Below are 57,671 nucleotides of genomic sequence, written 5' to 3'. Positions count from 1 at the left end.
CAGACTGTCGAACTGCTCTCCCATGGCCGCCAGGGTGAAGGCCAGCCCCGCCGCCTTGGGGGGCATCAGGTGCTGGTAACGGGAACGGGTCGCCTCTCGTTTTTCCTCGGTGAAGCGGGTCCCCTCAACGAAGTTGATGACGGTGGTGGGGATGTGGCGAAACTTCTCGCAGGCGTGGCGGGTGGTCTCGATATCCTTGCCGCGAAGGTGCGGGTTGCGCAGCAGGAATTCCCGTGAGTAGCGGCGCATAAAGGGCATGTCGAGCCCCCAGCAGGCGAGCCCCAACAACGGGATGTAGATGAGCTCGTGTTTCATGAAAAACTTGGGTACCGGCAGCCGATCACGGAACAGGTGACCCAGCACCACTATGTCGGTCCAGCTCATGTGGTTGCTGATGATGAGGTACCAGCCATCCTTGCGCAGCCGGGTCTCATCCTCAATCTGCCAGTCGATGCGGGTGGTGAGGCTTATCACCAGGGCGTTGCAGGCCAGCCACAGGCGCATGAAGCCATTGTTGAGCCGGCAGCAGGCGCGGCCAAAGGCCGGGATCGGCAGCAGCAGTTTCGCCAGGGAAACCAGCAGGATCAGGCTGGCACACAGGGCGGTGAACAAAATGGTCAGGCTGGTGCTGATGAACAGCACCAGGGGACCCGGGAGCAGGGTTAGCATGGGCGTCGTTTACTGCGTCTTGTCCGCCAGCAGCTGACCCAGGGTCTGGTCCTTCTCACGCCAGATCCCGTTCAGCCACTGTTGAAACTCTTGTTGGAACTCGGGGTCATTGAAGTAATCCCCCACCAGATTGCGTTCGATCGGCAGAAAGCGGACCCGAACCTTGATCTCCTTGACCCGACCGCACATGAAGTCCCAATAACTGGGGATGCCACCCGGATAGGCTATGGTCACATCCACCAGCTTGTGCAGTTGATCCCCCATGGCCGCCAGGGTGAAGGCGATGCCGCCAGCCCTCGGGTGCAGGAGATGGCGATAGGGCGCGCCCTGTTTGTCGTGCTTGTGGGCGGTGAAGCGGGTGCCCTCCACGAAGTTCATCACACTCACCGGAATGTGGCGGAACTTGGCACAGGCCTTCCGTGTCGTTTCTATGTCTTTTCCCTTCAGATGGGGTCGCTTTTCCAGAAGTTTACGGGAATAGCGCCGCATGAAGGGGAAGTCCAGCGCCCACCATGCCAGACCGAGAAAAGGTACCCAAATCAGTTCTTTCTTGAGGAAAAACTTCAGGAAGGGGATTTTCTGATTAAAAATCCGCTGCAGTACCAGTATGTCGACCCAGGATTGATGGTTGGCAATCACCATATACCACTCATTCCGGCGCGCTTTGTCCACTCCGACCACCTCGAAAGGGGTTCTGATGATGGTTTTCTGGATCAGGTTGTTGAAACCTATCCAGCAGCTGGCGCAGCCGTCCAGCAGGGCGTTGCAGAGGGTTCGCCAGCCCTTGAGGGGCAGCAACAGCTTGATGAGACCGAGCAGCAGGATGGGGACAAACCAGAACAGGGTGTTGAAAAAATAGAGCAGGGTCGAGAGGCAGCCGCGCAGCCGCTCTATCAGCTTGTTGTGCATGAATCGGATCCGTTTTCGTGTCTGTGGGTGGTAACCAAGTGGTCAGATCTGTGGCCATAATATCAGCCGTTCCGGCGCTAGACCATGGATGCACCGCACTGACGCCGGGCTGTCCTTGCCATCATGTCGCATTCACTGGCCGCTGCGCAGCCGCGACAGCAGCCTGTCCATGGCGCGATAACCGAGCGCCTCGATAAGATGTTCCTTCTCGATGACGGGGCGCCCCGCCAGATCCGCTATGGTGCGCGACACCCGCAAAATGCGGTGCCAGGCCCGGATGCTGAGCCCCAGCTTCTGGATGGCGTTCTCCAAAAACTCGGCATCTTGTGGCGATAGTCGGCAAATATCCTCTATCTCGCGACTATCCAGCAGGTTGTTGAGCTTGCCATTGCGACTGAGCATTCGTTCGCGCGCCCCTAGCACCCGGTCGCGGATCTGCTGGCTCGACTCCCCCCGCTCCGCCTTGCCAGTCAGGCTCCCCTTGGGCAGCAGCGGTACCTCCACCGTCAGATCGAAACGGTCGAGGAAGGGGCCTGAGAGTTTGCCGAGGTAGCGCAGTATCTGATCCGGGCTGGAGCGGGTCTGGCCGTCCCCATAGTGGCCACAGGGGCTGGGGTTCATGGCGCCCACCAGCTGGAAGCGGGCGGGGAAATCCACCTGGCGGGCGGCCCGGCTGATGGTGATGTGACCCGTCTCCAGCGGCTCTCGCAGGGAGTCGAGCACCTTGCGCTCGAACTCGGGCAGCTCGTCGAGAAACAGCACACCATTGTGGGCCAGGGATATTTCCCCCGGCCGCGGGTGACTGCCACCTCCCACCAGGGCCACCGCCGAGGCGCTGTGGTGGGGCGTGCGGTAGGGCCTGTGATGCCAGTGGCCGGCGCGGGGGGTGAGGCCGCCGATGGAGTGGATGGCGGCGGTCTGCTGCGCCTCCTGTTCGCTCAGCGGCGGCAGTATGCCGGGCAATCGGCTCGCCAGCATGCTCTTGCCGGTGCCGGGCGGGCCGATGAACAGCAGGTTGTGGCTGCCAGCGGCGGCGATCTCCAGCGCCCGCTTGGCCTGGGACTGGCCGATCACATCCTGCAGATCCGGCACATCGGGCAGGGCGTCCGTGGTCTGGGGCTCCGGCAGCGGCAGTTCGTACTGACCCGCCAGCCAGGCGGTGACGGCCAGCAGCTGGTGGGCGGTGCGCACCTCGGCATCCTGGATGAGGGAGGCCTCGGGGCCGTTCTCTCGCGGCACCAGCAGGGTGCGACCCGCATCGCGGCAGGCGAGCACGGCGGGCAGCACCCCGAGCACGGGGCGGATCTCGCCGGTCAGGGCCAACTCCCCTAAAAATTCATGATCGAGCAGGTATGTTGCCGGTATCTGCTTGGATGCGGCGAGAATGCCGATGGCGATGGCCAGATCGAAACGGCCTCCCTCCTTGGGCAGATCGGCGGGGGCCAGATTGACTGTGATGTGCTTGGAGGGGAACTCGAAGTTGCCGTTGAGCAGGGCGCTGCGCACTCTGTCCCGCGACTCTTTCACCGAGGTTTCCGGCAGTCCCACCATGTTGAAGGCGGGCAGTCCGTTGGATAAATGGACTTCCACCGTGACTTGCGGCGCCGCAATTCCCAGGCTGGCACGGCTATAAACCACAGCTAATGACATAAATCCCGTCCTTGGTTTGATGTATGTGCTGGTTAACCGTTTTTTATTAGTTTTTTGTTCCAGAGAGCAGCTTGCAGATCAGTCAAAATCAGAGTCTTGTCAGGTAAAAAATGCTTGCCCAATAAAAATCACCGTGCTAGTTCTAATAGCCATTCGCGGTGCAAACCGCCCCCATTTCACAGGATTTCCGGTTGTAACTATGAACATGGCCTCCCGTTTCGTCAGCATTATTGTGGTCCTAGTGGTGATTATTATCTCACCGCTCGGGGCTCGTTTAGCTGCACGGAACAAGGGATAGACCCACCACCGGACAGAACGAAACAAGCGACCCCCGAGCCTCACGGCCCGGGGGTTTTTTTTCGACCAAAGGACAGGATTTCCACATGAACGGCGCGCAGTTTTTGGTACAGGCTCTCAAGAAACAGGGTGTGACCCAGGTGTTTGGTTACCCGGGCGGAGCCATCATGCCGGTCTATGACGCCCTGTATGACGGTGGACTGGCCCATCAGCTCTGCCGTCACGAGCAGGGGGCTGCCATGGCCGCCGTGGGTTATGCCCGCGCCTCCGGCCAGGTGGGGGTCTGCATCGCCACCTCGGGCCCAGGGGCCACCAACCTGGTGACAGGCCTGGCGGAGGCGCTGCTCGACTCCGTGCCCCTGGTCGCCATCAGCGGTCAGGTCGCCTGCGCCGCCGTCGGTACCGATGCGTTTCAGGAGGTCGATGTACTCGGTATGTCTCTCTCCTGCACCAAGCACTCCTTCATGGTGACGGATCCCGCCGATCTGGGCCGGGTGCTGGCGGAAGCCTTCGCCATCGCCACCGAAGGGCGTCCGGGTCCTGTGCTTATCGACTTTCCCAAAGATGTGCAGCTCGCCGCCGTGCCAACCCAGAGCCCGCTGTTTGCGGTGGAGGAGCCTGAGCCCCTCAATCCGGCCGAGCTGACCCTGGCCCGCACTCTGCTGGCCGCTGCCGAGCGTCCCGTGCTCTACGTCGGGGGCGGTGTGGGCATGGCCAATGCGGAGCCGCAGCTGCGGGACTTTGCCGCCGCCACCGGTATGCCGGCGGTCACCACCCTCAAGGGGATAGGCGCGCTCGATCCCGACAGCCCCGTCTACCTCGGCATGCTCGGCATGCACGGCACCAAGGCCGCCAACTATGCGGTGCAGCAGTGCGATCTGCTGGTGGTGGTGGGTGCCCGTTTCGATGACAGGGTGACCGGCAAGCTGGAGGAGTTCGCCCCCGAGGCCAGGGTGGTCCACCTGGACGTGGATGCCGCCGAGTTCGGCAAGCGCCGCGCCGCCGATGTGGGCATCACCACTGATCTCAAGCGGGTGTTGCCCGCCCTGGCCATGGCGCTGGCGATCGATCCCTGGCGTGAGCACTGCGCCGCCATGGCTCGTGAGTATGCGTTTCGCTACGACCACCCCGGCCAGCCCATCTACGCCCCGGCCCTGCTCAAGCAGCTCTCCGAGCGCTTGCCCGAGACCAGCGTGGTGGCCTGCGACGTGGGTCAGCACCAGATGTGGGTGGCCCAGCACATGCGCTTCACCAGTCCGCGCAATCACCTCTCCAGCGCCGGTCTCGGCACCATGGGCTTCGGCCTGCCCGCCGCCATCGGCGCCAAGATGTCGCGCCCCGATGACGAGGTGGTGCTGGTGAGCGGTGACGGCTCCTTCATGATGAACGTGCAGGAGCTTGGCACCATCCGCCGAGCCCAGCTCAAGGTGAAGATGGTGCTGATCGACAATCAACGTCTCGGCATGGTGCGCCAGTGGCAGGAGCTGTTCTTCGACGGCCGCTACAGCGAGACCATACTCTCCGACAACCCGGATTTCATCGCCCTGGCCGCCGCGTTCGGCATCCCGAGCGAGACCATCACATGCAAGGAGCAGATAGCCGGTGCACTCGATCGCCTGCTGGCGAGCGAGAGCGCCTACCTGCTGCATGTGGCCATTTCAGAGGAAGAAAACGTCTGGCCCCTGGTTCCGCCGGGAGTCGCCAACCACAAGATGATGGAGCAACGCCCATGAAGCAGCACAGCTTTCACCAACCCGGATTTGCGCAGCACACACTGCATATCCACGCCCAGCCGAGACCCGAAGTGATGGAGCGGGTGCTGCGGGTGGTGCGTCACCGTGGCTTCGCCCTCTGCGCTCTGAATATGGAGCAGGATTGCCAACAGCTGCGGATCACGGTTACTGTCGAGTCGGAGCGTCCCATCCAGCAGTTGTGGAGCCAGCTGGTCAAGCTGGTGGATGTCTCCCGGGTCGATGCACTGGAACAGCAACCCCGGATCAGCGCTTAAGGAGCCAAGCCAATGTCACAGCCTTCCCAATCCGCCACTCACCCCCAATACATCTGGTTCAACGGCAAACTGGTGCCCTGGCAGGATGCTCAGGTGCACGTCATGAGCCACGCCCTGCACTACGGCTCCTCGGTGTTCGAGGGGGTGCGCGCCTACGATACCCCCAAGGGCACCTGCATCTTCCGCCTGCAGGAGCACACTCGCCGCCTGTTCGACTCCGCCAAAATCTACTGGATGGACGTTCCCTACAGCGAGTCCGAAGTGAATGAAGCCTGCCGCACCGTGGTGCGCGAGAACGGCCTGAAGAGCGGCTACCTGCGCCCGCTGGCCTTTGTCGGCAACGTGGGGCTGGGGCTGCACCCGCCGCTGGATGCCAAGGCAGATCTCATGGTCGCGGCCCTGCCCTGGGGCGCCTATCTGGGAGAAGAGGGGCTGAAGAACGGAGTGGATGTGTGCGTCACCTCCTGGAGCCGGCTTGCGCCGAACACCATACCTACAGGCGCCAAGGCGGGCGGCAACTACCTGTCGTCCCAGCTGATCAGTCGCGAGGCCAAGCGCAACGGCTTCGCCGAGGGGCTGGCGCTGGACGTGAACGGTTATCTGAGCGAAGGGGCGGGGGAGAACCTGTTCCTGGTGAAGAACGGCGTGCTGTTCACCCCGCCCGCTACCGCCGCCATCCTGCCCGGCATCACCCGTGACACCATCATGACGCTGGCCCGCGATCTGGGTTATGAGGTGCGCGAGCAGGCGCTGCCGCGCGAGGCGCTCTACGTGGCGGACGAGATCTTCATGACGGGGACCGCCGCCGAGGTGACCCCGGTGCGCTCTGTGGATCGGATGAAGGTGGGTTCTGGCAGCCGTGGCCCTGTGACCGAGCAGCTGCAGAACGCCTTCTTCGGCCTGTTCAACGGCAAGACCGAGGACAAGTGGGGCTGGCTGACGCCGGTCAATGACTGATGAGAGAGGGGAGGCGTCACGCCTCCCCGAGTCGCTTCCGATGAAGGCTCCCTCGTGGTGCCTTCATCAGGATCGATTCCCGATCCGCGAATCATACATTCATGTTGAAAGACAATGCGCCCCAGGGGCATTCAGGGAGTAGAAACAATGCCGAAGTTGAGATCCGCCACCACCACCCACGGACGTAACATGGCCGGAGCCCGCGCCCTCTGGCGTGCAACCGGCATGACAGATCAGGATTTCGGCAAGCCCATCATTGCCGTGGTCAACTCCTTCACCCAGTTCGTGCCCGGTCACGTGCACCTCAAGGATCTGGGCCAGCTGGTGGCCCGGGAGATCGAGGCCGCCGGCGGCGTCGCCAAGGAGTTCAACACCATAGCGGTGGATGACGGCATCGCCATGGGCCACGGCGGCATGCTCTATTCCCTGCCGTCCCGGGAACTGATCGCCGACTCGGTGGAGTACATGGTCAACGCCCACTGCGCCGACGCCATGGTCTGCATCTCCAACTGCGACAAGATCACGCCGGGGATGCTGATGGCCGCCCTGCGCATCAACATACCTGTGATCTTCGTCTCCGGCGGCCCCATGGAGGCGGGCAAGACCAAGCTCTCCGATCAGATCATCAAGCTGGATCTGGTGGACGCCATGATCCAGGGCGCCGACCCCAAGGTTTCCGATGCCCAGAGCGATCAGATAGAGCGCAGCGCCTGCCCCACCTGCGGCTCCTGCTCCGGCATGTTCACCGCCAACTCCATGAACTGTCTGACCGAGGCACTCGGCCTCTCCCAGCCGGGCAACGGCTCCATGCTGGCGACCCACGCCGATCGGGAGCAGCTGTTCAAGCTGGCAGGTCAGCGCATCGTCGCTTTGGCCAATCGCTACTACCAGCAGGATGACGAGAGCGCGCTGCCGCGCAACATCGCCACCAAGGCGGCGTTCGAGAACGCCATGGCCCTGGACATCGCCATGGGTGGTTCCACCAATACAGTGCTGCACCTGCTGGCGGCGGCCCAGGAGGCCGGGGTCGACTTCACCATGGCCGACATCGACCGCATGTCCCGCAAGGTGCCTCAGCTGTGCAAGGTGGCCCCGTCCACCCAGAAGTACCACATGGAAGACGTGCACCGCGCTGGTGGTGTGGTCGCCATCCTGGGTCAGCTGGAAAGAGCCGGCCTGGTGCACGGCGATACCCGCAACGTGCTCGGCACCTCCCTGAGCGAGTTGCTGGAGGCCTATGACGTCAGCCGCTGTGACGACAAGGCGGTGCACGACTTCTACCGCGCCGGCCCGGCCGGTATTCGCACCACCAAGGCATTCAGCCAGAACTGCCGCTGGCCGGAGCTGGATCTGGACAGAGCAGAAGGCTGCATCCGCTCCCTGGACAACGCCTACAGCCTGGAAGGGGGGCTGGCGGTGCTCTCCGGCAACCTGGCCCTCAACGGTGCCATCGTCAAGACCGCCGGGGTGGATGATGAGAACCTCTGCTTCCGCGGCCCGGCCCGGGTGTTCGAGAGCCAGGACACTGCGGTCGCCGGCATCCTGGACGGCACAGTGAAAGCGGGTGAAGTTGTGGTGATCCGCTACGAAGGCCCCAAGGGCGGCCCCGGTATGCAGGAGATGCTCTACCCCACCACCTATCTGAAATCCATGGGATTGGGCAAGGCGTGCGCCTTGATCACCGACGGTCGCTTCTCCGGCGGCACCTCTGGCCTCTCCATCGGCCACGTCTCCCCCGAGGCGGCGTCCGGCGGCACCATAGGGCTGGTGGAGGATGGGGACATCATCAACATCGACATTCCGGCCCGCAGCATGGTGCTGGAAGTGGCTGACAGCGTGCTGGCAGCTCGCCGCGCCGCCGTCGAGGCCCGTGGCTGGAAGCCGCTCAATCGCCAGCGTCAGGTCTCCTACGCCCTGCGTGCCTACGCCATGCTCGCCACCAGTGCCGACAAGGGCGCGGTGCGCGATTTAAGCAAGCTGGAGGAGTAAGCCATGGTCTCTGCGGCGGATTATCTACGCAAGGTGCTGCTCTCACCCGTCTACGAGGCGGCGCGGGTGACGCCCTTGCAGACCCTTAAAAAATTATCCGAGCGACTCGGCAACCACGTGGCGCTCAAGCGGGAAGATCTGCAGCCGGTGCACTCCTTCAAGCTGCGGGGTGCCTATCACAAGATCGCCACCCTGAGCGCCGAGCAGAAGTCCCATGGCGTGGTGGCGGCATCGGCCGGCAACCATGCCCAGGGTGTCGCGCTGTCGGCAGCCAAGCTCGGCATCAAGGCGATCATAGTGATGCCCAAGACCACGCCGGACATCAAGATCGACGCGGTACGACGGCTGGGCGGCAACGTCATGCTGTTTGGCAACAGCTTCGACGAGGCCTACGGCGAGAGCCGCCGCCTCGCCGAACTGGAGGGCTACACCCTGATCCCGCCGTTCGACGATGTCGAGGTGATCGCGGGTCAGGGCACCATCGGCAAGGAGCTGCTGGAGCAGGATACCCACCTCACCCACGTCTTCGTACCTGTGGGTGGCGGCGGTCTGGCCGCCGGGGTGGCGGTCTACATCAAGCAACTGCTGCCGGACGTCAAGGTGATCGGGGTGGAGGCGGAAGGCTCAGCCTGCCTCAAGGCCGCCATGGAGGCTGGTGAGCCGGTCAACCTGGAGCGGGTCTCCCTGTTTGCCGACGGGGTGGCGGTCAAGCGCATCGGCGAGGAGACCTTCCGCCTCTGCAACCAGTATCTGGACGAGGTGGTGACCGTCTCCAACGACCAGATCTGTGCGGCGCTGAAAGACATCTTCGACGACTGCCGCGCCATCGCCGAGCCCTCCGGTGCCCTGTCGCTGGCTGGCCTCAAGGCCTATAGCGAACGGGAGCAGGTGAAGGGGGGGCGGATGGCTGCCATCCTGTCCGGCGCCAACGTCAACTTCCACAGCCTTCGCTACGTGTCGGAGCGCTGCGAGATCGGCGAGAAGCGTGAGGGCATGCTGGCGGTGACCATACCCGAGCGCAAGGGGGCCTTCCTCGACTTCTGTCGCCAGCTTGGGCCGCGCATGGTGACCGAGTTCAACTACCGCTACGCGGATGCGGTGCAGGCCTCCCTGTTCGTCTCGGTACGCCTCACCGGCGGCGACGAGGAGCTGGGCCAGATCATCGACCAACTCGGTGGCAACGGTTACCCCGTGGTCAACATGACCGAGAGCGAGCTGGCCAAGAATCACGTGCGTTACATGATTGGCGGCCGTCCGGCGCGGCCCCTCGGCGAGCGGCTTTACAGCTTCAAGTTCCCGGAGCAGCCGGGTGCCCTGATGCGCTTCCTCGAGACCCTGGGCTGTCGCTGGAACATCAGCCTGTTCCACTACCGCAACCACGGCGCCGACTATGGCCGGGTGCTCTGCGCCTTCGAACTGCCGGACGAAGACGTGGCCGCCTTCCACGACTATCTGCACGAGATTGGCTACGGCTGGAAGGAGGTGAGCGACGATCCCGCCTATCGCCTGTTCCTGGCGAGTGGTGATGAACGGATGAAATGATTCAAAGAGGGAAGTGTCAACTTCCCTCTTTGATATTTTCACGAGAGCATTTTTTCAGATGTGCGTCGACTTGGTAGGCTGAATAATTTTATAGAGGCGATGACTATTAGTGCCCCCATAATAGTTGTCGTCGTAATTTCAGTATCGAAAATAATGAAGTCAAAAAACATAGTTAATATTGGCACCAGATAGAAGAGGACGCTGACCTTGCTCGCCGAGTTTCTCTGGATCATATAGAACAACAGTAATACAGCTCCGGTGGAAACGACCACTATCATCCATGACAAGGAGAAGACGAAGTTTGGGCTCCAATTCACATGCCATCCAATGATGAGAGAAGTGGCCACGAAGACGATGGAGGCACAACCATTCTGAAGCATGCCTGACTCCAATGGCGTCATGGGGATCGTCTTCTGGAAGAGAGAGCCTATGCTGATCGCCATTACCGAGAGGATCGCAAAGCTAACCCCCAAGGGAGTAACCTGACTGACATCCTTGGCACCAAAGATTGCAAGTCCCAAGCCTGAGAAGCCGATCAGAAGAATCAGTAGTTTATAGGGTGATGCCTTATCACCACCAAACAAGATAGTTATAATGGGTTGCAAGCCCAGGACAATGGAGACCAGGCCCGGCGAGAGTTCATAACGAATAGACAAGAAATAGAAGGCCTGATAGAAGACTTGCAAGAGGAGACCTGTCACCACCACTTTGGCAAGTATGCTTGGGGTTAATTTTGTTTTGCTCTTTATTTTAAAACAGAGGTAGATCACTCCCATCAGTAGAAATGCACCTGTTGCCCTAAGAGTTAAAAAGGACCACACCGATGCGTTTTCCAATCCCATCTTGACGAAGATAGCACCACTGCTCCACATCAATAAAAATAAGATAGGGGCCAACCGTTCAAGATAGTTCATGCTGTACCATAGACCTGTCATCGACTCATGTTGAAATACGGCTTCATCACCGGATTAGTCATATTTACTCTGCTGTTTTTGGCGCGCACGAAGCACAGCGAAGCCATTATAAATTTATTGGTAAATATCTTTTATAGGCGTATTCCATCAAAAGTCCTTCATCGAAATATGCTAATACTGACAGCATTGTTAATATTTTGATGTTATCCAATTGATCTTTGGGGGTCAAACGGATTTGATTGTGACTGGACAGAGGCAATACAACCATGAGCGAAGGAGGAGACTGCACTCGGCGAATGGGTTCTATTCCCTTGAATATCAGGAAAAAGACTGCCCGGGTCTCAGAATGCAAGCGAGCTCACACTCCCGAGAGTTTTGTCATTTGAGGCTAGTGACAGATGGGATAATCTGAGTATGGGGCTTGGGTTCGGGGCCCCGTCAGGGAAGAGAGGCGCATCCGCGTCATAACAATTCATTGCAGGGGCTCATCCATGAACAGATCTATGCTCGCCGTCCTGATCGGCGCGTTGATGGCAACGGGGACGGTGCAGGCCGCCGCCCAGGACAATACCTGGTATGTCGGTGGCAAGGCTGGCTGGTCCAATTTTTACGGGGTGGATTACGACGATCAGGTCAAGGAGCTGCTCGATGCCTTTGATCCTGGCCAGGACCATAGCGATCTCGGTCTGGGGGCATTCGCCGGCTATCAGGTAAACCGCAACGTGGCCGTCGAGCTCGGCTATGACTGGCTCGGCAAGTATCAGGTCGATCAGCGCTTCAGCAGTAACGGGGTCGAGGCAGGACTGGATGGGGAGGCCAAGGCCCAGATGATCCAGGCCACCATGAAGATCGGCTTCCCGGCGACCGAGGCCCTGGATATCTACGGTCGGCTGGGCGGTGCCTATGCCTGGACCGACAGCTCTATCAGTGCCTGGGCCAACGATGGCACCAGCAACCTCTCGGCATCGGGCGGGGGCAAGTATCACGGTGCCGCCTTTGTGGGGGCATTGGGCATCGAATATGCCATCGACAAGGATTGGGCTGCCCGCCTCGAATACCAGTACACCACGCCGCTCGGCAAGGACTCGCTGGATGAATCCGGCATAGAGCTGGACAACGGCCTGCTGTCTGTCGGCATGCTCTACCGCTTCGGCCAGATCGGCGACGAACCTGTGGTGCCCACACCGGCCCCCGAGCCCGCCCCGGCCCCTGTGCTGGTGGAGAAACAGTTCAGTCTGGATTCGGATGTGCTGTTCGAATTCAACAAGGCAACCCTGAAGCCCGAGGCCAGCCAGGCACTGGATAACCTGTTTGCCCAGATCCTGGCCGCCAATCCGAAGGATGGGGTGGCGACCGTGATCGGCCACACCGACCGCATCGGCTCCGATGCGTACAACCAGTCCCTGTCCGAGCAGCGTGCCCGCAGCGTGGCGGACTATCTCATCGCCAAGGGACTGTTTGCCGACAAGGTGCGCGCCGAGGGGCGTGGTGAATCTTCCCCGGTGACGGGGGGCAGTTGCCCGGATGGTGCCAAGGCGCAGATGATCGCCTGTCTGGCGCCGGATCGCCGGGTCGAGGTGCGGCTGACCGGGGTCTCCCAGGCCGCCGAATAAGCCGGAACAGTCATGGGATAAACACAACGAGGGGGCCTTGGCCCCCTCGTTGTGTTCTGGTTCCCCCTGATCCCCAACCCTTCTGCCGCGAGGGTGAAGGGGGAAAGACCCTAGGCTTGATTAGCCGCAAGGTGGCGTAATCAGACGCGCGATAAGAAAAACGCGGCTGGCGGCTGGTGAGGGTGGCGGTTTAATTCAACTCCGTGGGGTCGATGTCCAGGCTCCAGCGCACCCGCTTGGTCTCCGGCCAGCCGTCCAGCTCCTTCACCGCCCAATCCAGCAGTTGTGCCAGGGGTGCCCGGTTCGGCCCCTGCACCAGCAGCTGCATGCGAAACTTGCCCGCCTTGCGCTCCATGAAGCCGCTGATGGGCCCCAGCACCTGCACCTGGGGATAACGGGCGCTGCGCAGGGTATCGGCGAGACGGGTGAGGAACAGCTGCACCTCGTCACGGCCGTTGGCCTCGGCCCGGAACAGTCCCTGATAGCTGAATGGCGGCAGCCCCAGCAGGCGGCGCTCCTTGAGCGCGGTATCCGCGAAATGGCCGTAACCGTTCTGGGTCAGATCCTGCAGCAGGGCGTGCTCGGGGTGGTGGCTCTGCAACACCACCAGCCCGGGCTTGCTGGCGCGCCCGGCGCGCCCCGCCACCTGGGTGTAGAGCTGGGCCAGCTTCTCGGCGGCGCGAAAATCGGCGGAAAACAGGGCGCCATCCACATCCAGCAGACCCACCAGCGTCACATCCGGGAAGTGGTGGCCCTTGGCCAGCATCTGGGTGCCGATCAGGATCTTGTACTTGCCCGCCTTGATGTCGCCGAGGTGGGTCTCCAGCTCCCCCTTGCGGCGGGTGTTGTCCCGATCGATGCGCACCACAGGGTATTGGGGGAATACCGTGGTGAGCAGCTGCTCCAGCTGCTCGGTACCCACACCGGAGCCGATGAGCTCGTTGCTGCCACACTCGGGGCAGTGATGGGGCAGCGGGCGCACGCTGTCGCAGTGGTGGCAATGCAGTCGCCGCCCGGCCTGATGCCAGGTGTACCAGGCATCGCAGCGCTCGCAGGCGGCGCTCCAGCCGCATTGATGGCAGATGAGGGCGGGTGCATAACCACGGCGGTTGAGAAACAGCATCACCTGATTGCCCGCCGCCAGATGTTCCGCCATCAGCTGCTCCAGCTGGGGGGAAAGCCCGGCCTGCAGCCGCACGCTCTTGATGTCGAGGATCACCTGGCGGGCGGTCTGGGCGTTGCCGGCACGCCGCGTCAGGCTGAGGTGATGATACTTGCCAGTTCTGGCATTGTGCAGGGTCTCCAGCGAGGGGGTGGCCGAGCCAAGCAGGATGGGGATGCCAGCGCGATGGGCCCGCATCACGGCGAGATCCCGCGCGTGGTAGCGAAAACCGTCCTGTTGCTTGAAGGAGCCGTCGTGTTCCTCGTCGATGATGATGATGCCGAGGTTGTGAAACGGGGTGAACACCGCGGAGCGGGTGCCGATCAGGATGGCGGCTCCGCCGTCGCGGCAGGCGAGCCAGGCATCGAGCCGCTCCCTGTCGTTCATGGCGGAGTTCATCGCCACCACGGGCACCTTGAAGCGGCGCCGGAAGCGGTTGATGGTCTGCGGGGTGAGGCCGATCTCCGGCACCATCACCAGGGCCTGCCTGCCCGCCTTGAGCAACGGCTCGAGGATGCTCAGGTAAACCTCGGTCTTGCCGGAGCCCGTGATGCCGTCCAGCAGGAAGGCACCGAACTTGTCGCTCTGGCTGGTGACGGCAGCCACCGCCAGCGCCTGCTCGCCGTTGAGGCGCAACCCCTCGCCAGCGTCAAAATGGGTTGCCCAGTCGCCGTCATGGCTCGGCTCCAGGCTGCGCTTCTCGAGCAGTCCCTTCTTCTCCAGGGCGGTGAGTGCGGCGCTATGGATCTCCTCCTGTTTGAGCGCAGACGGCGTCTGGGGCCCCTTGCGCAGCAGGGCGAGCGCCTGCTGCTGCTTGGCCGCCCGCTTGAGTTCGTTGAGATCGATAGCCATCCCGGCTTCTGTTACAAACCAGAACTCCAGCTCCCGGTAGGCGGCGGGCTCTCCCTTGCGCACCAGCACCGGCAGGGCGTGGGGCAGCACTTCACCCAGCGGATGCTGGTAGTAGCTGGCGCTCCAGGCCATCAGCGCCAGGATATCCGGCCCCAGCACGGGGGATCTATCAAGCACTCGCTTGATGGGCTTGAGCTTGTTGCGCGGCACCTGACTCTCGGTCGGGTGATCCACCACCAGGCCGACCAGGGTCTGGGGACCGAACGGGATCTCGACCCGGCAACCGGGGGCAGGCAAGGGCAAAGGGGAGAGATAGTCGAAGTGACGGCGCAACGGCACCGGGACAGCGACACGAACCAGATCAAGCGTTTGCGATGAATCCACCAAAAGGTTGCCTATTTTTTCTGCGAAGCCACTTGCCTGAACTCAGGCATTTCCTATATTATTCGCAGCCTTTGAAACTGTGTTCAACAATCGTGTGGTGTCCGACAAGAGATCGGATGGCGACACGGCCTATAATCGAGGTTGTCCATGAAAGCTGGTATCCATCCTGACTACGTAGCCATCACCGCCAAGTGCTCTTGCGGTAACGTGATCAACACCTTCTCTACCCTGGGTAAAGATCTGAACCTGGACGTGTGCTCCGAGTGCCACCCGTTCTATACCGGCAAGCAGAAAGAAGTTTCTAGCGGCGGCCGCGTAGACAAGTTCAACAAGCGTTTCGGTGGTCTGACTGCCAAGAAGTAATCTTGCTTCTGAAGAATTCTGAAAAAGGCGCCCATCGGGCGCCTTTTTTGCTTGTTGGCGTTCTGTATTGCCTCGCTTTGCCCTATGGTGGGTGCGAGTCCATGGGGGATGGCAAGGAGTGTCGGAATGCGGAACTGTCTGGTGATGGGGGCGGCGGGTTACATAGGTTCCTATCTGGTACCCCACCTGCAAGGGTTGGGCTACAGGGTGATCGCCGGTGCGCGCCGCCCCTGCCGTCTGCCTGAGGGGGTGGAGTTCCGTCTCGCCGACAGCCTCAAGCCCATCACCCTGCTGCCGGCCCTTGCCGGGGTGGACACCGTCTTCTATCTGGTGCACGCCATGGGGGCAGGCGCCGGTTTTCACCGGTTGGAGCAGCAGGGGGTGAAGAACTTCGCCGCCGCCGCCCGCGCCGCCGGGGTGCGCCGCATCATCTATCTGGGGGCCATACAGCCGATCCCCTGCAACAGCCGCCACCTCAACTCCCGCCGCCACTGCGGCGAGCTGTTTCGAGAGGCGGGTGTACCCACGGTGGAGCTGCGTGCCGGCATCATTATAGGCCCGGGCTCGGCGGCGTTCGAGGTGATGCGGGATCTGGTGTTCAACCTGCCGATGATGGTGACGCCGAAGTGGGTGCGCTCCCGCACGCCCCCCATCGCCCTCTCCAACCTGTTGTACTATCTGGGCGGACTGGTGGAGGCAGACGGGGTGGATGGCCGCATCTTCAACGCGGCGGGCCCCGAGCTGCTCAGCTACCAGCAGCAGTTGCAGAAGTTTGCCGCCCACATCGGCAAACGCTGCCCCATCATCCCCATCCCCTTCCTGAGCCCCCGACTCTCCGCCTGGTGGCTGCAGTTTGCCACCTCGGTGCCCCAACCCATTGCCAAGGCGCTGGTGGGTGGCCTCAAGCACGACATCCCGGCCGATGACGGCCCGCTGCGGGCCTTGCTGCCCCAGCACCTGCTCAGCTTCGACGAAGCGCTGACGGAGAGCCTGGCGCTGGAGCAGAAGCTCGGCGCCGAGCAGCAGGGCCAGGAGACGCCGCTCGGCTTGCGCTGGCGTCACCCCGAGTACGGTTTTTACGACCGTACCGCCAGCGGTGAGGCCGAGTGCCTCGCCTCGCCCGAGGTGGTGTGGCAGGTACTGCAGCAGCTGGGGGGCGAGCAGCGCTACTTCTACATGAACGAGCTGTGGGTGGTGCGCGAATGGATGGATCACCTGATAGGAGGCCCGGCGCTCACCCGGGGCCGCACCAATCCGGATCGTTTCGTGAAGGGGGACATGCTGGACTCCTGGCAGATCCTCGGGGTGGACGAGGGGCGCAGGCTGGATCTGCTGTTCAACATGAAGGCCCCCGGTGTCGGGCGGCTGGAGTTCAACATCCAGCCCCAGGAGTCCGGCCTGACCCGGCTGCGGGTGACCGCCCACTGGCACCCTCAGGGTGCCTGGGGGCTGGCCTACTGGCTCGCCATGCTGCCCTTCCACCTCTTCATCTTCCAGGGGATGACGGAGGCCATCGCCCGTCAGGCGGAGCAGAGGGCCGGTATACCCGTGATGGATTGAAACCATATCTATAACTAAATGGGTATTCATTGTCGGTGATACGTGCTGTTGATTGGCTCATTGGTGGATAACGGCAATACTTTCTACTGTGAAAGCCCGATGGTTTTCTTTATGATCCCGAGCCCTCGCCTGTGGCGAGCCAATGCACCACCACATTCACTTCCGTATCGGGGTCCCCCATGTCCGATCTGCGTCACGATCTTCGTCAACAAGCGCTCGATTACCACGCCCAACCCATTCCCGGCAAGATAGCCATCGCCCTTACCAAACCCGCCGAGACCGCCCGCGATCTGGCGCTGGCCTACAGCCCGGGCGTCGCCGAGCCGGTGCGCGAGATCGCCGCCAACCCGGCCGATGCCTACCGTTACACCGGCAAGGGCAACCTGGTGGCCGTCATCTCCAACGGCACCGCCATCCTGGGGCTGGGCAATCTGGGGCCGTTGGCCTCCAAACCGGTGATGGAGGGCAAGGCCCTGCTGTTCAAGCGTTTCGCCGGCATTGACGCCATCGACATCGAAGTGAAACACGAGACCAGTGCGCAGTTCATCGACACTGTCGCGGCCATCGCCGACACCTTCGGTGGCATCAACCTGGAAGACATCAAGGCCCCCGAGTGCTTCGAGATAGAGCAGGCGCTGATCGAACGCTGCGACATCCCGGTGTTCCACGATGATCAGCACGGCACCGCCATCGTCACCGCCGCCGGCCTGCTCAACGCGCTGGAAGTGCAGGGCAAGCACATCGAACAGAGCCGCATCGTCTGCATGGGCGCCGGTGCCGCCGCCACCGCCTGCATGGACCTGCTGATCAAGTGTGGCGCCGCGCCACACAACATCTTCATGCTGGACCGTCAGGGGGTGATCCACACCGGTCGCACCGATCTCAACCAGTACAAGCAGCGCTTCGCCAACGAGACTCCGCTGCGTACCCTGATGGATGTCATCGACGGGGCGGACGTGTTTGTCGGCGTCTCCGGCCCGGACGTGCTGCCTGCCGAGGCGGTGGCGCTGATGGCCCCCAACCCGGTGATCTTCGCCTGCTCCAACCCGGATCCCGAGATCAAGCCGGCCCTGGCGCACTCGGTACGTAGCGATCTCATCATGGGCACGGGTCGCTCGGACTATCCGAACCAGATCAACAACGTCATCTGCTTCCCCTTCATCTTCCGCGGCGCCCTGGATGCGCGCGCTAGCCGCATCAACGACGCCATGAAGGTAGCGGCGGTGGAGGCCATTCGCGGCCTGGTCAAGGAGCCGGTCCCGGCCGAGGTGCTGACCGCCGCCGGGGTGAGTGAGCTCACCTTCGGCAAGGATTACGTCATTCCCAAGCCGATGGATGCCCGTCTGTTGCCCCGCGTGGCCCGCGCCGTGGCGCTGGCGGCGGTGGCCTCCGGCGTGGCGCGCATCGCACTGCCGGCAGATTACATGCAAGATTGAACCGCCTGAGCACGACAAAAGGGGCCCCATGATGGGGCCCCTTTTCATTGGGAGCTTGTGCGCCTGTTACTTGGTCTTGGGGGCCACTTTCACGGCCGGTGCGGCATGGGTCGCCTTGTGATGCTTTTTCACCACCTTGGTCTGGGTCGCGTGGGGGGCGGCAGCCTTGGTCGGGGTGGCAGCCATGGTGAAGCCGGAGGTCAGGGCGAAGACAGCGGCCAGGCTCAGGGGGATCAGCTTTTTCATATTCCAGTTCCTCGTTCGGGTTGATGACATGGAGCGGCTCTCCATGACGTCATCCTAGGGCTGTTCGACCTGTGGTTCAGTGAGCGACTGGTGACGGTTTGTATCCAAATGTACGGGCAGTCTGAGGCAGAAGCGGGTACCGCTGCTGCTCGGGAGCAGCTGTACCTCGCCGCCGTGGTGGCGGGCGATGCTGCGCACTATGGCGAGACCGAGCCCGGTGCCGCCGGTGCGCCTGTCCCGGCTCTGATCCAGCCGCACGAAGGGCTCGAAGATCTGGGGCGCCAGCGCGGGATCGATACCGGGGCCGTCGTCGGCCACCTCCAGCAGATAGTTATCCTGCTGCCGACTCATGGCGAGGCTCACCCGGCCGGCGGCGTGGCGCAGGGCGTTGCCGATGAGGTTCTCCAGCGCCCGATCCAGCAGGCGAGTATCGCCGCGCCAGGGCAGGGCCATGGCCGGGCGCACGAAGTCGAGCCGTTTGTCCGGCCGCAGCGCCTGCCAGTCGGCGAGGCGGCTGCCGGCCCAGCTGGCCAGTTCCAGCTCGCTGCACTGCAGCGGCAGCTCGGGGCGATCGAGCCTGGCGTAGGTGAGCATCTCCTCGATGAGGGCGTCCAGCGCGCCGAGATCCCGCTCCAGCCCCTGCTGCTCCTCGGCCGTGGGAGGCTCGGCCAGCATGGCGAGCCGGTAGCGCAGCCGCACCAGGGGGGTGCGCAGCTCGTGTGCGATGGCGTCGGTCAGCTGCTTGCGGCTGGCCAGCATGGCCTGCAACTGCTCCGTCATCTGATCGAAGGTGCGGCCCACCCGGCCCAGGCTGCTGCCGGGGGGCAGGCCGGTGCGGCTGGAGAGATCCCCATCGCCGACCCGCCGGGCTGTCTGTTCGAGCTGCTGCAGGCCGCGCCAGTGCGGACGCAGCCAGAGCAGGATCGGCAGCCCCAGCGAGAGACCGATGACCAGCAGCAGCCCCACGTCGACCCAGTGCAGCTCGTGCAGGTAGGATAGATAGGGCACAGGGCCGACGATCAGCACCTGATCGGTGCCCGGAATGCGCTGCAGGAAGGTGTCATCCTCCTCGACGATGACGATGTTGCCAGCCTCCAGGAAGGCCTGATCCTCGTTGGCCAGCGGCTGGTTGGCGAGGGCGCCGATCTGCAGCGGCAGGGTGAGCTGGCGGCTCTGCTCCGCCATGCGGGCGGGCCAGTGTTCCGGCGGCAAGCGGGCCAGCTCGCCGGTGAGCAGGCCGAGGGAGCCCTGCATCATCCGCTCCAGATAGCGATCTCCCGCCCGCTCGGCACTGACCTGATAGACCAGACCGATGAGCAGGATGGCGAGGCCGAAGCAGCCGATCAGCAGCAGGTAGAACTGGATAAACAGGCGTCGCATGGAGGCTCTCCTCTTGCCTGGATTGCGTCTTGGCGTTGTTTTGTTATCCCCTCATCGCCAACCCTTCTCCCGCAAGGGGAGCTGGGAGCAGAGAGCATCAAGGTCATTCGGTAACTGTTTATTCCCAGGCCTGGGGCACCAGCAGATAACCCTTCTGGCGCACCGTCTTGATCCGGGTCGGGTTGTTGCTGTCATCCCCAAGCCGGCGGCGCAGGCGGGAGATGGCCACGTCCATGCTGCGATCCTGGCCGTCGTAGTCGCGACCGCGCAGGCTGCGAAACAGCGCCTCCCGCCCCAGGATCTGGCCGGCGTGGCAGGCCAGCTCCCACAGGAGATCGAAATCGGCGGTGGAGAGCGGAATGCTGTCGCCGTCGAGGCGCACGTCCCGGCCCGGCCCGTCGATCTGCAACCGGCCGAACTGCAGGCGCTGGGGCGGGGGGCTGGGAGCGAGTGGTTGGGATGCCCGCAGCCCCTGCTGGCGGAACTGGACCCGCAGCCGGGCCAGCAGCACGGGGGGCGGCGTGGTCTTGAGGATGTAGTCGTTGGCCCCCAGCTCCAGACTGAGGATCTGGTTCATGTCGCTGTCCAGCGAAGTGAGCATGACGATGGGACCGGCAAAACGCGGGCGCAGATCCCGGCACAGGGAGAGGCCGTCCTGTCCCGGCAGCATGATGTCGAGCAGCACCAGGTCGGGCTGCTCGACCTCCACCCTGGCGAGCGCCAGATCGCCCCGGCTCTCCAGCAGCACTTCTATGTCGTGGCGACCGAGCCAGCTGCTGATGAGCTGGCCTATGTCGGGATCATCTTCAACAAACAGAACGCGTGGCATGGTGGCGTGGCCCCGGCTATGGCGCGAATGCGCGTGTCGCCAGCATAACGGCTGCGCCAGCGCTCTGCACCGGGATAACTAATCAAACAGGGCCCGAGGCCCTGTTCTCATTCTGCCTGTCGAAGGGGATTGGCGTCCCTGCGGTATCAGCCTGCCTTGCGGCGCAGATAGACCCCGGCCTCCATGTGGTGGGTCCAGGGGAACTGGTCGAACAGGGCGAAGCGGGCGATCTCGTGGGTCTCGCCGAGGACCGCCATGTTGGCCTGCAGGGTCTCCGGGTTGCAGGAGATGTAGAGAATGTTGTCGTACTCCTGCACCAGCTTGACCGTGGCGTCGTCAAGGCCGGCACGGGGCGGGTCGACGAAGATGGTGTTGCACTGGTAAGCGCCGAGATCGACCCCCTTGAGGCGGTTGAACTCCCGCTCGCCGCGCATCGCCATGGTGAACTCCTCCGCCGACATGCGCAGGATGATCAGGTTGTCGACCCCGTTGGCGGCGATGTTGTACTGGGCTGAATCCACGCTCGGCTTGGCGATCTCGGTGGCCAGCACCTTGCGGAAGTTCTGGGCCAGGGCGATGGAGAAGTTGCCGTTGCCGCAGTAGAGCTCCAGCAGGTCACCCTCGCTGCCTTTGGTCACGTCCAGCGCCCAGCCCAGCATCTGCTCGTTGATGGCGGCATTGGGTTGGGTGAAGCTGTTCTCCACCTGTTTGTAGACCAGCTCGCGCCCCTGCACGTTGAGCCGCTCGATGACGAACTCCTCTCCCAGGCAGATCTTCTGCTTGTGGGAGCGGCCAATCAGTTGCAGATCGAACCCCTGGGCCCGCAGGTCGGCCTGCAGGGCCTCGGCAGCCTGCTGCCACTCCGCCTCCAGCTTGCGGTGGTAGAGCAGGCTGACGCACAGCTGGCCGGACTGGGTGGAGAGGTAGTCTATCTGGAACAGCTTGCGGCGCAGTACGGGGTGCGGGCGCAGCCCTGCCAGCAGCACCTGCATCAGCCGGTTGATGAGCAGGCTGGCGGTGGGGAAGCTGTCGACCCGGATGATCTCCTTGGTGGCCTGGGCATACATGCAGTGGAAGAGGTCATCCCCCTCGTGCCAGATGCGGAACTCGGCGCGCATCCGGTAGTGCTCGGCGGGGGAGGCATGGACCTCAAGCGCGGGCGGATTGAAGTCGGCGAACAGCTGGGTGAGGCGATCGCGCTTCTCGTCGAGCTGGGCCTGGTAGTCGGCGGGGGTCCGCTGGGATTGGGTCATAGATACCTCAGATGCACACCGGCAGGGCCGGGCAGAAACCGGGGGAAGGCCGCAGCCAACCAAAGGGTGGGGATTTTAAAAGGCCGTCGCGGATTGTCCAAGTTTTTTGTGGTCAAGAAGTGGCCAGTCGGGCCGATAACCGATCCACCAATATGGCGGGAGAGTGATGATGCAGATCGATGGCATGGGCGCAGCCCAACCCAAGGGAGTGGGCATTGCTCCCAAATCGCCTCAACAGGCAGAGTCGAAAACGGCGGACAAAGGGGATGAGGTCTCCCTGAACAAGCCCCCGAAGTGGGCCCAGGTGCTGATCCAGCAGGCGCTGCAATTCGCGCTGGAGATCAATGGCCAGCATTATCAGGCCCCCAAGAGTCAGGAGTTCAAGCTGGATCCGCCAGAGGCGATCACCCCGGAGACCTTGTTCGATTACGAGACGGTGGCGGACAACGTGCTGCAGTTTGTCACCGGACGGCTGGGCGCGGCCCGTGCCGACGGCAAGTCGGATGAGGATCTGGCCAAGATGATGGAGCAGGCCCGCAAAGGCGTGGACATGGGCTTCGGCGACGCCAGAAAGCAGCTCGGGGACTGGGCGGACAACGAGGACATCAAGACCGGTATGGATCAGAGTTACAAGCTGATCCAGGAGGGGCTGGAGTCCTTCGAGCAAGAGTTCTTCGGCGAGGTCTCGACCACGGATCTCGGGGCGGCCAAGATGGCCAGTCGGCAGCAGGCCTTCCTCGAGATCGAGACCCGGGACGGGGACAAGGTGATGCTGAGGTTCAGCGACAGCTGGCAGTTCAAGTCCCGTAACGACGGGAGCGGCAGCCAGTTCAGCCTCAAGTCGAGCCAGAGCTTCGACTTCTCCCTGGAGGGGGATCTCGACAGTGGCGAGATGGAGGCCATCGGCAAACTGGTCAAGGGGCTGGACGAGCTGGCTGGCCAGTTCTTCGGAGGCGGGGAGGGCAAGACCCTGGCCGACAGGCTGGACGGGTTGCAACTGGACGACAGTCAGCTGGCCTCCTACTCCCTCAAGCTCAAGCAGTCGGCCCGCTTGAGCCAGACCTATCAGGGGGCCCATTCGCTGCAGGAGGGCCTCAAGCCGCTGGCGGACTATCTGCCGAAGCTGAGCCAGTTGCAGCAGCAGGCCGATGCCCTGTTGCCGCCTGCCCAGCAGCAGGCGTTGACCCCTGCGGTACTGGCGGCGCGAGGCCAGAGTGAGGGGGCAGAGGGCGCCGGTTTCATGGGCTTCAACCAGCGGATGCTGGAGGCCATGAGGCTGCTCGGCCAGCAGATGGCGACCACCTGATCCCGGTTCGTCACCTCTCTGATGCGGCGTTTGCCAGCCCGGGCCCGGGCTGGCACACTGCCCTTTTCTCCAGCCAGACGATGCCATGAACCCCAAGAAGCCAAGAGACAAGCGCGAGCTCTGCTACCCCTTCATCTTCGAGACCCAGTTCCAGTGTGACTACGAGATCGCCACTGACGAGCTCTGCTGTCAGGTGGGGGCCGTGCTCTCCCATCTGGTGCCGGATGAGGATACCCGGCCCGTGCTGGCGGATCTGGCGACCCTGCAACGACTCATCTACAACCTCAACGGCTCGGTGCGCGGCAGGCTCGGGATCTTCGAGGAGGATCTGGACTGGCTGAAGGGGCGTTACGATCACTACAACGAGGCGAGCCGCGGCCGGGTGACCGGCTTCGTGCTGCCTCAGGGGCCCCAGCCCATCCCCACCCTGCACCTGTGCCGCTGCGGCAGCAAGAAGGTGGTGCGCCTGCTGGTGCGCCTCGAAGAGAGCGGCGTGCGCTTCGACTCCATCCTCTATCGCTTCGCCAACCTGCTGGCCAACTTCTTCTTCGTGCTGACCGTCTACCTCAAGCAGGCGTGGAATGTGCCGGAAGTCCCCTACGTCAGCATCAACTACTGAGGTTGCCGGGGTTTGCCGAAGCAACATGAAGAAAAACCGGAGCCTTGGGCTCCGGTTTTTGTTGTCAGCTCGACAGCAGCACCCTGGCCGAGTTGGCCGGTATGGTGAGCTGCACCTCCCCTTGCACCACCTCGAACTTGTCGCCGTTGAAGGCGTCGGTGAAGCGGCTGGCGGGGCTGGCGGTCTGCCACAGGGGCAGGCTGATGGTGCGCGGCTCCGTGGGGTGGCGGTTGCAGGCCACCACCACCTGATCGCTTTGCAGGGTCCGGGCAAACACATAGCTGTGAGGGCCGGCGTAGAGGGTCTGGATGTCCCCCCGGCGCAGGGCCGGACGCTGCTTGCGGATCTGGATCAGGCGGCGGTAGTGATCGTGCAGCACATGATCCCAGTCTGTGGTGTCCCAGGGGAAGCAGCGACGGCAGTCCGGATCGTTGCCGCCTGAGAGCCCCACTTCGTCGCCGTAGTAGATGGAGGGCACACCGATATAGGTGATGAGCAGGGTGGCGGCGAGCCGCATGCGCTGCTTGTCCTCCCCCAGCAGGTGCAGGAAGCGGGCGGTGTCGTGGCTGTCCAGCAGGTTGAACTGGGCCAGCTGGTTCTTGAAGGGGATATGGGCCCGGGCCAGCTTGAGCCATCTGTCCAGCTCCTCGGCGCTGATCTTGATGGGGTGATAGGCGATGTCCTGCCCCGCCAGGAAGGCGCGGATGGGGTGGGCGAAGCCGTAGTAGTTCATGGCGCCGTCCTCCTGATCCCCCTGCAGCCACTGGCTCGCCTCGAAGAAGTGTTCGCCGAGCACGTAGGCATCCGGGTTCTCCTGCTTGACGGCGCCGCGAATGGCGCGCACATGGCCGCTGTTGCCCATGGCAGAGCCCCGCTCCCCCAGCATGTGGATGACGTCGAAGCGCCAGCCATCGATCTGGTAGGGGGCGCGCATCCAGTAGCGCAGAATGGCGTTGTCTGCCCGATACACGGCGTCCTGCACCTGTTCGCTGGAGAAATCCAGCTTGGGCAGGCTGCGGATGCCTTTCCAGCTGACATAATCCCCTTCCTTGTCGAAGGTGTAGAAGCTGCGCCAGGGGGAGTCCGGGTTGCTCTGGGCTCCCAGCGGCGGGCAGAACCAGGGGTGATCGGTGGAGGTGTGGTTGACCACGGCATCCAGGATGATCCTCATGCCGCGCTGGTGCAGGTTGCGGGTCAGCTCGGCAAACTGGGCGTTGGTGCCGAGGTGCGCATCCACCTTGAAGTAGTCTTGGGTGTCGTACTTGTGGTTGCTCGGCGAATCGAAGATGGGGTTGAGGTAGAGCGCCGTCACCCCGAGGGACTGCAGGTAGTGCAGCTTGGCGTCGATGCCCGCCAGATCCCCGCCGTAGAACTCGCAGGCGCCGTGGCCCTCCTCGTGGCGGCTGACCGGCTCCCCCCAGGCCTTGCTGATGACCGCCTTGCCGCGGTACTCGTACTCGTGATGCTTGACGCTCAGCGACGGATCACCGTTGCAGAAGCGGTCGGGGAAGATCTGGTAGAAGACCTGATCCTGTACCCAGGTCGGCGGCTGGTGATGGCTGTTGAAGCGGAAATGCTGCTCCCGCGGCGGCATGGCGGCGCTGACGCCCGCCCCGTGCAGCCACCACTGCTCCTGGTCGGTGAGGCACTTGAAGCAGTAGAGGTGGATCTCCTGCCCCTTGGCCAGCGGCAGCTCGACCTGCCAGACCTGCAGCCTGTCCCGGGTCGAAACCGGGCGCATGGCTACCAGATATTCCTCGTTGTCCGGCTCGTGGCGCAGCCACACCTCGCGGATGGGGGCGTCCAGCTCGCTGAACAGGGTGAGCAACAGGGTATCGGCACTCTCTTTGAACCAGGGTGCCACCTGGGGATGAAACAGGAAGGGATGGGTCATGGTATCTACTGCATCAGAGGGTGGCCAGAGGCTACTGGGTCAGGAGGTCGGCGAGGGCATTGCCCTGCTCGTGGAGTTGCTCCAGCTGATCCGCCAGGGTGGCGGGATCCAGCCCGAGCTGGTCGGCCAGCGGCTTGGGGAAGCGCGCTATGATGGTCTGGGCCGGTACCCCGGCGTGCCAGGCGAAGGAGACGAAGACGGAGAGCCGGATCAGCACCGCCTCCTTGCTCACCGGATCGTGGGAGAGGGGATCCAGCTGCTGGGCGATGGCATCGACGAAGGAGGACGACAGGTTCCAGCGCTTCGCCAGCTCGGCGCCGAGCTGGGCATAGTCGTACCCCAGCATCTCCCGCTGGGCCTCGACCCTGCTGCTCCCCTTCTCGATGGCCAGGTTGATGAGCCCGGCCTCCTCCGGCAAGGTGCTCTGGATCAGCAGCTCGCCGATGTTGTGAATGAGGGCGCAGGTGAAGGCGCTCTCCGGATCCACCGCCCTGGTCTGCTGGGCCAGGGTGCGGGCTATGGTGGCGACCTGGAAGGTCTGGGTCCAGAAGCGGTGCTTGTCAAAGCCCGGGGGGGCCTTGAAGCTGCTGATGATGCCGGAGGCGACCACCACGGAGCGCAAGCGGTTGAAGCCGAGACGGATCACCGCCTGCTCGATGGAGGTCACCTCGTTGCCCCGGCGCAGGGCGGCGGAGTTGGCCATCCGCAGCACCTTGACGCTGATCACCTGGTCCATGGCGATCTTGGCCGCGATCTCGTCGATGCGGGCATTCTCATCGTTGAAACTCTGCATCAGCTCGTGCAGCAGTTGCGGGATTGTGGGCAGTTGTTTGATCTTGCCAAACAGGCGATCCATCGACATGGCTGAGGCAGCCTCCATTGCGAACAGTGCCTCATATTGTGCCACAGCTGGGTCAGTTGTTCCTGTCGGTGAGTGGTTTTGTGAGCCCTAGTACACCCAGTCTCGCAGTTTGTATTCCAAACGGTGCTGTTTTCCGGTCAGGATCAGGGTCTGTGGCGTGCCGCTCAGGGTGGCGCCCTCGGTCAGGGTGGTCAGCACCGCCTGCTCCACGGCATCGAGCGGCGCCAGACAGGCCATCTCGGTGTTGCCCAGGCTGGTGACCCAGAGTCTGTCATCTTCGAGGTGGCCCTGGCCGAAGTAGCGGTTGCAGCCGGCGATGCCATTGACGGTGAGGTGTTCCCCTATCTCGATGTCGGGGGGATTGATGCGGCTGCTGGGGATGGCCTGGCCATCCAGCTTGTCGAGCACCCAGTGGTGGTGCTGCAGATCTTGCGAGGCGAAGCGGGGAGTACTGCTGCAGGCGCTGAGCAGGAGCAGGGCGAGCAGCAGTAGCAGAAATCTGGGCATGAAAGGGGCTCCGGTGGGGGGAGTGACAAGCATACCCGTGCCATGGCCCGGGAGGCAGGGCACGGGGGGGCCGGCCCGACCGCTTCTGTCGCCCTCAGGGAGAGGGGGGTGTCGGTAAATGGCAACACCTGCCCCGGCTGAGCCTGCTTATCCATGGCTCCCCTGACCGTCTCAGCCGGCGAACAACCGCTCGGCGTAACGGGCGAGCCCCGAGGCCACAGAACCGAAGTCATCCCCTCCCTCCAGAGGCACTGAGGGCAGCTTCTGACGAATGAAGGCCTTGATGAGAGGGGAGCGGGCGCTACCGCCGGTGACGAAGATCCGGTCCGGCGCCACGCCGGCGGCGGCGATCGCCTCGTCCATCAGCTCGCCAATCTTCTCCAGCAGGGGGGCGGAGGCACTGGCCAGTTGAGGGCGGGTGAGTTCCGCCTCCAGCCCCTTCTCCAGCTCATTCAGGGTCTGGTGGTTGAGCTCGTGGTCGGACAGGGCGATCTTGCCCTGCTCGGCGCGCCACACCAGCTGGTGGCTCAGCTTGTGGGCCCGCAGGCTGGCGAGCCGTGAGAGTTTGCTGCCGGGCTGGCTGTCGAGCTGCAGATCCTGCAGCTGGCGGGCGGTATCCAGGCTGTAGAAGCGACTCTGGGCGCTGACGTCGTTGATGGCGGCCGCGTCCCAGAACAGCGGATGGGGCAGTGGCTTGCCGGTCTTGAGGGTCTCGTGCATGCCGAGCAGCGGCATCATGCCCTCCACCGTCAGGCGGATGTCGAAGTCGTTGCCGCCGATGCGCTGGCCGCTGTGGCCGAGCAGATCGCCGCTGCGATCCAGCCGGTCGCGGTGGCTCGGGCCCATGCGCAGCATGGAGCAGTCCGTGGTACCGCCGCCTATGTCCACCACCAGCACCACGGCATCCTCGCTGAGTCGCGCCTCGAACTCGAAGCCGGCGGCCACCGGCTCGTAGAGAAACTCCACCCGCTCGAAGCCGGCGAGTCGGGCCGCCTCACCCAGGATGGCGATGGCCTGGCGGTTGCTCTCCTCCCCGGCCAGCCCCTGGAAGTTGACCGGGCGACCGATCACCGCCTGGCGCACCGGGGCACCTGTCTGCTGCTCCGCCTCGTGGCGGACGTGCAGCATCATGGCGCAGACGATGTCCTCGAACAGGGCTATCTGGGGCGCCTTGAGGCCGTAGGCCCCGAGGAAGGATTTCGGCGACTTGATGTAGTAACCGTCATCCGGCTCCTCCAGGTAGCGCTCCAGCGCCGCCCCGCCGAAGCTGAGCTCGTCGATGAGCCCCTCTTCGCGCATCTGGCGGCGCACCGCCTGGGCCCGGGTCACCACGGGGCCCCGCAGCTTGAGGTACTCCGCCTGCTGCGTACTTGCCAGCCGTTCGGCCAGCAGGCCGGCGATGGCGTCCCGGTGCGGGGCGTGCAGGGTGGAGGGGAGGTAGTGGGAACCGGAGAGGGTCAGCAGCCTGGGGCTGCCCTGTTCCATCACGGCGACGGCACAGTTGGAGGTACCGTAATCAAATCCGATAAACATGGGTGCCAGACTCCAGAGTAAAAAAGGAGGACTGGCCTACCCGAAGGTGCCGGATCTTACAACCCGGCGCACAGTCGGAGGTACAGTGAGCAAATCCGATGAACATGCTTGCCAGACTCCTGTACAAAAAAGGGCTGGTAGCCTACCCGAAGGCGCCGAGTCTCACAACCCGGCGCCATGGTTATTGCGCTCGCAGGGGACAACAGGGCGAGCGGGGTGCCTGTCTGCGCAGGAGACAGAGGGAGTGGCGCCCTCTGTCCTTCATCGCTGCGGGGGAGGGGTTACTCCACCTCGTTGTCGCTGCGGCCCTGGCTCTCTATGGCCTGGATGTTGCCGAGGGTGGTGTCGGCGATGGCGTGCAGCGCCTCCCGGGTCAGGAAGGCCTGGTGACCGGTGAACAGCACGTTGTGGCAGGCGGAGAGGCGGCGGAAGACGTCATCGGTGATCACCTCGTTGGACTTGTCCTCGAAGAAGAGATCTTCCTCCTCCTCGTAGACGTCCAGCCCCAGGGCGCCGATGCGGGAGGTCTTGAGGGCCTCAATGGCGGCGTTGGAGTCGAGCAGGCCGCCCCGGCTGGTGTTGATGATCATCACCCCGTCCTTCATCTTGGCGAAGGCCTCCTTGTTCAGCAGGTGGTAGTTCTCCTTGAACAGGGGGCAGTGCAGGCTGATGACGTCGGACTTGCGCAGCAGGGTGTCGATGTCCACGTACTCGGCCCCCAGATCGATGGCCGCCTGGTTCGGGTAGGGGTCGCTCACCAGCAGGCGCATGCCGAAGCCCTTGAGGATGCGCAGGGTGGCGATGCCGATCTTGCCGGTGCCTATGATGCCGGCGGTGCGGCCGTGCATGTTGAAGCCGACCAGCCCCTCCAGGGAGAAGTTGGCGTCGCGGGTGCGCTGGTAGGCCTTATGGATGCGGCGGTTGAGGGTCATCATCAGGCCCACCGCGTGCTCGGCGACCGCCTCGGGGGAGTAGGCGGGTACCCGCACCACTTTCAGACCCAGCTCCTTGGCGGCCACCAGATCCACGTTGTTGTAACCGGCGCAGCGCAGGGCGATGACCTTGGTGCCGTTGGCGGCCAGCTCGGTCAGCACCTCCCGGTCGGCGTCATCGTTGACGAACAGGCAGACCACGGGGAAGTGATGGGCGAGGCGGGCTGTCTTGGCCTCCAGCCGCACGTCGAAGAACTCCAGCTCGAAGCCGTACTGGCTGTTGGCCTGATTGAAGTGTTCCTTGTCGTAGCTCTTGGTACTGAAAACGGCGACTCTCATGGGGCGCTCTCCGCAGATAATGATGTGGTTAAATTACAACAAATAGTGACCGTCATCACGGGATAAATGGTGGGGATTCAGCCCCACGGCATGATGGGAACGGCGCTCACTGCACTCTTGTACGAACCATCCACCAACTTGGTGCTGTAAGTCAGATAGACAAGGGCATTGCGTTTCTCGTCGTAAAAACGCACCACCTTCTGCTCCTTGAACACCAGGGAGGTGCTGACGTCGAACACCTCTTCCCCGGCTTTGAGTTTGGCGGGCAGGGTGATGGGGCCTGTCTGGTGGCACGACAGTGAGGCATGGGAGGGATCTTCCGCCAGCCCGAGACCGCCCTTGACGCCCCCTGTCTTGGGGCGCGCCAGGTAGCAGGCGACGCCGGCGATTTTCGGGTCGTCGAACGCCTCCACCAAGATCTTGTGGTTCGGGCCGACCAGCTTGAAGGCGGTGCTCACCTCGCCGACGGGGTCGGCCTTGTCGGCCAGCGCCGGACCGGCAAACAGCATGCCCAGCAGCAGAGGCAGGGCGCGGGTAAGGGGGGAAGAGTGTGTCATGGTTTCTCCTTTGGCTTCCTTCAGTAGGGGATGCCCAAGCGACGATAGAGGCTGGCCAGCACCCAGGCGGGGCCTACCAGCAGAAATTGCAGGTCGGCGAGGAAGGAGGGGCGCTTCCCCTCTATCCGGTGGCCGACGAACTGGGCTACCCAGAGCAGCGCGAAGCCGCACAGGGCGGGCCACAGCAAGGGGCCTTGCCAGCTGTGGCAGAGGACCAGCCCCAGCGCGGTCAGGGTCGCCATCCCCACGAACAGGGGGAACGACAGCCGCAGATAGAAGGCCAGCACCGGAATGGCCGCCAGCACCGCCCAGTTAAGGTACGGCGGCAACGGGCCTGCCGGCAGGCACCAGATCAGGGCCAGGGTGCAGAGGTAGATACCAGGCACGGCCACCTTGTGGATGGCCACATTGACCGGGTGCTGGTGGCTCTGGCCGTAGTCGCTGAACCAGTCGTCGAGTCGCTTCATGGCACCTCCCTGGTGCTGCGGTTGGAACTGGCCCGCTCATTCCCTGCGAGCCGGTGGTCAGGCACTACTGCCCCTGCAACAAATAGAGCTCTGGAATCCCGATGCTACTGTCCTTGCCTGGGCGGATAGTCCCAATATTGGGCTGGAATGCTCCTGAGCAAAGGGGTCATGTCCGGGTTGGGCAGGGATATGGTGACCCGCTGCTCCAGGTTCGCGCTGGCCAGCGCCTCGCGGACCCTGGGATTCTCGTGGAAGAACTTCATGAAGCTGCCGTCGGCATAGGCCCGCTCCAGTCCGCTCTGGATCGCCTTGGCCAGCTTGGGGGACTCTGGGCTGACGAAGAAGAACTCGGCGAAGGGGTAGCGGATCAGCAGGTGCTGCTCTATGGCGAGATTGGGGTACTGGGCCGCCAGCTCACGGCGTTCCGCGAAGATCTCCACCAGACCGCGGGGGAAGAAGTCGAGCTTGTCGCCGTCGTTGATGAGGCGGAACAGGTTGCTGTAGCGCCCCGCGTAGGTCGCTATGCCCGCCTGCTCCAGGATCTTGTTGTCGGCCCAGCCGACCCCCTGGGCTGCCTTCAGCTGCTTGAGATCCGCCAGGGTGTTGACCTGGTTGAACTTCTCCTGGGCATCGCTGTGGATGAACGACAGCCGCAGCCCTTCCAGACCGCGGAACAGCGGAATGGGGACGGGGATCAGGGCGGATTCGAGAGCGCTGGAGGTACCCATCCAGAACACATTGATGGTTTTGCCCTTGCGCAGCTCCTGCTGCAGGGTGAACTGATTGAGATTGAGGTCTACCCGCTCCAGCTTGTAGGGCTGTCCGGCACGGTCGAGTGCCAGCTCCAGCAGCTTGAGCTGGTATTCGCTGTCGAGGTCATTGATCGGTCGGCTGGGGACCTTGACGGTGAGAGTCTGCGCCTGTGCCAGCAGTGGCAGGCACAAACACAGCTTGATGAGCCATTTCACGCTCTGATCTCCTGTAGAGTCCGGGACTTGCCCGGAGTCTAACAGAAGTTGTCACGCTCTTGCTGTGAAGCCGCAAACAAGGTTCATGTGCAGCCCGGCATGCCCGTCTGTCTACACGGACGCCGGTGCCTGCACACTGCCTTGCCAGCGGCCCGGTGCGACAAGGGGGTGACGGTTCACTGGCGCCTCAGGCGACGCGGCGGAACACGTGGGTGTCGTTGAATTCCTTGGTGCTCTGGCACTCGACACAGAAGCGGGACTCAGGACGAGCCTGCAGCCGCTTGAGGGATATCTCGTCACCGCAGGATTCGCAGTAACCAAAGTCCCCTTCATTGATGCGTCTCAGCGCCCCTTTCAGCTTGCGCAGATGCAGCTTGTCGTGCTCGATGCGGTTCAGCTCCAGACGGCGGGCCTCCTCGATGCTGGCACGATCAATTTCATCGGCCATCTCGTTGGTATCGGTGGCGATGGCCTGGCTGGCTTGGGAGTTGAGACGCTCTTCGAGCTCGAGGATTTGTCGCTCGATCTGACCCTTGTAAAAGGCCAGTTGGTCTTCAGTCATGAAATCACACATAGGGTTTGCTACCAGTCAGTTTCCCAATTTTTCCCATTTATGGGGGCTGTAGGCCCGCAGACCAAGCCCCTGTAGTCCGATTTGCACCAAATCCATGCAGGAGAGTGCAAATCAGGGCGGGCCTTGTACCAAAAAAATGCAGGTATGCAAAGAGAATTGGATAAGGATTGTGCGCCCTTGCAAAGAAATGGGCCCGTTCCGACAGGGGCTGACTGAGTATCGAGCAGCTTCTGTCCAGCCTTGGCATCGTGCTTGCAGTGGGCTGATAGTGACACAGAGTGTTTAGTATTTGGTGCCGCAGTGGTCATTATATCGGCCGTTGTTTATAGTTTTTTAAACACCACTGCTTGACAAAGGCCTTTATCACGGGCTTTTATGGTGATGTCGATTACATTTTCTTAACAATGGTGTTCCTTATATTAGACACCCTTGCCAATGACAACCGTAGAGTCGGGGTTTAACATGGACAGTATCAAGGGCTGGATGGAGAGCAATCGCATCACGGAAGTGGAGTGCCTGTTCCCGGATTTCACCGGCAATGCCCGAGGCAAGATCATTCCAGCCAACAAGTTTCTGCGCGAAGGGGGCATGCGGCTGCCCGAGGTCATCTTCACCCAGACGGTGACCGGCGAGTACCCGGATGACGACAGCATGATTGACCCGCTGGAGCGGGACATGCAGCTCTATCCCGATCCCAACACCATTCGTTTCGTGCCCTGGGCACTGGAGCCCACGGCTCAGGTGATCCACGACTGTTTTGACATCAATGGCAAGCTGATCGACATAGCGCCGCGCTCCGTGCTGCGCCGGGTCTTGTCATTTTACGAGAAGCAGGGCTGGAAGCCGGTGGTGGCCCCCGAGCTCGAATTCTATCTGGTCAAGCGCAATGAAGACCCCGACTATCCGCTGGTGCCGCCGGTGGGCCGCAACGGCCGCCCCGAGACGGCTCGCCAGTCGTTCAGCATCGATGCGGTCAACGAATTCGATCCCATCTTCGAGGACATGTACGACTACTGCGAGGCCCAGGAGCTGGAGGTGGACACCTTGATCCACGAGTCCGGTGCCGCCCAGATGGAGATCAACTTCCTGCACGGTGACGCCATCGATCTCGCCGACCAGGTGTTCCTGTTCAAGCGCACCATGCGGGAAGCGGCCCACCGTCACGGCATCTATGCCACCTTCATGGCCAAGCCCATGAGCGATGAGCCGGGCTCCGCCATGCACATCCACCAGAGCCTGGAAGATGCCGAGGGGCGCAACCTGTTTGGCACCAGCGAAGGGGGCAACTCCGCCCTGTTCATGCACTTCATCGCCGGTCTGCAGAAGTACACCCCGGCGGTAACCGCCCTGCTGGCGCCGAACGTCAACTCCTACCGCCGCCTCACCTTCGGCGAGAGCGCACCGCGCAACGTGCAGTGGGGCGTGGAAAACCGCACCTGCGGCCTGCGGGTGCCCTTCTCCGAGCCGAGCGCGCGCCGGGTCGAGAACCGCTTCGCCGGTGCCGACGCCAACCCCTATCTGGCACTGGCCGCCACCCTGGCCTGCGGCTACCTCGGCATGCTGGAGAAGCTGGAGCCCATGCAGGAGATGAAGGCGAGTGCCTATGACCTGCCCTACAGCCTGCCCCGTTCCCTGGAGGAGTCGCTCAGCCATCTGGAGCAGTGCGAGCCCATCAAGGACATGCTGGGGGAGCGTTTCATCCGCGCCTTCGTTGCGGTCAAGCGCAAGGAGTACGAGACCTACTTCGGGGTGATCAGCCGCTGGGAACGGGAATTCCTGCTGCTGAACGTCTGACCCGTCTCGGGAGGGGCGCAGATCCCTCCCGTCACTCTCAAAGCAAGATGGCACTGGCTCGTGAGGGGCGGCTGATGGCGCCCGCTCGCGGCAGCACCGTGCCCGTGGGCCAGCCCATGGATGCATGCACGAAGATCGCTTAAATCGAAGGAACCGAGGAGCAAGCAATGCAGCATTCCGCCCGTGAGTAGCAGTGACCGGGAGAGTGCCAGCCACCCTCGACATTGACGAATAAACATCGCTTACATCGAAGGAACCGAGGAGCAAGCAATGAAGCAGACCACCCGCGAGTGGCAGCAACTGGATGCCAGCCACCACCTGCATCCCTTTACCGACTTTCAGGCCCTGAACAAGAAGGGCAGCCGCATCATCACCAAGGCCGAGGGGGTCTATCTGGAAGACTCCGACGGGCGCCGCATCCTGGACGGGATGGCGGGCCTGTGGTGCGTCAACCTGGGCTATGGCCGCCAGGAGCTGGTGGATGCCGCCACCAAACAGATGCAGCAACTGCCCTACTACAACCTCTTCTTCCAGACCAGCCATCCCCCCGCCGCCGAACTGGCGACCCTGCTGGCCGAGATCACGCCGCCCCATCTCAACCACGTCTTCTTCACCGGCTCGGGCTCGGAGTGCAACGACACAGTGCTGCGCATGGTGCGTCACTACTGGGCCAGCAAGGGGCAGCCCGACAAGCAGGTGATCATCAGCCGTCACAACGCCTATCACGGCTCTACGGTAGCGGGCGCCAGTCTGGGGGGCATGAAGGGCATGCACGCCCAGGGTGGCCTGCCCATTCCCGGCATAGTCCACATCGATCAGCCCTATCACTTCGGTGAGGGGGAGGGCATGAGCGCCCACGAGTTCGGCCTGGCCCGTGCCCGCCAGCTGGAAGAGAAGATTCTGGAACTGGGGGTGGACAAGGTGGCGGCCTTCATCGGCGAGCCTATCCAGGGGGCCGGCGGCGTCATCATTCCGCCCGACAGCTACTGGCCCGAGATCCAGCGCATCTGTGACAAGTACGGCATCCTGCTCATCGCCGACGAGGTGATCTGCGGTTTCGGTCGCACCGGCCACTGGTTCGCCAGCGAAGGCTTCGGCATCAAGCCTGACCTCATGTGTCTGGCCAAGGGCATCACCTCGGGTTACCTGCCGATGGGGGCCGTAATGGTGGGGGACAGGGTCGCCAAAGTGCTGGTGGAAGAGGGGGGCGAGTTCAACCACGGCTTCACCTATTCCGGTCATCCGGTGGCCTGCGCCGTGGCCATTGCCAACATCCAGCTTATGCAAAGTGAGAGCATAGTTAAGCGCGTCCATGATAGTATCGGCCCCTATTTGCAGCGCCGCTGGAGCGAGCTTGCCGATCACCCGCTGGTGGGAGAAACCCGGGGTAAAGGCCTGGTCGCCGCGTTGGAAATAGTGCAGGACAAACAGACGAAACGCCGTTTCCCGGCCGAACTGCACGCCGGGATGACGTGTCGGGAGTTCTGTTTTAACAATGGCTTGGTGATGAGGGCTGTCGGCGATACCATGATCATATCGCCCCCCTTGGTGATCACCGAGGAACAGGTGGATGAATTGGTCAAACTGGCCAGGCTCAGTCTGGATCTGACGGCAGCAAAGCTGCGGGAATAGGCTGCAACCGGGCAGATTGGCTTACGCATACAATTTGCTTAGGAGACAAGGACTATGTCTTTTAAAAAGGGAATGATGGCTGCTTCCGTGGCGCTGGTCATGATGAGTACCGGGGCGATGGCCGACGAGAAGGTGCTGCACGTCTATAACTGGAGCGATTACATCGGCCCGACTACGCTGGAAGACTTCCAGAAAGAGACGGGCATCAAGGTGGTGTATGACGTGTTTGACAGCAACGAGGTGCTGGAAGCCAAGTTGCTGGCAGGCAGTTCGGGTTATGACATCGTGGTTCCGTCGAACCCCTTCCTGGCCAAGCAGATCAAGGCTGGCGTCTTCCAGAAGCTGGACAAGTCCAAACTCTCCAACTGGAAAAACCTGGATACCTCCTTGCTCAAGGCGCTCGAACCGAGTGACCCGGGCAACCTGTACTCCATCCCTTACCTGTGGGGCACCATTGGCTACGCCTACAACGTCGAGAAGGTGAAGGCCGTGCTGGGTGCCGATGCGCCTGTGGATTCCTGGGATCTGGTGTTCAAGCCGGAGAACATGGCCAAGTTGAAGGAGTGCGGTGTCTCCTTCCTCGACTCGCCGACCGAAATGCTGCCGGCTGCCCTGCAATACCTGGGCTTCAAGCCGGATAGCCAGAAGCCGGACGAGTTGAAGAAGGCCGAGGAGCTGTTCCTCTCCATCCGCCCCTATACCGCTTATTTCCACTCCTCCAAGTACATTTCGGATCTGGCCAACGGCAACCTGTGCGTGGCGGTCGGTTACTCCGGTGACTTGCAGCAGTCCAAGTCCCGGGCGATCGAGGCCAAAAACGGTGTCAATCTGACCTATGTAATCCCGAAAGAGGGGGCCGGCAGCTTCTTCGACATGCTGGCTATTCCGGCCGATGCGAAGAACGTGGAATCGGCCCATGTGTTCCTGAACTATCTGATGCAGCCCGAGGTGATCGCCAAGATCTCCGACGCGGTCAGTTACCCGAGCGGGAACAAGGCTTCCGTGCCGCTGGTGTCCGAAGCGATCCGCAACGATCCGGGTATCTACCCGAGCGAGGCGACGCTGGCGAAGATCTACACCTTCCCGGATCTGCCGGCCAAGGTGCAGCGTCTGATGACCCGCAGCTGGACCAAGATCAAGTCAGGCAAGTAAGTGACGAGTACCCCTCCCGGTCCGCAGTTCGGCCGGGAGGGTGGTGACCACCCGACAGGTTGGACGGTGCGTATGGATGCGCAACTGGCAACATCACACAAATGAGGACTGATAAGTGCACATGACCAAGATGGCAACGCTGGCCCTGACCCTGGGGTTTGCAAATCTGACCCAGGCAGCCCCTGTGGTTCATTTTTACAACTGGTCCGATTATATCGGCGAGACCACCCTCAGTGACTTTCAGCAGAAGACCGGGATCAAGACCGTCTACGACGTGTTTGACTCCAACGAGACGCTGGAGGGCAAGCTGCTGACCGGACGAACCGGTTACGATCTGGTCGTGCCTTCCAACAATTTCCTGGCCAAGCAGATCCAGGCGGGGGCCTTCCAGAAGCTGGATCCCGCCCTGCTGCCCAACCTGAACAACCTGGATCCCCTGCTGCTCAAGCAGCTCGACAAGGTGGATCCGGGCCATCAGTACGCCGTGCCCTATCTGTGGGGCACCAACGGCATCGGCTACAACGTCGAGAAGGTGAAGGCCGTGCTGGGGGTCGACAAGATTGACTCCTGGGCCACCATCTTCGAGCCGGAAAACATGAAGAAGCTCTCCCACTGCGGGGTGGCCTTCCTCGACTCGGCGGACGAGATGATCCCGGCTGCCCTGAACTACCTCGGCCTCAATCCCAACAGCCACGATCCTGCGGATCTCAAGCGCGCCGAAGAGCAACTGCTCAAGGTGCGCCCCTATGTGACTTACTTCCACTCCTCCAAGTACATAGGGGATCTCGCCAATGGCGACATCTGTGTGGCGGCGGGGTTCTCCGGTGACATACTGCAGGCGGCGGCCCGGGCCGACGAGGCGGGCAAGGGGATCAAGATTGCCTACAGCATCCCCAAGGAGGGGGGCAATCTGTGGTTCGACATGATGGCGATCCCCTCCGATGCCACCAACGTCAAAGAGGCTCACGCCCTGATCAACTACATTCTCGAGCCGCAAGTGATCGCCAAGGTGAGCGACTACGTGGGCTACGCGAACCCGAACATCAAGGCGGGAGAGTTCATGGACAAGGCCGTGCGCGATGACGAGTCTGTCTATCCCCCCCAGGCGGTGCTGGAGCGTCTGTATGTGCAGGAAGCACATCCCCGCTCGGTGCAGCGCCTGATCACCCGGAGTTGGACCAAGATCAAGTCCGGAACCTAACCTTGGCGCCCATCCCGGGGCGCCAGATTGTATTGATGGATCGGCCCCGGCCGGTATCACCTTTGGGAGTTTGGTAATGGCGATAGCCTCCAGTGCCTACAAGAAAGCCCTCGAGGGCAGCCAGCAGCGTAAAGAAGTGCTGGTCAAAATAGACAGGGTAAGCAAGCAGTTCGACGAAACGCTGGCGGTCGACAACGTGTCTCTCAACATCCACAAGGGCGAGATCTTCGCCCTGCTGGGTGGTTCAGGTTCCGGCAAGTCCACCTTGCTGCGGATGCTGGCCGGGTTCGAGCGCCCCACCGAGGGGCGGCTGTTCCTGGATGGGGTCGACATTACCGACATGCCGCCCTATGAACGTCCCATCAACATGATGTTCCAGTCCTACGCCCTGTTTCCCCACATGACGGTGGCGCAGAACATCGCCTTCGGCCTCAAGCAGGATGGCCTGCCCAAGGCAGAGGTCGACGCCCGGGTGGAGGAGATGCTTAAGCTGGTGCAGATGACCCAGTATGCCCGCCGCAAACCCCACCAGCTCTCCGGTGGTCAACGCCAGCGGGTCGCCCTGGCCCGGTCGCTTGCCAAGCGCCCCAAGCTGCTGTTGCTGGATGAGCCCATGGGGGCGCTGGACAAGAAGCTGCGCTCCAAGATGCAACTGGAGCTGGTGGAGATCATCGAACGAGTCGGCGTAACCTGCGTCATGGTGACCCACGATCAGGAAGAGGCCATGACCATGGCGGAACGGATCGCCATCATGCACCTGGGTTGCATCGAGCAGATTGGCAGCCCGATGGACATCTACGAAACCCCGGCCAGCCGGCTGGTGTGCGAGTTCATAGGCAACGTCAACCTGTTTGACGGCCTGCTGGTGGAAGATGAGCAGGACCACGCCACCATCGCCTGCGCGGATCTGGAGCAGCCCATCTACGTGGGCCATGGCATCAGCTCCCGTGCCGAGAACAAGAAGGTGACCTACGCCCTGCGGCCGGAAAAATTGCTGATGAGCCTGCACAAGCCGGAGGAGATCGAACATCCGGACTTCAACTGGACCAAGGGTGAGGTCTATGACATTGCCTATCTGGGCGGCCACTCGGTTTATCACATCCAGCTGCCCTCGGGCAAAATCGTTCAGGCTTTCATCGCCAATGCCGAACGCCACGGCAAGCGGCCAACCTGGGATGACCAGGTGTTCCTGTATTGGGAAGATGACAGCGGCGTGGTGCTGCAATCATGAAGGCATTGAGACGACTCAAGCAGATGGGGGGACGCCAGCTGGTGATCGGCATCCCCTTCTTCTGGCTATTCCTGTTCTTCCTGCTGCCCTTCGTCATCGTGGTGAAGATCAGCTTCGCCGAAGCGGATGTGGCGATCCCGCCCTACACCGACGTGGTGACCTGGGCAGACAGTCAGCTCACCATCTTGCTCCACATGGGCAACTACCTGCTGCTGCAGGAGGATGAGCTCTATATCGCGGCCTATCTGGGTTCCCTCAAGATGGCCTTCATCAGCACGCTTCTGTGCCTGCTGATCGGTTATCCCATGGCCTACTCCATCGCACGGGCCAACAAGGAGACCCAGACCGTTCTGCTGTTGCTCATCATGATGCCGACCTGGACCGCCATTCTGATCCGGGTCTACGCCTGGATGGGCATCCTCAGCAACAACGGCCTGCTCAACAGCTTCTTGCTGGGGATTGGGGTAATAGACGAGCCCTTGCAGATCCTCAACACCAACCTGGCGGTCTACATCGGCATCGTTTACTCCTACCTGCCGTTCATGGTGCTGCCGCTCTATGCCAATCTGGTCAAACATGACCAGAGCCTGCTGGAGGCGGCCTCCGATCTCGGCGCTCGCAACCTGACCCGGTTCTGGCAGATCACGGTGCCGCTCTCCAAGAACGGCATCATCGCCGGTTGCATGCTGGTCTTCATTCCCGTGGTGGGCGAGTTCGTCATCCCCGAGATGCTGGGCGGCCCTGAGACCCTGATGATCGGCAAGGTGCTGTGGCAGGAGTTCTTCAACAACCGCGACTGGCCGGTGGCGTCCGCCCTGGCAGTGGTGATGCTGGCGGTGCTGATCATTCCGATCATCCTGTTCAACCGCAACCAGGCCAAAGAGCTGGAGGGGAAAGTATGAGGCGCTTTGGTTTTGCCAAGCTGATGCTCTGGCTGGGGCTGCTGTTCATCTACCTGCCCATGATCATCATGGTCATCTACTCCTTCAACGCCTCCAAGCTGGTGACTGTGTGGGGAGGCTGGTCGCTCAAGTGGTATTTCGGTCTGCTCGACAACAAACAGTTGATTGGCTCCGTGTTCCGCTCTCTGGAGATCGCCTTCTACACCGCCATCGCCGCGGTGGCGCTGGGGACTGTGGCCGCCTTCGTGCTGACCCGGATCCCCCACTTCCGGGGCCGCACCCTGTTTGGCGGCATGGTGACGGCACCCCTGGTGATGCCAGAGGTGATCACGGGTCTGTCGCTGCTGCTGCTGTTCGTGGCCATGGCCCAGCTGGTGGGCTGGCCCGCCGAGCGGGGCATGCTGACCATCTGGATTGCCCACACCACCTTCTGTACCGCCTATGTGGCGATCGTGGTGTCGGCCAGGCTGCGGGAACTGGATCTCTCCATCGAGGAGGCGGCCATGGATCTTGGCGCCAAGCCGTGGAAGGTGTTCTTCCTGATCACCATCCCGATGATAGCCCCGTCACTGGCGGCGGGGGGCATGATGTCGTTCGCCCTGTCGCTGGATGATCTGGTGCTGGCGAGCTTCGTCTCCGGCCCAGGTTCCACTACCCTGCCGATGGAGGTGTTCTCGGCGGTGCGCCTCGGGGTGAAACCCGAGATCAACGCGGTGGCGAGCCTGATCCTGCTGTCGGTGTCGCTGTTCACCTTCGGCAGTTGGTACCTGATGGCGAGGGCGGAGAAACGCCGCCGTGCCGAGATTGCCATGACCACCCAGATGCAGGCCGTCGCCTGACCCCGGGGCTGTTGAGGCGGTCACGCGGCTTGCGTCGACGGCTCAACAGCCCCTAAGATCCGCATTCTCTCATCCGTCAGGAGCATGGAATGCGGATCTCCCTCTTTATCGGCCAGAGCGCCGAGATGAATGCCGAACTCGCCCCCGGACTCGTCAGTGCCATCGACAAGCATGAGGCAGGCCATCCCCTGTGGTGCAGCTTCTCGGGCCTGGAAGGCGATGAGCAGAGCGACAAACGCCATCACGGCGGCCCGGACCGCGCCCTGCACTACTATCCCGCGGATCACTACCCCTGGTGGAAGACTTGGCAAACCGCGCTGGGCCTGCCTGCCCCCCGAGCCTCCTGGCAGCCGGCGGCCTTTGGCGAAAACCTCTCCGGCCTCGGATTGACCGAGGCGCAGGCCTGTATCGGTGATGTCTATCGCCTCGGCGCCGCCCTGGTCCAGATCAGCCAGCCGAGATCCCCCTGCTTCAAGCTCAATCAACGTTTTGGCTACTCGCACCTCTCTCAGGTGATGCAACTCAGCGGTCGCTGCGGCTGGTTGCTGCGAGTGCTGGAGGAGGGGCGAGTGGATCCGGTGGATGAGCTGCTGCTGATGGACAGGCCCTATCCAGAGCTGACGGTGAAGCGCACCGCCGACATCCTGTTCAATCAGGCCCGCCACGAAGGAGACCTGCAACTGCTGCTGGAGAACCCGGCGCTCTCTCCCAATTGGCAGCAGCATGCGGCCCACTGGCTGGAGCACGGGGTCGTTGCCGATTGGAGTCGGCGTCTGCTGGGACCAGCCGAGTTTCAGCTGCCGCCAAAGGCGTAACCGAGTACCGGGATGAGCCCGGTGCCCCTGATCGCCATGAAACGCTGGATTATTGAGCGTAAAGCCCTTTTTTTACGGCAGATGCAAAAAAAGGCTTGTGTCATGTCGGGGCTTTCGGTAAATTCTCGCCCCGCAGACATCGGTGTGTAGCGCAGCTTGGTAGCGCACTTCGTTCGGGACGAAGGGGTCGGAGGTTCGAATCCTCTCACACCGACCACATTGGAAAAGGCCGCTCATCGAGCGGCCTTTTCGCTTTTGGAATGCCCAGGGCCATGAGGCATCTCCCCTGCATCTCCTCGTCATTGTCCTTCCTTGTCTGGTCCATCATCCCTCATGCAAAGGCATGCTTCCCGGGACGGTCACGCACATCCGGTTCACTCCCCCTTGAGCCGGGCACCCTGCTCCTCCACCGCCTGTGCCAGCACCAGACGTTCATCGACGGATCCCCTTCAAACGGCAATCCCCCTGTGGTGGCTCCTCGACTCGACGTGCACATGGCGCGTCGCACTGACGGTCTGCTGGACACGATGTCGAGCCTTCACACCGTCGCGACGACACAGATTGGCTTGGAGGCAGGCATCGCAGCAGGGCGATGGCACCTCAGACATCGCCACCACGAGTATCAATCGCGATACAGCATCTCCCATGCTCGTTTGGTTCAATTATCAAAGACTTGTGGTCAATCTCGACGGGTAGCGCGGTACCGTGTGTTTCACTGCTGTGACATGCCAGATGGCAAGCATCCGTAACCCCTTGTTTTTACACACCATGTCCACTGGCATACGACTTGCTCTATCGCTCTCGTCATGACGACCGGCGGTCGTGGGTGCTCGTGTCGAACGACACTTCCCGGCCACACAAGGACAACGTCAAGGAGACATCGACATGTTCGTCAGCAAACGATGGAAGACGACGCTGGGGGCCGTGCTCGCGCTCGGGCTGCTCGGCACGGCGCCGGCGCAGGCCGCCGACCCCGTTGGGGTGCAGACTACCTTGGAGGGATGTCGCAAAGATGCGAATTTCACCTTCCCCGATGGCGGCCCCTTTATCTGCCCCGACGCGGACTACACCACTGGCAACCTGGGAAAGACGTGGAACGAACTCGACCTCGTTCCTTATCGCATCACGCTGCAGGCCGGTAATTCCGCCCCTGCCAGCCAGATGTACACCCTTGGTGTGGTACTGGACAACGAGGATGCAGGCAAACCCGGATATGACATTATTTCGGCCCCGGTACTGAATGTGGGCAAGTCGAGCGCGTCCTGTGCGGCAGCCCAGTCGACGCCGCAAACTCCCAAGAACCCGGGCGTTGGCGGCACCGACATCTCCATTTACCGACTGATCACGGTCACACAGGCGAAAAATACCACCTGTGTCTATGACTACTACGGTCGGCTGGCCCTGGGGTCGCACCTGTTCCCGGGCTCATCGCTGCACGCCAATCTCCTGGCCGAAGATCTCGGCACCGGTGGGGCTGGTGCACGCGACGTCTCCATCCCGGTGAAGGAGATCGAGCCGCAGGAGATTTCCAAGACGATGACGGCCCACCAGGGCGCGGAGCAGACCTGGAATATCTCCAAGGGGACCGAAGACTCGCTGGACTTTGGCAACGTCTGCCGCAGTGATGCTCCCGAGTCCCTTCCCGTCCAGATCACGGTCACCTGGACCAAGGCGGAAGTCATCGGTGGCAAGGTCGCGGTCAACATAGTGTTGAATGCGAAGAATCCAGCCGCGCGTACGATCACCATCGAGTTGACCGACAAGTTGTACAAGGGGGCGGACAACACCGGCACCTTGCTCGATACCTACAACGAGGGCCCATTCGACCTCGCTGCCGGCTTCAATGGCATGGTCGCCGAATTCACGGTCGAATTCGACGCAGCGACGGCGGGCAAGGTTGGCGACTGGCTGCACAACGAGGTGTCAGGAACCTATACGGACAAGGCAACTGGCATCCCGGTCCCAGGCACCACGACGGCGGTCGCGAACGCCCAGATCCAGCAGGGTGAGGTCACCAATGCTTCGACGACCATCAAGGACGTGGAGGAGATCGACGGCGTGGGTCTGATGTATGCGGTCGGGGTTCCGTCGTTTGGCGGCTTCCTGGATGGCTACATTGCGGACACGCAGACGGATGGCGAGGTAGGGTGGCAGACGACTGGGCAGACAGACAGTGGTTCCATCACCTTTGACAAGATGGTGTATCTCGACGATCCCAAGCGCGTCACGACAGGCATGTTGAGAGACACCGCCTACCTGACCGCCTCGGACGGATTTGCGGCCAGCACCAACGAACTGCAGATCCCGATCGTCTCATCGGTCATGGCCAAGCTCATGATTGAGAAGAGCATCCCCAACTTCCTGGATGCGGGTGAAAAACTCGAGGTGACATTCCACATTACCCGAGCCAATGATGGATCGTTCAGCAAGACCAAGGTCATTACCTTCACGGGGGGAGGCGCGACGACGCAATCCGTCACGGCGTGGGGCCTGGTTCCCGACACCTATTATGTCGAAGAGGTGAGCAGCGTGTTCTTCGCCGCAGGCAGTGACACTGGCGTCCCTGTCGGTCTGGCTGACCCGCGCGACCCAGCTGAGTATCCGAACCCCAGGACGGTGGATCTCCAGCTCGAAGACGGCATCGCGACCCATTGTTCGGCAACTGTCGACTTCCAGAATGTGCCAACAACCGAACCGGCCAAGGCGCAGGTGCAGAAGACCACTGAGCCGGTACTCGAAAACTCGGATGACGACTACTACTGGACCTTCAAGTTGTATGGTCCGGATGGCGGGCTGTTGAGTATGCAAGATGTCGGTGCGGGTGCGGGCCCTTCGATGTTCCAGACCGCTGGCCTCGATCTGCTCCTCACTAGCGAGGGTACCTATACCGTGGTCGAGACGGCCAAGGCGGGTTGGGATCTGGTTTCGGCCAACCCGGATTCGCCGATTCAGGACAAGGTCTGCGACTTCGTGGTCGACTACCCGGAGGATGCAGGCAAGGTCTTCTCCTGTTCGTTCCTGAACCGTGAACGCGGCAAGGCACAAGTCCTCAAGACCATGAATGGCCTACCCGACTTGGGCAGCTACTCGTTTACCTTCGTGCTGCGGCAGGGGGCTACCACCTTCTCCGTCGGCGAGACCCTGGAGTCGATGTCGGCCAATGCCGGGAACGGCGGCACCCTGGTGTTTACGCAGGAGCTCATCCCAGGCCAGACCTATCAGATCTGCGAGATCGTGGGTCCGGGGTGGCTCAGCAGCTTCGGAAACTTTGTTCCGAATGCGTTCATGCCACCGGATGGCGTAGTCATCAACCCGAATGTCGACAACAGTATTCTCTGTGGCGACTTCGAGGTGGGCCCGGGTGAAACGAAGGTGTTCAATATCGACAACACACCGCCCCCAGGCGGCCGTGCATTGACCATCGGTTTCTGGCGGAACTGGGCGTCCTGCGCCAAATCCAATGGCAAACAGGAACCCGTGCTTGATCAGACGCTGGCCTCCTTTGCCGGTGGCGGGGTCTATATCGGCAACCTGTTCGTGGATACCTGCCAGGAGGCCGTGCGTATCCTGAGCAAGCAGGATGTCGGGAGCGGCAAGCAGAAGTCGAGTGATCCGGCGTTCAACATGGCAGCGCAACTGCTGGCTGCGAAGCTGAATGTGCAAGCCGGGGCGGGTCAGTGTCCGAATGCCGTCACAGCGATGGTTGCAGGCCAAGCCATTCTTGATGGACCGCCGCCCAGCTACGCGGTGAACTTCACCGGGATGGGGGATTATCCGAAGAAGGGCCAATTCGCGGCCGAGGCAAACAACCTCGCCACGACACTGGACCAGTACAACAACAACTATCTGTGCACTGGACCGTAACGGTGTAGCATCGTTGCGTTCAACCGAGGGGCCCGACACAAGCGGGCCCCTCTTTTTTGTGTCTGCGATCCTCGGTGAAGGTGACTTGCGGTTGGCAGCACGACAAGTGGTGACCGTACTGCTCGCGCCAGAGGCGGTGCAAAGCACGATGCAGTACGACGCGATGACATAGTGAGGCAGGAACATGGTGTTGGTATGTCAGACGTTGCGGGGCTGACTACCTGTGCTTCCCACTGCTTCCTCTGCCGTCGCGACATACGGCATGGCACCAAGGCGCCAGCCATTGCAATCAGCTGCCTGGCCTGGCCTGAGCTGGCAGGCAAATTCGATGTTCACCTCATCGGGGTGCACCTATGGTGCGATGTGCCTTCCGACCAGATTATCTCCCGATCGCCAGCTCATCAGCCCTCAGATCATCAAGGCCCTGCGCGGCCAAAACCTCAAAGATCCGCCTTGCCGTGGCTCACAATGCTGCTCTGTGCTGGTGAGTCGCATGGGGTTCAATGGGTTGTCTTTCGCATTGGGCTATTTGCCTTGGCCGTGATAGGCAGACGCATGGTCGGTATGCAGAGGAGGTTGCCCGGTGCGGAATGCCGCCCATTAAAAGGGCCACCGCTCGGTGGCCCTACAGGTGGAGTCTGATCCTGACTCCGGCACTCTAGATTGTGGCAATCTCGTTGTGGGTCTTGTCGATGGTGCCCTCCTTGCGCCAGGGGCGCATGATCAGATATGCCAGTGTTGATGCCGCAATGCCTTGAAGCTGTGCTGAGTTTGCAGAGCCGCATGCTTGGGGTACTCACTAATGAAATGTGCTATTCCCTCCATCAGTTGTGAACGCAGCGAAGACACGGGCTCATGCCAGGCCTGCAGGCAGAGATGGCCGGGGATCAACTGCTCTCTATACGCTTCCAGCAGTTGCTCTGGCCAGGGTTCGATACCGGGATCATGACGCAGTAGATAGTGGGCGGCGGGTTCACGGGCATAGATGAACTGAACTTGGGCCAGGTCGCGTTGGCTTAGCGTTTGGCTGCCGATGTGGCAAGTCAGATATTTCCCCGTCTTCAGATTCAGGAAGTGACCGCGTTGCCGACAGGCAATGATGCGATACCAAGGCAGGGGTGAACAGAGAGAATACCCCTCCAGCTCCTGTTCCAACCAGTGATGGCACTCGGGTGTCTGCACTTCTTCGCGCATAGACTCGAGCTGTGTCAACAAGGCTCTGGATGGTTTGGTAGCCAGCATCGCGCTCATCGTCTGCAATCCTCCCTCTGCATACAATCCCGACTTTCAGTATGGACCCTGGCCGGTGGAGGGGGTAACAATTCTAATGATTAAAATCAGCTTAGATGCGCACTTTTTATGCAATAAAGGCCATTAGCCGACCAGGTAGGTGCCGGTGCCAAAGGCGATGTGGGTCCCTTCTTCGTTGTGCAGTTCCATACGGGCGACGGCGACCTTGCTACCGGCGCGGATGATGTGGGCGGTGGCGATAAACTCGTTGCCGCGGCCGGGTCGCAGATAGTCGATTCGCAGGTCTATGGTGCCGAGGCGGGAAAAGCGTTCCTTGAGGTAGCTGGGGGAGAAATCCTCCAGCTCGTCGATGCAGGAAGCGGCGACTATCATGCCACCGGCCACATCCAGCAGGCTGGCGGTGACGCCGCCGTGCAAGATGTTATGGAAGGGGTTGCCGATCAGCTTGTCATCCATCTTGATGCGCAGCTCCACTTTCTCGAAGTCATAGTGGGTCACCTGCATGCCGATGAGCTTGTTGAACGGCATCTTCTCGGCGAACAGATTGGCAATGCCACTGAGCGCCATCTTCTTCAACATCTGTTTCATTCTCTGATACCGATCCCTGTCATCAAAGCCGAGTAAAAACTCCAGCCAGTCTGCAACACTTCCTTAACAGTCGCAATGGCAGGTTTATTGTGGGCGGCGGCTGCTTTAGAATGGCGACCCCAAAGGAGAGCCCATGACCGCCATTGCCGACACCTTGCCCGATACCCCCCTTGCCCTGCTGCAGGCGGTCTTCGGCTACCAGCAATTTCGGCCGGGCCAGCTCGAGATCATCGAGCAGATAGTGGCGGGGCGTGATGCCCTGGTGCTCAAGCCCACCGGTGGCGGCAAGTCCCTCTGTTACCAGATCCCGGCGCTGCTGCGCCCCGGGCTCGGAGTGGTGGTCTCGCCCCTCATTTCGCTGATGAAGGATCAGGTGGACAGCCTGCGGGCCAACGGCGTGGCGGCGGTCTATATCAACTCCGCCCTGAGCCGGGAGGAGATGGTCCAGAACTTTGCCGCCATGCGTCGCGGCGAGATCAAGCTGGTCTATGTCTCCCCCGAGCGGTTGCTGCAGCACGAGTTTCTGGATCGGCTGGCGGAGCTGCCGCTCGGCCTGTTCGCCATCGACGAGGCCCACTGCGTCTCCCAGTGGGGCCACGATTTTCGGCCCGAATACGCAGCGCTGGGGCGGCTCAAGCAGTGGTTCCCCCAGGTGCCTGTGGTGGCGCTCACCGCCACTGCCGACGAGGCGACCCGCAGCGACATGCTGCATCGCCTCGAATTGCATGATCCCTTCATTCACACCGCCAGCTTCGACAGGCCCAACATCCGTTACAGCCTGGTGGAGAAGTTCAAGGGGGCCGAGCAACTGCTGCGCTACGTGCAGAGCCAGAAGGGCAACTGCGGCATCGTCTATTGCTCCAGCCGCAACCGGGTGGAGGAAGTGGCAGAGAGGCTCTCCCGCCATGGCTGCAAGGCATCGCCCTATCATGCGGGCCTGCCGCTGGATCAGCGGCTGCGCACCCAGGATGCCTTCCTCAAGGACGATGTCGAGATAGTGGTGGCGACGGTGGCGTTCGGCATGGGGATCGACAAACCGAACGTGCGCTTCGTGGTGCACTACGACATCCCCAAGAATATCGAATCCTACTATCAGGAGACCGGCCGGGCCGGCCGCGATGGGACCCCCGCCGAGGCGCTGCTGCTATATGATCCCGCCGACATTGGCCGGGTGCGACGCCTGCTCGACAACATCGAAAACCCCCAGCAGTTGCAGGTGGAGCAATACAAGCTCAACGTGATGGCGGCCTTCGCCGAGGCGCAGACCTGCCGCCGTCAGGTGTTGCTCAACTATTTCGGCGAGTACAACGACAAGCCGTGCGGCAACTGCGACATCTGCCTGGACCCGCCCAAGAGTTATGACGGCACCGAGGATGCCCAGAAGGCGCTCTCCTGCGTCTGGCGGGTGGGTCAGGCCTTCGGGGTAGGTTATGTGGTGGAGGTGCTCAGGGGCTCGCTCAACCAGCGCATCAAGGATCACGGTCACGACAAGCTGTCGACCTACGGCATCGGCAAGGATCAGAGCCACGAATACTGGATGAGCGTGATCCGACAGCTGATCCACAAGGGGCTGCTGACCCAGAACATCACCCGCAACCTGGTGCTGCAGCTGACCGAGGCGGCCCGCCCCGTGCTGCGCGGTGAGACGACGCTGGCCCTGGCGGTGCCACGCTTGCAGCCCATCTCCAGCCGCAAGGAGAAGCGCAGCGGCCTGCTCGACAACGCCAACTATGACAAGCGGCTGTTCAAGGAGCTGCGCGGTCTGCGCAAGCAGATCGCCGAGGATGAAGAGGTGCCGCCCTACGTGGTGTTCAACGACGCTACCCTGGTGGAGATGGCCCAGCTGATGCCGATGACCGAGGACGAGATGCTGGCCATCAACGGTGTCGGTCACCGCAAGCTGGAGCGCTTCGGTGAGGCCTTTATGGACCTTATCATCGACTACTGCCGCCGGTAGGGTCGACCCAGGTGGAGCTTGGGTCAGCGGCGATGCCGATGACCGATGACGAGATGCTGACGGTCATCGGTGCCGGCCATCGCAAGCTGGAGCGCTTCGGCGAGGCCTTTATGGACCTTATCATCGACTACTGCCGCCGCTAGGGTCGATTAACGAAGCGTGATCGACCGCATCGGGGATAGGGCGCCGCCAGGCTACTTCAGGCTGGCATAATAGGCCGCCAGATTCTCCATATCCGCCTCGGTCAGCATCGCCATGAAGGGTGCCATCAATGGCTCTGTGCGGCTGCCCTCCTTGAAGGCTTTCATCTGTTTCAGCAGATAGGCAGCGTTCTGTCCGGCCAGATGGGGATAGACGGGGACACTCGCCTTGCCATCCACCCCATGACAGGCGACGCAGACAGGCGCCTTGGCCTTGCCCGCTTCGATGTCGGCGGCCTTGACCTGATGTCCCCAGGCCAGTGCCAGCAGGGGTAGGGCATATATCCATTTTTGCATTGTTTTCTCCGTGAAATGAAATAGCGCGATCGCCTGTTAGCCTGAGCGGGCAGACGGCGGTATAAAGAGTGACACGAGCATACGCAGGGACGAACCACACCACCATGAAGCTGATCAACACTTTCGCCACCGAACTGCCCTGGGCCTGCGAGCCCGTGGCTCCTCAGCCTCTGCGTGCACCCAGGCTGCTGCACCTCAATCAGGGGCTGCTGCGGGAACTGGGGCTGGACGGGATCGGTGAGGCTGACTGGCTCGCCTGCTGCGGGTTGGGGCAGCCGTTGCCGGGTATGCAGCCGGTGGCCCAGGTCTATGCGGGGCACCAGTTCGGTGGCTACAGCCCGCGCCTGGGGGATGGCCGCGCCTTGCTGCTGGGGGAGCAGCTGGCGCCGGATGGTCAGCACTGGGATCTGCACCTGAAGGGGGCGGGCAAGACGCCGTTTTCCCGCTTCGGCGACGGCCGTGCCGTGCTGCGCTCCAGCATCCGCGAATACCTCGCCTCCGAGGCGCTCCATGCCCTCGGCATTCCGACCACCCGGGCCCTGGTGCTGGTGGGCAGTGACGAGCCCGTCTACCGGGAGCAGGTCGAGAGCGGGGCGACAGTGCTACGTACCGCGCCGAGTCACCTGCGATTCGGCCACTTCGAGTACTTCGCCTGGAGCGGCCAGGGGGAGAAGATCCCGGCTCTCATCGATTATCTGCTGCGTCACCACTTCCCCGAACTGGAAAGCGGTGCCGAGCTGTTCGCCGAGGTGGTGCGGCGCACCGCGCGCCTCATCGCCAAGTGGCAGGCGGCGGGCTTCTGTCACGGGGTGATGAATACAGACAACATGTCCCTGCTCGGGCTGACCCTGGATTACGGCCCCTACGGTTTCATCGATGCCTATGTGCCGGATTTTGTCTGCAACCACTCGGATCCGGGTGGCCGCTACGCCTTGGATCAGCAGCCGGCGGTGGGTTACTGGAACCTGCAGAAGCTGGCCCAGGCGCTGGCGGATCAGGTGGACGGCGACGCCCTGGCGGCGGCCCTGGCCCAGTACGAACATCAGCTGATGTTGCACTACTCCGAACTGATGCGCGCCCGGCTCGGCCTGGAGACCTGGGAGGATGAAGACCCGGCCCTGTTCCGTCAGCTGTTCCAGTTGCTGGCGGCACATCGGGTGGACTATCACCTCTTCCTGCGTCGCCTGGGTGAGCTGACCACCCAGGGGGAGTGGCCCGCCTCCCTGCTGGCGCTGTTGCCGGACCCGGCCGCCTGGCAGGAGTGGCTCGAAGCCTATCGGGCCAGGCTGGTCCGTGAAGGGAGCCAGGATGCGGCGCGCAAGGTGCGGATGGATGCTGTCAATCCCAAGTACGTGCTGCGCAATGCCTTGGCCCAGCAGGTGATAGACGCCGCCGAGACGGGGAACATGGCGCCGTTCGAGCGGCTGTTTGCCGCCCTGCAGCGCCCTTATGACGAGCAGCCGGAATATGATGATCTGGCGACCCCGGTTCCCCAGTGGTATTGCGGTGGCGAGCTCTCTTGCAGCAGTTGAGGAACAACAGATGAACTGGCGTGTCATGCAGACGGATCGGGAGGCCGGGGTGGTGTTGCTGGCCTGCCCAGGCCTTGACTGGGACAACTTCCCGGCTCTTGCCGAAGAGCTGGTCGAGGGGTGGGAGCTTATACCGCTCGAGCAGGAGTGGGGCGCGGATCGCCACAGCTGGCTGCTGGAGTTCGAAGGCAGCCGGTTGCGGCTGGAGTTTGAGCAGCACAGCGGCTGCTGGCTGGAGGCGACGCACCCGGACGACAGGGAGGTGGTGCTCTGGCTCGGCCATCAGCACTCAGCCGCCTCATAGCATAAGGATTGAACTATCCGCGTCGGGGCGTATAATCTCGCCCCTCAATTATCGCCATGGTGGCGGTATGGGTTCCCTAACCCCATTAACCAAAAAGGTCACAACATGAATCTGACCCCTGCTCAGCACCAGACGGCGCTGGTGCGTCTCTCGTTGTTCCACATTCTGATCATCGCCAGCAGCAACTACCTGGTGCAGCTGCCGATCACCATCTTTGGCTTCCACACCACCTGGGGTGCCTTCAGCTTCCCGTTCATCTTCCTGGCCACCGATCTGACGGTGCGGATCTTCGGTGCCGGACTGGCCCGCAAGATCATCCAGACCGTGATGCTGCCGGCCCTGGCCGTTTCCTATGTGCTCTCCGTGCTCTTCTTCGAAGGCAGTTATCAGGGCATGGGCAACCTGGCGGAGTTCAACCTCTTCGTGGCGCGCATCGCCCTGGCCAGTTTTATGGCCTATCTGGTGGGCCAGTTCATGGACGTGGTGGTGTTCAACCGCCTGCGGTTGCTCAGGGCCTGGTGGGTGGCACCGGCCGCCTCGACCCTGTTCGGCAACCTGGTGGATACCATCGCCTTCTTCAGCATCGCCTTCTGGCGTAGCACGGATCCCTTCATGGCCGAGCACTGGGTCGAAATCGCGACCGTGGATTACGTATTCAAACTGCTGATAAGCCTGGGATTGTTTGTACCACTCTACGGCGTGCTGCTGCGCTACCTCAGCCGCAAGCTGGTGGGGGAGGCCGGCCTGGCCGGTCTGCAAACGGCCACACGACAAGCCTGACGAGAATGACCACCCGCGCGGTGGTCATTTTTTTGCACTTTTTACAAATAAGGCTTGCACAGTTAAATGAGAATGATTATTGTTACCTTGTTTTCCGGGAAAGACTTCATTCGTTCCAACGTGATGGACTTCTTGTGAAGGCACGACATTGCTCACATTGCTTCCAGTTAAGGTGCCAGTTGTTTACTGGCCCTCTTTTTTTGTCTGTTTTTCAGCAAGTTGCAGCCATAAAAAATGGGAGCCTAGGCTCCCATCTTCAGTCTGTGTCTGCTTATTCGATATCGAGCGCATCGGGTGAGAGGATCACCCCTGTGGTATCGGCGTAGAGGTGATCGTCCGGCAGGAAGGTGACACCGCCGAAGTTGACCGGCAGATCCGTCTCTCCCACATCCTTGTGGTCGGCGCCGACCGGGATGGCGGCCAGGGCCTGGATGCCGATGTCGAGATCTTCCAGGATGTCGACCTCGCGCACGCAGCCGTAGCAGACGATGCCTTCCCACTCGTTTTCCGCCGCCGTGGTGGCGATCTCGCTGTCGATCAGGGCCCGGCGCATGGAGCCGCCGCCGTCGATCAGCAGCACGCGGCCGACGCCGTTCTCTTTGACGACTTCACGGATGAGACCGTTCGATTCGAAGCATTTGACCGTGGTGATGACGCCGCCGAAAGAGGCACGGCCGCCGAAGGAGCAGAGCATGGGTTCGAGTACATCCACCATGTCCTGATAGATGTCGCACAGTTCTGAAGTGTTGTATTCCATTGTGTCAGATCCACCGCTGGAAACAGGTGGATCCAGTATAAGGAGTGGGGTTGGCATTTCAACGACTATTCCTTGCCCAGAGGCGGGAATCCCCGTTTTTATCGCGGCAGCAACTCCCGAATTCCTGTGCGGGACAAGGGCCTGCCATCCGGAGCTGCCGGTGTCTGAGGCCACCAGGGCTGGGCACTTTGGTGGTTTCCATATGGGGCTATAGCAGGAACAGGGTCGCCAGACCCAGGAAGATGAAGAAGCCGCCGGTGTCTGTGATGGCGGTGATCATCACACTGGCCCCCACCGCCGGATCCCGCCCCAGCCGACTCATGGTCATGGGGATGATGACCCCCATCAGGGCCGCCACCAGCAGGTTCAGCACCATGGCGAGGGTCATCACGGCGCCCAGGGCCGCATCCTGATAGAGGAAGTAGGTCGCGACCCCCATGGTGCCGCCCCACACCAGACCGTTGATCAGCGCCACTCCCAGCTCCCGCCACAGCAGGAAGGAGACGTTGCCCGGCTGGATGTGCTGCAGCGCCAAGGCCCGCACTATCATGGTGATGGTCTGGTTGCCTGTGTTGCCGCCTATCCCCGCGACGATGGGCATCAGGGCCGCCAGCGCCACCAGCTGCGAGATGCTGTGCTCGAACAGGCCTATGACCCGGGAGGCCACGAAAGCGGTGCAGAGGTTCAGCGCCAGCCAGGCCCAGCGGGTCTTGACCGCCTTGGAGACGGGCGCGAACACGTCTTCTTCCTCGCTGATCCCCCCCATGCGACGCAGATCGGTGTCGCTCTCCTCATAGACCAGGTCCACCACTTCGGCGACGGTGAGCCGCCCCATCAGCTTGCCCTTGCCATCCACCACGGCGGCAGAGACGAGATCGTCCCGTTCGAAGGTACGAGCGGCGGCTTCATCGTTGTCTTCCGGATCGAAGGTGATCGGATCCTTCTCCATCACGTCGCGCACCAGGGTCTCCGGCTTGTGCAGCAGCACTGTCGTGAGCGGCAGCTCCCCCTGCAGCCGGTTGCGCCTGTCGGTGACGAACAGCTTGTCGGTGTTGGCGGGGATCTTGCCGAGCTGGCGCAGGTAGCGCTGCACCGTCGCCAGGCTTACCTCGGCGCGCACCGTGATCAGCTCGAAGTCCATCATGGCGCCGACGGTGTGCTTGCCGTAGCGGATCACCTCCCGCACCCGGTCGCGCTGGTCGGGGGCCATGGAGGTGAGCAGCCGTCCCATCAGGTTGCGAGGCAGGTATTGGCCTAGGTAGATCTGATCGTCGATGTCGAGGCTGCGCAGGGCCTGCAGCAGCGCCTTGTCACTCATGCCGCTGATCAGGCTGTCCCACACCGTCTCCGACGCCTCGACCAGGATCTGGCCATGGCGCTCCGGGTCCACCTGCTGCCAGAGCACGTGGCGCTCGTCCGGGGGCAGGGACTCCAGGGCATCGGCGACGTCGGCGGCCGGCAGGCTGTTGACCAGGCGCGTCAGCTCGCTGGTCTGATCCCGCAGCTTGGCGTCCTGCACCCCTTGAGGATCGAGCAGGCTGTCGGTGAGGGCATCGTCGGCCAGCAGCAGGGTGAGGATGCGGGCTCTGTCGTGTTCACGCTGTTTGGCGCTGTTCTTGGGGGGGAGAGACATGCAGCAAGATTCCTGAATTCGGTTGGCCGGATGGCCTTGCTCCATAGGATACCAAATTCAAAACAAGAGGTTATGACAGTAAATGCAGGAAAAGAAACGCCACCCTCAGGTGGCGTTGGCATATGAAGTGATATCAGGCCGAAGCCAGGGCCGCGTCTGCGACACATCCTTGCCCGAACCAGGCGAGCTGGTCGGCCAGGGTCACCACGGATCCCACCATGATAAGGGCTGGGCTCTCGACCCCGGCCGCCAGCTCGGGTAACTGGTCGAGGGTGCCGCGAATGACCCGCTGGCTCGGCTGGGTGCCACGCTCGATCAGCGCCACCGGGGTGTCGCCCCCCTTGCCGTGGGTCAGCAGCTGCTCGCGGATCACGGCGCAAGACGAAAGCCCCATATAGAACACCAGGGTCTGTTTGTCTTTGGCCAGCAGCGGCCAGTCGAGATCCCGGGCGCCCCCTTTGCCGTGGGCGGTGACGAAGCGCACGCTCTGGGCGTGATCCCGATGGGTGAGGGGTATGCCGGCGTAGGCGGCGCAGCCGCTGGCAGCCGTGATCCCCGGCACCACCTGAAAGCCGATGCCGCTGCCGACCAGCGTCTCCAGCTCCTCGCCGCCACGGCCGAAGATGAAGGGATCGCCCCCCTTGAGGCGCACCACCCGCTGCCCCTTCTTCGCCTCCTCCAGCAACAGCTGGTTGATCCCCTCCTGCGGCACGCAGTGGTTGCCCGCCTGTTTGCCGACGAAGATACGCCTGGCATCGCGGCGCACCAGTGCCATCACCTCGTCGGAGACCAGGCGGTCATAGACCACCACGTCCGCCTGCTGCATCTGGCGCAGGGCGTGCAGGGTGAGCAGGCCCGGATCGCCGGGGCCGGCCCCCACCAGCACCACCTCGCCACTGGTGTGGCTTTCGTCGACAAACAGGCTGTCGGCCAGCTGGTGGGCAGAGGCGCTATCCCCCCGCGCCAGCGCCTGCCCGAGCCGGTCTGCCCCGAGCAGCCGCTCCCAGAAGCGGCGCCGCTCGCCCATGCTGGTGAAGCGCGCCTTGACCCGCTCCCGCAGGCTGCCGGCGAAGGTCGCGACGGCACCCAGATGCTGAGGCAGCAGGGCTTCGAGTTTTTCCCGCAGCAGCCGGGCCAGCACCGGGGCCTTGCCGCCGGAGGAGATGGCCACGATCAGCGGCGAGCGGTCGATGATCGACGGCATGATGAAGCTGGAGCGTTTCGGGTCGTCCACCACGTTGGCAAAGATCCGCGCCTGATTGGCGCTCTGGTAGACCAGGGCGTTCACCTCGCGCCGATCGGTGGCGGCCACCACCAGCCATTTGCCCGTCAGTTGCGCCGGCGCGAATTCACCGGCCAGCCACTCGATGCTGCCGTTGGCAGCCAGTTCCGCCAGCTCGGGGTCGAGCTCGGGCGCCACGACTGTGAGGTGGGCACCGGCATCCAGCAGCAGGCGCGCCTTGCGCTCCGCTACCTCGCCGCCGCCGACCAGCAGCACGGGTTTGTTGTCGAGTCGGCAAAAGATGGGCAAGTAGTCCATGGGGCCTCCTGATCAGGCGGTTTGGGTCTGGCTGGCAGTGGTGGTGGTCTCGCTTACCGCGACCGGGCGCTCAGCCTTGGGGGTGGCATACCAGTAGCCGAGGCCCATGAAGAGGGCGCCGGAGACGGTGTTGCCGAGCGTCACCCACAGCAGGTTGTGGCCGATACCGCCCAGGGTGTAGGCCTCGGAGTGGGCACCGAACCAGGAGAGGGCGAACAGGGTCATGTTGGCGACCGAGTGCTCGTAGCCGGAGGCGATGAAGGCCAGCAGACACCACCAGATGGCGATGAACTTGGCGGCACCCTCGGTGCGCAGCGCCATCCAGATGGCGAGGCAGACCAGCCAGTTGCACAGCACGCCCTTCATAAACAGGGTCAGCGCCGGTGCTTGGGTCTTGGCCAGCGCCACCTTGTGCGCCAGGCTGCCTGCGTCCGGCAGCAGACTGCCGCCGTAGGAGTAGATCAGCGCCACCGCGATGGAGCCGAACAGGTTGCCGGCCCAGGTTTGCGGCAGGATGCGCAGCAGATCGGCCATGGCGATCTTGCCGGTCTTCACCCCGAAGGTGAGGAACATGGTGTGGCCTGTGAACAGCTCCGAGCCGGCGATGACAACTAAGGTGAGGGCTATGCCGAAGGTGGCCCCCATCACCAGCGGACGGATGCTCGGGTCCACCAGGTTGCCCAGGGTGAAGATGAGGATGATGCCAAGGCCCACATAGGCCCCCGCCATGGCGGAGCTGAGCCAGAAGCCGAGCTTGTCGCTGCGCTCGAAGCGGTTGATGCGGGCCGCGTTGGCGGCGCACTTGTTGATGGTGTCGGTATACATCTTTAT

Annotated in this window: 49 protein-coding genes and 1 tRNA gene (1 of these 50 running past the window's edge); 25 read left to right on the top strand and 25 right to left on the bottom strand. The window is 62.3% G+C overall.

The features are described from left to right. The 3 genes from PG898_RS10020 to PG898_RS10010 all read right to left on the bottom strand — a co-directional run. Positions 1-669, bottom strand: the 5' portion of a protein-coding gene (locus tag PG898_RS10020; protein WP_270823855.1) for an acyltransferase. Its footprint begins 279 nt before the window's first position; the window shows 669 of its 948 coding nt (coding positions 1-669); the start codon lies at positions 667-669; its stop codon lies beyond the left edge, outside the window. 9 nt (positions 670-678) lie between these two features. Beyond that, a complete protein-coding gene (locus tag PG898_RS10015; RefSeq protein WP_270823856.1) occupies positions 679-1,578 on the bottom strand; it encodes an acyltransferase in 900 nt (299 codons plus the stop codon). Positions 1,579-1,710: 132 nt separating this feature from the next. Then, on the bottom strand, positions 1,711-3,228 hold the full coding sequence (locus tag PG898_RS10010; RefSeq protein WP_270823857.1) for a YifB family Mg chelatase-like AAA ATPase: 1,518 nt from the start codon (positions 3,226-3,228) through the stop codon (positions 1,711-1,713). Between the two features lie 383 nt (positions 3,229-3,611). On the opposite strand from PG898_RS10010, the gene ilvG reads away from it, so the two are divergent. The 5 genes from ilvG to ilvA all read left to right on the top strand — a co-directional run bounded on the left by ilvG (position 3,612) and on the right by ilvA (position 10,021). Further along, positions 3,612-5,258: an acetolactate synthase 2 catalytic subunit gene (ilvG, locus tag PG898_RS10005; protein ID WP_270823858.1), complete on the top strand. Its 1,647-nt coding sequence runs from the start codon at positions 3,612-3,614 to the stop codon at positions 5,256-5,258. Next, the gene (ilvM, locus tag PG898_RS10000; protein WP_043128746.1) at positions 5,255-5,533 is read left to right on the top strand and encodes an acetolactate synthase 2 small subunit; all 279 of its coding nucleotides are present in this window, start codon (positions 5,255-5,257) and stop codon (positions 5,531-5,533) included. Before ilvG ends, ilvM begins: the two co-directional genes overlap by 4 nt. A 12-nt stretch (positions 5,534-5,545) precedes the next feature. Continuing rightward, positions 5,546-6,490: a branched-chain amino acid transaminase gene (locus PG898_RS09995; protein ID WP_270823859.1), complete on the top strand. Its 945-nt coding sequence runs from the start codon at positions 5,546-5,548 to the stop codon at positions 6,488-6,490. Between the two features lie 147 nt (positions 6,491-6,637). Next, positions 6,638-8,479: a dihydroxy-acid dehydratase gene (gene ilvD, locus PG898_RS09990; RefSeq protein ID WP_042649842.1), complete on the top strand. Its 1,842-nt coding sequence runs from the start codon at positions 6,638-6,640 to the stop codon at positions 8,477-8,479. Positions 8,480-8,482: 3 nt separating this feature from the next. Then, positions 8,483-10,021, top strand: a complete 1,539-nt coding sequence (gene ilvA, locus PG898_RS09985; protein WP_218410353.1) for a threonine ammonia-lyase, biosynthetic — start codon at positions 8,483-8,485, stop codon at positions 10,019-10,021. 38 nt (positions 10,022-10,059) lie between these two features. Here ilvA and PG898_RS09980 read toward each other — a convergent pair whose 3' ends face one another. Further along, complete coding sequence (locus PG898_RS09980) at positions 10,060-10,935, bottom strand: DMT family transporter (protein WP_268435472.1); 876 nt, start codon at positions 10,933-10,935, stop codon at positions 10,060-10,062. A gap of 491 nt (positions 10,936-11,426) precedes the next feature. On the opposite strand from PG898_RS09980, the gene ompA reads away from it, so the two are divergent. Next, a complete protein-coding gene (gene ompA / locus PG898_RS09975; RefSeq protein WP_041206594.1) occupies positions 11,427-12,548 on the top strand; it encodes a porin OmpA in 1,122 nt (373 codons plus the stop codon). Between the two features lie 190 nt (positions 12,549-12,738). Here the strand turns inward: ompA and priA are convergent, their stop codons facing one another. Beyond that, the gene (gene priA / locus PG898_RS09970) at positions 12,739-14,946 is read right to left on the bottom strand and encodes a primosomal protein N' (RefSeq protein WP_161507727.1); all 2,208 of its coding nucleotides are present in this window, start codon (positions 14,944-14,946) and stop codon (positions 12,739-12,741) included. 147 nt (positions 14,947-15,093) lie between these two features. Between priA and rpmE the strand changes: the two genes are divergently transcribed. The 3 genes from rpmE (at position 15,094) to PG898_RS09955 (ending at position 18,305) form a co-directional block, all read left to right on the top strand. After that, the gene (gene rpmE, locus PG898_RS09965) at positions 15,094-15,309 is read left to right on the top strand and encodes a 50S ribosomal protein L31 (RefSeq protein ID WP_041206593.1); all 216 of its coding nucleotides are present in this window, start codon (positions 15,094-15,096) and stop codon (positions 15,307-15,309) included. A gap of 126 nt (positions 15,310-15,435) precedes the next feature. Beyond that, complete coding sequence (locus PG898_RS09960) at positions 15,436-16,869, top strand: DUF2867 domain-containing protein (protein WP_270823860.1); 1,434 nt, start codon at positions 15,436-15,438, stop codon at positions 16,867-16,869. A gap of 179 nt (positions 16,870-17,048) precedes the next feature. Beyond that, entirely contained in the window at positions 17,049-18,305 is a 1,257-nt protein-coding gene (locus tag PG898_RS09955; protein WP_161507726.1) for a malic enzyme-like NAD(P)-binding protein, read from the top strand. Between the two features lie 66 nt (positions 18,306-18,371). Here PG898_RS09955 and PG898_RS09950 read toward each other — a convergent pair whose 3' ends face one another. The 4 genes from PG898_RS09950 to trmA form a co-directional block, all read right to left on the bottom strand. Next, positions 18,372-18,551, bottom strand: a complete 180-nt coding sequence (locus tag PG898_RS09950) for a hypothetical protein (RefSeq protein WP_042649209.1) — start codon at positions 18,549-18,551, stop codon at positions 18,372-18,374. Between the two features lie 54 nt (positions 18,552-18,605). Continuing rightward, on the bottom strand, positions 18,606-19,931 hold the full coding sequence (gene rstB, locus PG898_RS09945; protein ID WP_270823861.1) for a two-component system sensor histidine kinase RstB: 1,326 nt from the start codon (positions 19,929-19,931) through the stop codon (positions 18,606-18,608). Between the two features lie 118 nt (positions 19,932-20,049). Then, positions 20,050-20,760, bottom strand: a complete 711-nt coding sequence (gene rstA, locus PG898_RS09940) for a two-component system response regulator RstA (RefSeq protein ID WP_161507724.1) — start codon at positions 20,758-20,760, stop codon at positions 20,050-20,052. A 146-nt stretch (positions 20,761-20,906) separates the two neighbouring features. Further along, positions 20,907-22,013, bottom strand: a complete 1,107-nt coding sequence (trmA, locus tag PG898_RS09935) for a tRNA (uridine(54)-C5)-methyltransferase TrmA (RefSeq protein ID WP_270823862.1) — start codon at positions 22,011-22,013, stop codon at positions 20,907-20,909. A gap of 169 nt (positions 22,014-22,182) precedes the next feature. Between trmA and PG898_RS09930 the strand changes: the two genes are divergently transcribed. Next, the gene (locus PG898_RS09930; protein ID WP_171269511.1) at positions 22,183-23,319 is read left to right on the top strand and encodes a DUF5610 domain-containing protein; all 1,137 of its coding nucleotides are present in this window, start codon (positions 22,183-22,185) and stop codon (positions 23,317-23,319) included. 85 nt (positions 23,320-23,404) lie between these two features. Beyond that, positions 23,405-23,938, top strand: a complete 534-nt coding sequence (locus tag PG898_RS09925; RefSeq protein ID WP_005325467.1) for an ATP--cob(I)alamin adenosyltransferase — start codon at positions 23,405-23,407, stop codon at positions 23,936-23,938. Between the two features lie 64 nt (positions 23,939-24,002). On the opposite strand, the gene malZ is transcribed toward PG898_RS09925, so the two are convergent. The 9 genes from malZ to PG898_RS09880 form a co-directional block, all read right to left on the bottom strand. Further along, positions 24,003-25,832, bottom strand: coding sequence for a maltodextrin glucosidase (gene malZ / locus PG898_RS09920; RefSeq protein WP_270823863.1), 1,830 nt, complete (start codon positions 25,830-25,832; stop codon positions 24,003-24,005). A 31-nt stretch (positions 25,833-25,863) separates the two neighbouring features. Then, positions 25,864-26,712, bottom strand: coding sequence for an HDOD domain-containing protein (locus PG898_RS09915; protein WP_270823864.1), 849 nt, complete (start codon positions 26,710-26,712; stop codon positions 25,864-25,866). Positions 26,713-26,781: 69 nt separating this feature from the next. Next, positions 26,782-27,201 carry an META domain-containing protein gene (locus PG898_RS09910; protein ID WP_005325473.1) on the bottom strand — a complete coding sequence of 140 codons (420 nt, stop codon included), beginning with the start codon at positions 27,199-27,201 and terminating at the stop codon, positions 26,782-26,784. A 171-nt stretch (positions 27,202-27,372) separates the two neighbouring features. Then, positions 27,373-28,734: a molecular chaperone gene (gene yegD / locus PG898_RS09905; protein WP_171272877.1), complete on the bottom strand. Its 1,362-nt coding sequence runs from the start codon at positions 28,732-28,734 to the stop codon at positions 27,373-27,375. 281 nt (positions 28,735-29,015) lie between these two features. Continuing rightward, positions 29,016-30,005, bottom strand: coding sequence for a 2-hydroxyacid dehydrogenase (locus tag PG898_RS09900; RefSeq protein WP_042649200.1), 990 nt, complete (start codon positions 30,003-30,005; stop codon positions 29,016-29,018). A 77-nt stretch (positions 30,006-30,082) separates the two neighbouring features. Further along, the gene (locus PG898_RS09895; RefSeq protein ID WP_270823865.1) at positions 30,083-30,562 is read right to left on the bottom strand and encodes a CreA family protein; all 480 of its coding nucleotides are present in this window, start codon (positions 30,560-30,562) and stop codon (positions 30,083-30,085) included. A 20-nt stretch (positions 30,563-30,582) separates the two neighbouring features. Next, a complete protein-coding gene (locus PG898_RS09890; RefSeq protein WP_270823866.1) occupies positions 30,583-31,029 on the bottom strand; it encodes an Mpo1 family 2-hydroxy fatty acid dioxygenase in 447 nt (148 codons plus the stop codon). 104 nt (positions 31,030-31,133) lie between these two features. Continuing rightward, on the bottom strand, positions 31,134-31,997 hold the full coding sequence (locus PG898_RS09885) for a hypothetical protein (RefSeq protein WP_270823867.1): 864 nt from the start codon (positions 31,995-31,997) through the stop codon (positions 31,134-31,136). 187 nt (positions 31,998-32,184) lie between these two features. Next, positions 32,185-32,571, bottom strand: coding sequence for a TraR/DksA family transcriptional regulator (locus PG898_RS09880; RefSeq protein WP_025328724.1), 387 nt, complete (start codon positions 32,569-32,571; stop codon positions 32,185-32,187). A 462-nt stretch (positions 32,572-33,033) separates the two neighbouring features. On the opposite strand from PG898_RS09880, the gene PG898_RS09875 reads away from it, so the two are divergent. The 10 genes from PG898_RS09875 (at position 33,034) to PG898_RS09830 (ending at position 46,001) form a co-directional block, all read left to right on the top strand. Continuing rightward, positions 33,034-34,365, top strand: a complete 1,332-nt coding sequence (locus PG898_RS09875) for a glutamine synthetase family protein (protein ID WP_005328484.1) — start codon at positions 33,034-33,036, stop codon at positions 34,363-34,365. Between the two features lie 270 nt (positions 34,366-34,635). Further along, the gene (locus PG898_RS09870; protein ID WP_270823868.1) at positions 34,636-35,997 is read left to right on the top strand and encodes an aspartate aminotransferase family protein; all 1,362 of its coding nucleotides are present in this window, start codon (positions 34,636-34,638) and stop codon (positions 35,995-35,997) included. A 54-nt stretch (positions 35,998-36,051) separates the two neighbouring features. Continuing rightward, entirely contained in the window at positions 36,052-37,149 is a 1,098-nt protein-coding gene (locus PG898_RS09865) for an extracellular solute-binding protein (protein WP_041206590.1), read from the top strand. Positions 37,150-37,270: 121 nt separating this feature from the next. Next, the gene (locus tag PG898_RS09860; protein WP_408750688.1) at positions 37,271-38,350 is read left to right on the top strand and encodes a polyamine ABC transporter substrate-binding protein; all 1,080 of its coding nucleotides are present in this window, start codon (positions 37,271-37,273) and stop codon (positions 38,348-38,350) included. A 76-nt stretch (positions 38,351-38,426) separates the two neighbouring features. Continuing rightward, positions 38,427-39,581, top strand: a complete 1,155-nt coding sequence (gene potA / locus PG898_RS09855; RefSeq protein ID WP_005328474.1) for a polyamine ABC transporter ATP-binding protein — start codon at positions 38,427-38,429, stop codon at positions 39,579-39,581. Continuing rightward, positions 39,578-40,483 (top strand): ABC transporter permease subunit, encoded by a 906-nt coding sequence (locus PG898_RS09850; protein WP_043128697.1) that lies wholly within the window; start codon positions 39,578-39,580, stop codon positions 40,481-40,483. The genes potA and PG898_RS09850 overlap by 4 nt, the downstream gene beginning before the upstream one ends. Then, positions 40,480-41,322, top strand: coding sequence for an ABC transporter permease subunit (locus tag PG898_RS09845; RefSeq protein ID WP_025328719.1), 843 nt, complete (start codon positions 40,480-40,482; stop codon positions 41,320-41,322). The genes PG898_RS09850 and PG898_RS09845 overlap by 4 nt, the downstream gene beginning before the upstream one ends. Before the next feature lie 89 nt (positions 41,323-41,411). After that, positions 41,412-42,137, top strand: coding sequence for an MOSC domain-containing protein (locus PG898_RS09840; protein WP_270823870.1), 726 nt, complete (start codon positions 41,412-41,414; stop codon positions 42,135-42,137). A 140-nt stretch (positions 42,138-42,277) separates the two neighbouring features. Continuing rightward, positions 42,278-42,354, top strand: a tRNA-Pro gene (locus tag PG898_RS09835). A 668-nt stretch (positions 42,355-43,022) separates the two neighbouring features. Continuing rightward, positions 43,023-46,001, top strand: a complete 2,979-nt coding sequence (locus tag PG898_RS09830; protein ID WP_270823871.1) for a hypothetical protein — start codon at positions 43,023-43,025, stop codon at positions 45,999-46,001. Positions 46,002-46,724: 723 nt separating this feature from the next. Here PG898_RS09830 and PG898_RS09825 read toward each other — a convergent pair. Both PG898_RS09825 and PG898_RS09820 read right to left on the bottom strand, forming a co-directional pair. Next, positions 46,725-47,252: a hypothetical protein gene (locus PG898_RS09825; protein ID WP_270823872.1), complete on the bottom strand. Its 528-nt coding sequence runs from the start codon at positions 47,250-47,252 to the stop codon at positions 46,725-46,727. Between the two features lie 123 nt (positions 47,253-47,375). Further along, on the bottom strand, positions 47,376-47,840 hold the full coding sequence (locus PG898_RS09820; protein WP_005328457.1) for a thioesterase family protein: 465 nt from the start codon (positions 47,838-47,840) through the stop codon (positions 47,376-47,378). 133 nt (positions 47,841-47,973) lie between these two features. On the opposite strand from PG898_RS09820, the gene recQ reads away from it, so the two are divergent. After that, positions 47,974-49,797 carry an ATP-dependent DNA helicase RecQ gene (gene recQ / locus PG898_RS09815; protein WP_218410340.1) on the top strand — a complete coding sequence of 608 codons (1,824 nt, stop codon included), beginning with the start codon at positions 47,974-47,976 and terminating at the stop codon, positions 49,795-49,797. 194 nt (positions 49,798-49,991) lie between these two features. On the opposite strand, the gene PG898_RS09810 is transcribed toward recQ, so the two are convergent. Further along, entirely contained in the window at positions 49,992-50,294 is a 303-nt protein-coding gene (locus PG898_RS09810; protein ID WP_182787226.1) for a c-type cytochrome, read from the bottom strand. A 104-nt stretch (positions 50,295-50,398) separates the two neighbouring features. Between PG898_RS09810 and PG898_RS09805 the strand changes: the two genes are divergently transcribed. The 3 genes from PG898_RS09805 (at position 50,399) to PG898_RS09795 (ending at position 52,910) form a co-directional block, all read left to right on the top strand. Continuing rightward, a complete protein-coding gene (locus PG898_RS09805) occupies positions 50,399-51,826 on the top strand; it encodes a protein adenylyltransferase SelO (protein WP_270823874.1) in 1,428 nt (475 codons plus the stop codon). Positions 51,827-51,836: 10 nt separating this feature from the next. Further along, the gene (locus PG898_RS09800) at positions 51,837-52,130 is read left to right on the top strand and encodes a DUF3630 family protein (protein WP_270823875.1); all 294 of its coding nucleotides are present in this window, start codon (positions 51,837-51,839) and stop codon (positions 52,128-52,130) included. 105 nt (positions 52,131-52,235) lie between these two features. Then, positions 52,236-52,910, top strand: coding sequence for a 7-cyano-7-deazaguanine/7-aminomethyl-7-deazaguanine transporter (locus PG898_RS09795; protein ID WP_043554198.1), 675 nt, complete (start codon positions 52,236-52,238; stop codon positions 52,908-52,910). A 271-nt stretch (positions 52,911-53,181) separates the two neighbouring features. On the opposite strand, the gene rraA is transcribed toward PG898_RS09795, so the two are convergent. The 4 genes from rraA to nirC form a co-directional block, all read right to left on the bottom strand. Continuing rightward, positions 53,182-53,667, bottom strand: a complete 486-nt coding sequence (gene rraA / locus PG898_RS09790) for a ribonuclease E activity regulator RraA (RefSeq protein ID WP_005328442.1) — start codon at positions 53,665-53,667, stop codon at positions 53,182-53,184. A gap of 208 nt (positions 53,668-53,875) precedes the next feature. After that, on the bottom strand, positions 53,876-55,300 hold the full coding sequence (mgtE, locus tag PG898_RS09785; RefSeq protein WP_270823876.1) for a magnesium transporter: 1,425 nt from the start codon (positions 55,298-55,300) through the stop codon (positions 53,876-53,878). Positions 55,301-55,433: 133 nt separating this feature from the next. Continuing rightward, positions 55,434-56,840, bottom strand: coding sequence for a siroheme synthase CysG (gene cysG, locus PG898_RS09780; protein ID WP_270823877.1), 1,407 nt, complete (start codon positions 56,838-56,840; stop codon positions 55,434-55,436). A 12-nt stretch (positions 56,841-56,852) separates the two neighbouring features. Next, entirely contained in the window at positions 56,853-57,665 is an 813-nt protein-coding gene (nirC, locus tag PG898_RS09775) for a nitrite transporter NirC (RefSeq protein WP_270823878.1), read from the bottom strand. Positions 57,666-57,671: the final 6 nt, after the last annotated feature.

The sequence above is a fragment of the Aeromonas sp. QDB31 genome, from assembly GCF_027707605.1.
In the GTDB taxonomy this organism is placed as follows: domain Bacteria; phylum Pseudomonadota; class Gammaproteobacteria; order Enterobacterales; family Aeromonadaceae; genus Aeromonas; species Aeromonas media.
Note: the sequence above shows the minus strand (reverse complement) of the source record. Positions and strands in the feature narration are given on the sequence as shown.

Coding starts and splice junctions, on each gene's coding strand:
- PG898_RS09805 (WP_270823874.1), top strand. CDS start 50,399: ATGAAGCTGATCAACACTTTCGCCACCGAACTGCCCTGGGCCTGCGAG.
- trmA (WP_270823862.1), bottom strand. CDS start 22,013: ATGACCCAATCCCAGCGGACCCCCGCCGACTACCAGGCCCAGCTCGAC.
- rraA (WP_005328442.1), bottom strand. CDS start 53,667: ATGGAATACAACACTTCAGAACTGTGCGACATCTATCAGGACATGGTG.
- ilvA (WP_218410353.1), top strand. CDS start 8,483: ATGGTCTCTGCGGCGGATTATCTACGCAAGGTGCTGCTCTCACCCGTC.
- PG898_RS09845 (WP_025328719.1), top strand. CDS start 40,480: ATGAGGCGCTTTGGTTTTGCCAAGCTGATGCTCTGGCTGGGGCTGCTG.
- cysG (WP_270823877.1), bottom strand. CDS start 56,840: ATGGACTACTTGCCCATCTTTTGCCGACTCGACAACAAACCCGTGCTG.
- PG898_RS09930 (WP_171269511.1), top strand. CDS start 22,183: ATGCAGATCGATGGCATGGGCGCAGCCCAACCCAAGGGAGTGGGCATT.
- ilvM (WP_043128746.1), top strand. CDS start 5,255: ATGAAGCAGCACAGCTTTCACCAACCCGGATTTGCGCAGCACACACTG.
- ompA (WP_041206594.1), top strand. CDS start 11,427: ATGAACAGATCTATGCTCGCCGTCCTGATCGGCGCGTTGATGGCAACG.
- PG898_RS09800 (WP_270823875.1), top strand. CDS start 51,837: ATGAACTGGCGTGTCATGCAGACGGATCGGGAGGCCGGGGTGGTGTTG.
- recQ (WP_218410340.1), top strand. CDS start 47,974: ATGACCGCCATTGCCGACACCTTGCCCGATACCCCCCTTGCCCTGCTG.
- PG898_RS09915 (WP_270823864.1), bottom strand. CDS start 26,712: ATGGAGGCTGCCTCAGCCATGTCGATGGATCGCCTGTTTGGCAAGATC.
- PG898_RS09860 (WP_408750688.1), top strand. CDS start 37,271: ATGACCAAGATGGCAACGCTGGCCCTGACCCTGGGGTTTGCAAATCTG.
- potA (WP_005328474.1), top strand. CDS start 38,427: ATGGCGATAGCCTCCAGTGCCTACAAGAAAGCCCTCGAGGGCAGCCAG.
- malZ (WP_270823863.1), bottom strand. CDS start 25,832: ATGACCCATCCCTTCCTGTTTCATCCCCAGGTGGCACCCTGGTTCAAA.
- PG898_RS09795 (WP_043554198.1), top strand. CDS start 52,236: ATGAATCTGACCCCTGCTCAGCACCAGACGGCGCTGGTGCGTCTCTCG.
- PG898_RS09840 (WP_270823870.1), top strand. CDS start 41,412: ATGCGGATCTCCCTCTTTATCGGCCAGAGCGCCGAGATGAATGCCGAA.
- ilvD (WP_042649842.1), top strand. CDS start 6,638: ATGCCGAAGTTGAGATCCGCCACCACCACCCACGGACGTAACATGGCC.
- PG898_RS09850 (WP_043128697.1), top strand. CDS start 39,578: ATGAAGGCATTGAGACGACTCAAGCAGATGGGGGGACGCCAGCTGGTG.
- rpmE (WP_041206593.1), top strand. CDS start 15,094: ATGAAAGCTGGTATCCATCCTGACTACGTAGCCATCACCGCCAAGTGC.
- PG898_RS09980 (WP_268435472.1), bottom strand. CDS start 10,935: ATGAACTATCTTGAACGGTTGGCCCCTATCTTATTTTTATTGATGTGG.
- PG898_RS09955 (WP_161507726.1), top strand. CDS start 17,049: ATGTCCGATCTGCGTCACGATCTTCGTCAACAAGCGCTCGATTACCAC.
- PG898_RS10010 (WP_270823857.1), bottom strand. CDS start 3,228: ATGTCATTAGCTGTGGTTTATAGCCGTGCCAGCCTGGGAATTGCGGCG.
- PG898_RS09830 (WP_270823871.1), top strand. CDS start 43,023: ATGTTCGTCAGCAAACGATGGAAGACGACGCTGGGGGCCGTGCTCGCG.
- PG898_RS09900 (WP_042649200.1), bottom strand. CDS start 30,005: ATGAGAGTCGCCGTTTTCAGTACCAAGAGCTACGACAAGGAACACTTC.
- rstA (WP_161507724.1), bottom strand. CDS start 20,760: ATGCCACGCGTTCTGTTTGTTGAAGATGATCCCGACATAGGCCAGCTC.
- PG898_RS09960 (WP_270823860.1), top strand. CDS start 15,436: ATGCGGAACTGTCTGGTGATGGGGGCGGCGGGTTACATAGGTTCCTAT.
- PG898_RS09925 (WP_005325467.1), top strand. CDS start 23,405: ATGAACCCCAAGAAGCCAAGAGACAAGCGCGAGCTCTGCTACCCCTTC.
- PG898_RS09875 (WP_005328484.1), top strand. CDS start 33,034: ATGGACAGTATCAAGGGCTGGATGGAGAGCAATCGCATCACGGAAGTG.
- mgtE (WP_270823876.1), bottom strand. CDS start 55,300: ATGTCTCTCCCCCCCAAGAACAGCGCCAAACAGCGTGAACACGACAGA.
- rstB (WP_270823861.1), bottom strand. CDS start 19,931: ATGCGACGCCTGTTTATCCAGTTCTACCTGCTGCTGATCGGCTGCTTC.
- PG898_RS10015 (WP_270823856.1), bottom strand. CDS start 1,578: ATGCACAACAAGCTGATAGAGCGGCTGCGCGGCTGCCTCTCGACCCTG.
- PG898_RS09880 (WP_025328724.1), bottom strand. CDS start 32,571: ATGTGTGATTTCATGACTGAAGACCAACTGGCCTTTTACAAGGGTCAG.
- ilvG (WP_270823858.1), top strand. CDS start 3,612: ATGAACGGCGCGCAGTTTTTGGTACAGGCTCTCAAGAAACAGGGTGTG.
- PG898_RS09995 (WP_270823859.1), top strand. CDS start 5,546: ATGTCACAGCCTTCCCAATCCGCCACTCACCCCCAATACATCTGGTTC.
- PG898_RS09950 (WP_042649209.1), bottom strand. CDS start 18,551: ATGAAAAAGCTGATCCCCCTGAGCCTGGCCGCTGTCTTCGCCCTGACC.
- PG898_RS09810 (WP_182787226.1), bottom strand. CDS start 50,294: ATGCAAAAATGGATATATGCCCTACCCCTGCTGGCACTGGCCTGGGGA.
- PG898_RS09820 (WP_005328457.1), bottom strand. CDS start 47,840: ATGAAACAGATGTTGAAGAAGATGGCGCTCAGTGGCATTGCCAATCTG.
- PG898_RS09870 (WP_270823868.1), top strand. CDS start 34,636: ATGAAGCAGACCACCCGCGAGTGGCAGCAACTGGATGCCAGCCACCAC.
- PG898_RS09895 (WP_270823865.1), bottom strand. CDS start 30,562: ATGACACACTCTTCCCCCCTTACCCGCGCCCTGCCTCTGCTGCTGGGC.
- nirC (WP_270823878.1), bottom strand. CDS start 57,665: ATGTATACCGACACCATCAACAAGTGCGCCGCCAACGCGGCCCGCATC.
- PG898_RS09890 (WP_270823866.1), bottom strand. CDS start 31,029: ATGAAGCGACTCGACGACTGGTTCAGCGACTACGGCCAGAGCCACCAG.
- yegD (WP_171272877.1), bottom strand. CDS start 28,734: ATGTTTATCGGATTTGATTACGGTACCTCCAACTGTGCCGTCGCCGTG.
- PG898_RS09865 (WP_041206590.1), top strand. CDS start 36,052: ATGTCTTTTAAAAAGGGAATGATGGCTGCTTCCGTGGCGCTGGTCATG.
- PG898_RS09910 (WP_005325473.1), bottom strand. CDS start 27,201: ATGCCCAGATTTCTGCTACTGCTGCTCGCCCTGCTCCTGCTCAGCGCC.
- PG898_RS09825 (WP_270823872.1), bottom strand. CDS start 47,252: ATGAGCGCGATGCTGGCTACCAAACCATCCAGAGCCTTGTTGACACAG.